46 protein-coding genes, 1 tRNA gene and 1 pseudogene (1 of these 48 running past the window's edge) are annotated in these 57,671 nt (G+C 27.7%); 9 read left to right on the top strand and 39 right to left on the bottom strand.

Features of this window, described 5'->3' with window-relative positions; translation table 11 throughout:
- The 13 genes and pseudogenes from HF850_RS04610 to HF850_RS04550 all read right to left on the bottom strand — a co-directional run.
- Positions 1–121: the start of a glycosyl transferase group 1 gene (locus tag HF850_RS04610; protein ID WP_169104297.1), read on the bottom strand. The gene continues 1,172 nt to the left of window position 1, outside the view; the window shows 121 of its 1,293 coding nt (coding positions 1–121); it begins with the start codon at positions 119–121; the stop codon falls past the left edge of the window.
- Between the two features lie 46 nt (positions 122–167).
- On the bottom strand, positions 168–1,706 hold the full coding sequence (murJ, locus tag HF850_RS04605; RefSeq protein WP_169104296.1) for a murein biosynthesis integral membrane protein MurJ: 1,539 nt from the start codon (positions 1,704–1,706) through the stop codon (positions 168–170).
- A 33-nt stretch (positions 1,707–1,739) separates the two neighbouring features.
- Positions 1,740–2,447 (bottom strand): WecB/TagA/CpsF family glycosyltransferase, encoded by a 708-nt coding sequence (locus HF850_RS04600; protein WP_169104295.1) that lies wholly within the window; start codon positions 2,445–2,447, stop codon positions 1,740–1,742.
- Between the two features lie 35 nt (positions 2,448–2,482).
- On the bottom strand, positions 2,483–3,583 hold the full coding sequence (locus tag HF850_RS04595; protein WP_169104294.1) for a tetratricopeptide repeat protein: 1,101 nt from the start codon (positions 3,581–3,583) through the stop codon (positions 2,483–2,485).
- Positions 3,584–3,716: 133 nt separating this feature from the next.
- Positions 3,717–5,444, bottom strand: coding sequence for a phospho-sugar mutase (locus HF850_RS04590; RefSeq protein ID WP_169104293.1), 1,728 nt, complete (start codon positions 5,442–5,444; stop codon positions 3,717–3,719).
- Between the two features lie 226 nt (positions 5,445–5,670).
- Positions 5,671–6,258, bottom strand: coding sequence for a 50S ribosomal protein L25 (locus HF850_RS04585; protein ID WP_169104292.1), 588 nt, complete (start codon positions 6,256–6,258; stop codon positions 5,671–5,673).
- 91 nt (positions 6,259–6,349) lie between these two features.
- Positions 6,350–9,859 carry an AAA family ATPase gene (locus HF850_RS04580; RefSeq protein WP_243159404.1) on the bottom strand — a complete coding sequence of 1,170 codons (3,510 nt, stop codon included), beginning with the start codon at positions 9,857–9,859 and terminating at the stop codon, positions 6,350–6,352.
- Positions 9,828–11,051, bottom strand: a complete 1,224-nt coding sequence (locus HF850_RS04575; RefSeq protein ID WP_169104291.1) for an exonuclease SbcCD subunit D — start codon at positions 11,049–11,051, stop codon at positions 9,828–9,830. The genes HF850_RS04580 and HF850_RS04575 overlap by 32 nt, the downstream gene beginning before the upstream one ends.
- Positions 11,052–11,252: 201 nt before the next feature.
- Complete coding sequence (locus HF850_RS04570; RefSeq protein ID WP_243159403.1) at positions 11,253–11,786, bottom strand: GNAT family N-acetyltransferase; 534 nt, start codon at positions 11,784–11,786, stop codon at positions 11,253–11,255.
- A gap of 88 nt (positions 11,787–11,874) precedes the next feature.
- Entirely contained in the window at positions 11,875–13,200 is a 1,326-nt protein-coding gene (locus tag HF850_RS04565) for an amino acid permease (protein WP_169104290.1), read from the bottom strand.
- A 252-nt stretch (positions 13,201–13,452) separates the two neighbouring features.
- Positions 13,453–14,193 (bottom strand): DUF523 domain-containing protein, encoded by a 741-nt coding sequence (locus HF850_RS04560; protein ID WP_169104289.1) that lies wholly within the window; start codon positions 14,191–14,193, stop codon positions 13,453–13,455.
- A gap of 209 nt (positions 14,194–14,402) precedes the next feature.
- Positions 14,403–16,763 carry an endonuclease MutS2 gene (locus tag HF850_RS04555; RefSeq protein ID WP_169104288.1) on the bottom strand — a complete coding sequence of 787 codons (2,361 nt, stop codon included), beginning with the start codon at positions 16,761–16,763 and terminating at the stop codon, positions 14,403–14,405.
- A gap of 165 nt (positions 16,764–16,928) precedes the next feature.
- Positions 16,929–19,295 (bottom strand): annotated as a pseudogene (locus tag HF850_RS04550) (DUF3656 domain-containing protein).
- Positions 19,296–19,568: 273 nt separating this feature from the next.
- Between HF850_RS04550 and HF850_RS04545 the strand changes: the two are divergent.
- Positions 19,569–19,925: a hypothetical protein gene (locus HF850_RS04545; protein ID WP_169104287.1), complete on the top strand. Its 357-nt coding sequence runs from the start codon at positions 19,569–19,571 to the stop codon at positions 19,923–19,925.
- Positions 19,926–19,983: 58 nt separating this feature from the next.
- Here HF850_RS04545 and zapA read toward each other — a convergent pair whose 3' ends face one another.
- The gene (zapA, locus tag HF850_RS04540) at positions 19,984–22,011 is read right to left on the bottom strand and encodes a cell division protein ZapA (protein WP_169104286.1); all 2,028 of its coding nucleotides are present in this window, start codon (positions 22,009–22,011) and stop codon (positions 19,984–19,986) included.
- 417 nt (positions 22,012–22,428) lie between these two features.
- On the opposite strand from zapA, the gene HF850_RS04535 reads away from it, so the two are divergent.
- Both HF850_RS04535 and HF850_RS04530 read left to right on the top strand, forming a co-directional pair.
- Positions 22,429–23,787 carry a Mur ligase family protein gene (locus HF850_RS04535; protein WP_169104342.1) on the top strand — a complete coding sequence of 453 codons (1,359 nt, stop codon included), beginning with the start codon at positions 22,429–22,431 and terminating at the stop codon, positions 23,785–23,787.
- Between the two features lie 19 nt (positions 23,788–23,806).
- Positions 23,807–24,529 (top strand): type 1 glutamine amidotransferase, encoded by a 723-nt coding sequence (locus HF850_RS04530; RefSeq protein WP_169104285.1) that lies wholly within the window; start codon positions 23,807–23,809, stop codon positions 24,527–24,529.
- Positions 24,530–24,549: 20 nt separating this feature from the next.
- On the opposite strand, the gene HF850_RS04525 is transcribed toward HF850_RS04530, so the two are convergent.
- Positions 24,550–25,302, bottom strand: a complete 753-nt coding sequence (locus HF850_RS04525) for a polysaccharide deacetylase family protein (RefSeq protein ID WP_169104284.1) — start codon at positions 25,300–25,302, stop codon at positions 24,550–24,552.
- 309 nt (positions 25,303–25,611) lie between these two features.
- Here HF850_RS04525 and HF850_RS04520 point away from each other — a divergent pair, with 309 nt between their 5' ends.
- Positions 25,612–26,931 (top strand): D-alanyl-D-alanine carboxypeptidase, encoded by a 1,320-nt coding sequence (locus tag HF850_RS04520; RefSeq protein ID WP_169104283.1) that lies wholly within the window; start codon positions 25,612–25,614, stop codon positions 26,929–26,931.
- A 160-nt stretch (positions 26,932–27,091) separates the two neighbouring features.
- On the opposite strand, the gene HF850_RS04515 is transcribed toward HF850_RS04520, so the two are convergent.
- Entirely contained in the window at positions 27,092–27,775 is a 684-nt protein-coding gene (locus tag HF850_RS04515; RefSeq protein ID WP_206151596.1) for a transposase, read from the bottom strand.
- 204 nt (positions 27,776–27,979) lie between these two features.
- Here HF850_RS04515 and HF850_RS04510 point away from each other — a divergent pair, with 204 nt between their 5' ends.
- Positions 27,980–28,588 carry a flavin reductase family protein gene (locus HF850_RS04510; RefSeq protein WP_169104282.1) on the top strand — a complete coding sequence of 203 codons (609 nt, stop codon included), beginning with the start codon at positions 27,980–27,982 and terminating at the stop codon, positions 28,586–28,588.
- A 38-nt stretch (positions 28,589–28,626) separates the two neighbouring features.
- The gene (locus HF850_RS04505; protein ID WP_347564401.1) at positions 28,627–29,634 is read left to right on the top strand and encodes an acyltransferase family protein; all 1,008 of its coding nucleotides are present in this window, start codon (positions 28,627–28,629) and stop codon (positions 29,632–29,634) included.
- 137 nt (positions 29,635–29,771) lie between these two features.
- Here the strand turns inward: HF850_RS04505 and HF850_RS04500 are convergent, their stop codons facing one another.
- The 14 genes from HF850_RS04500 to polA form a co-directional block, all read right to left on the bottom strand.
- Positions 29,772–30,614 (bottom strand): YitT family protein, encoded by an 843-nt coding sequence (locus tag HF850_RS04500; RefSeq protein ID WP_169104280.1) that lies wholly within the window; start codon positions 30,612–30,614, stop codon positions 29,772–29,774.
- Positions 30,615–30,927: 313 nt separating this feature from the next.
- Positions 30,928–31,764, bottom strand: coding sequence for an ABC transporter permease (locus HF850_RS04495; RefSeq protein ID WP_206151595.1), 837 nt, complete (start codon positions 31,762–31,764; stop codon positions 30,928–30,930).
- On the bottom strand, positions 31,757–32,521 hold the full coding sequence (locus HF850_RS04490) for an ABC transporter ATP-binding protein (protein ID WP_169104279.1): 765 nt from the start codon (positions 32,519–32,521) through the stop codon (positions 31,757–31,759). Before HF850_RS04490 ends, HF850_RS04495 begins: the two co-directional genes overlap by 8 nt.
- A 35-nt stretch (positions 32,522–32,556) precedes the next feature.
- Complete coding sequence (locus HF850_RS04485) at positions 32,557–33,570, bottom strand: ABC transporter substrate-binding protein (protein ID WP_169104278.1); 1,014 nt, start codon at positions 33,568–33,570, stop codon at positions 32,557–32,559.
- A gap of 75 nt (positions 33,571–33,645) precedes the next feature.
- Entirely contained in the window at positions 33,646–34,356 is a 711-nt protein-coding gene (locus HF850_RS04480; protein WP_169104277.1) for a hypothetical protein, read from the bottom strand.
- 167 nt (positions 34,357–34,523) lie between these two features.
- Positions 34,524–36,680, bottom strand: a complete 2,157-nt coding sequence (locus HF850_RS04475) for a type IA DNA topoisomerase (protein ID WP_169104276.1) — start codon at positions 36,678–36,680, stop codon at positions 34,524–34,526.
- A gap of 170 nt (positions 36,681–36,850) precedes the next feature.
- Positions 36,851–37,342, bottom strand: a complete 492-nt coding sequence (locus tag HF850_RS04470) for a TspO/MBR family protein (protein WP_169104340.1) — start codon at positions 37,340–37,342, stop codon at positions 36,851–36,853.
- 202 nt (positions 37,343–37,544) lie between these two features.
- Positions 37,545–39,833 (bottom strand): YhgE/Pip domain-containing protein, encoded by a 2,289-nt coding sequence (locus HF850_RS04465; RefSeq protein ID WP_169104275.1) that lies wholly within the window; start codon positions 39,831–39,833, stop codon positions 37,545–37,547.
- A 36-nt stretch (positions 39,834–39,869) separates the two neighbouring features.
- The gene (locus HF850_RS04460; protein ID WP_169104274.1) at positions 39,870–42,167 is read right to left on the bottom strand and encodes a YhgE/Pip domain-containing protein; all 2,298 of its coding nucleotides are present in this window, start codon (positions 42,165–42,167) and stop codon (positions 39,870–39,872) included.
- A gap of 315 nt (positions 42,168–42,482) precedes the next feature.
- Positions 42,483–43,640 (bottom strand): glycosyl hydrolase family 8, encoded by a 1,158-nt coding sequence (locus HF850_RS04455; protein WP_169104273.1) that lies wholly within the window; start codon positions 43,638–43,640, stop codon positions 42,483–42,485.
- Positions 43,641–43,842: 202 nt separating this feature from the next.
- Positions 43,843–43,928: transfer RNA gene (locus HF850_RS04450), tRNA-Leu, on the bottom strand.
- 104 nt (positions 43,929–44,032) lie between these two features.
- A complete protein-coding gene (locus HF850_RS04445; protein WP_169104339.1) occupies positions 44,033–44,662 on the bottom strand; it encodes a lytic transglycosylase domain-containing protein in 630 nt (209 codons plus the stop codon).
- A gap of 14 nt (positions 44,663–44,676) precedes the next feature.
- Positions 44,677–45,276 carry a dephospho-CoA kinase gene (gene coaE, locus HF850_RS04440; protein ID WP_169104272.1) on the bottom strand — a complete coding sequence of 200 codons (600 nt, stop codon included), beginning with the start codon at positions 45,274–45,276 and terminating at the stop codon, positions 44,677–44,679.
- 30 nt (positions 45,277–45,306) lie between these two features.
- Positions 45,307–47,910 (bottom strand): DNA polymerase I, encoded by a 2,604-nt coding sequence (gene polA, locus HF850_RS04435; protein ID WP_169104271.1) that lies wholly within the window; start codon positions 47,908–47,910, stop codon positions 45,307–45,309.
- 255 nt (positions 47,911–48,165) lie between these two features.
- Here polA and HF850_RS04430 point away from each other — a divergent pair, with 255 nt between their 5' ends.
- Positions 48,166–49,392 (top strand): aminopeptidase, encoded by a 1,227-nt coding sequence (locus HF850_RS04430; protein WP_169104270.1) that lies wholly within the window; start codon positions 48,166–48,168, stop codon positions 49,390–49,392.
- Between the two features lie 284 nt (positions 49,393–49,676).
- Here the strand turns inward: HF850_RS04430 and HF850_RS04425 are convergent, their stop codons facing one another.
- The 3 genes from HF850_RS04425 to HF850_RS04415 form a co-directional block, all read right to left on the bottom strand.
- Positions 49,677–50,144 carry a DUF3284 domain-containing protein gene (locus HF850_RS04425; protein WP_243159401.1) on the bottom strand — a complete coding sequence of 156 codons (468 nt, stop codon included), beginning with the start codon at positions 50,142–50,144 and terminating at the stop codon, positions 49,677–49,679.
- 167 nt (positions 50,145–50,311) lie between these two features.
- Positions 50,312–50,575 carry a YARHG domain-containing protein gene (locus HF850_RS15660; protein ID WP_347564402.1) on the bottom strand — a complete coding sequence of 88 codons (264 nt, stop codon included), beginning with the start codon at positions 50,573–50,575 and terminating at the stop codon, positions 50,312–50,314.
- A 400-nt stretch (positions 50,576–50,975) separates the two neighbouring features.
- The gene (locus HF850_RS04415; protein ID WP_169104269.1) at positions 50,976–52,313 is read right to left on the bottom strand and encodes an MATE family efflux transporter; all 1,338 of its coding nucleotides are present in this window, start codon (positions 52,311–52,313) and stop codon (positions 50,976–50,978) included.
- A 143-nt stretch (positions 52,314–52,456) separates the two neighbouring features.
- On the opposite strand from HF850_RS04415, the gene HF850_RS04410 reads away from it, so the two are divergent.
- Entirely contained in the window at positions 52,457–53,089 is a 633-nt protein-coding gene (locus HF850_RS04410) for a cyclic nucleotide-binding domain-containing protein (protein ID WP_169104268.1), read from the top strand.
- A gap of 98 nt (positions 53,090–53,187) precedes the next feature.
- On the opposite strand, the gene HF850_RS04405 is transcribed toward HF850_RS04410, so the two are convergent.
- The 6 genes from HF850_RS04405 to HF850_RS04380 form a co-directional block, all read right to left on the bottom strand.
- Positions 53,188–53,721, bottom strand: coding sequence for an HAD domain-containing protein (locus HF850_RS04405; protein ID WP_169104267.1), 534 nt, complete (start codon positions 53,719–53,721; stop codon positions 53,188–53,190).
- Positions 53,722–54,133: 412 nt separating this feature from the next.
- Positions 54,134–54,499, bottom strand: coding sequence for a hypothetical protein (locus HF850_RS04400; protein ID WP_169104266.1), 366 nt, complete (start codon positions 54,497–54,499; stop codon positions 54,134–54,136).
- Between the two features lie 45 nt (positions 54,500–54,544).
- On the bottom strand, positions 54,545–54,718 hold the full coding sequence (locus HF850_RS04395) for a hypothetical protein (protein WP_169104265.1): 174 nt from the start codon (positions 54,716–54,718) through the stop codon (positions 54,545–54,547).
- A gap of 165 nt (positions 54,719–54,883) precedes the next feature.
- Positions 54,884–55,063, bottom strand: coding sequence for a hypothetical protein (locus HF850_RS04390; protein WP_169104264.1), 180 nt, complete (start codon positions 55,061–55,063; stop codon positions 54,884–54,886).
- A gap of 364 nt (positions 55,064–55,427) precedes the next feature.
- The gene (locus HF850_RS04385; RefSeq protein WP_169104263.1) at positions 55,428–56,060 is read right to left on the bottom strand and encodes a hypothetical protein; all 633 of its coding nucleotides are present in this window, start codon (positions 56,058–56,060) and stop codon (positions 55,428–55,430) included.
- 249 nt (positions 56,061–56,309) lie between these two features.
- On the bottom strand, positions 56,310–56,966 hold the full coding sequence (locus HF850_RS04380) for a hypothetical protein (RefSeq protein ID WP_169104262.1): 657 nt from the start codon (positions 56,964–56,966) through the stop codon (positions 56,310–56,312).
- Positions 56,967–57,076: 110 nt separating this feature from the next.
- Here HF850_RS04380 and HF850_RS04375 point away from each other — a divergent pair, with 110 nt between their 5' ends.
- A complete protein-coding gene (locus HF850_RS04375; protein WP_169104261.1) occupies positions 57,077–57,589 on the top strand; it encodes a helix-turn-helix transcriptional regulator in 513 nt (170 codons plus the stop codon).
- Positions 57,590–57,671 lie beyond the last annotated feature (82 nt).

Here is a 57,671-nt window from a genome sequence, read left to right as displayed (position 1 = left end):
CTGTTAATAGATGTATTTCATTCCCTTCAATTTCGCTTAATTTATTTAAATACTGCAAAGTTTCAATTGCAGCAGAATTATTAATTAACGGGGAATAGCAAGCAATAAATAATATCTTCATATATCCTCCTATCTGTGCTTTTACTTTTCTAATATAATTACATGGGCTACGCTTTTTTAAATATTTTCTTTATTAATATTTGTTCAAATTCTACTATTTCTTGTATTTTTAAAAGCCTACATAAAACAAAATATATAATACATCCAGTACCAGTTCCTATTACTAAAGTAATAATACTTGGTAATGTACAATTTATTAAAAGCATCAATAATATAATTCCAGATCCCATTATTATTGAGCTGATTAGAATCATTATTATACTTTTAATTATATCCTTAATTGTAAAATTTCTTTCAAGTTTTCTTATACTTCTGAGTAAAAGTAATGAAGTAACAGCCATTGCAATAGATGATGATATTGCAATTCCTAATATACCTAGATATTTAGATAATGTTATACTAAGTATAATATTTATAATTACTCCTATAATTCCGTTAATAGCTGTAGTCTTAGTTTTACCCATAGAAAATAATGTTGAATTTAATACATCCCTAATTCCTGTGAAGAATATACCTGCTCCATATCCTACAAAGGCAAGTGTAGTCATCTGTATAGCATATTCATTAAACTGTCCTCTTCCATAAACAATTTTTACTATATCCTTGCCTAAAATAATTGCTCCAACTGTAACTGGTATAAGGAGAAGTGCTAGATAAGAAATTGTCTTTTTAAGTGTATGTATAAAACCATCATCATTTCCACTACTTCTCATATTAGCCATAACTGGATAGGCAACATTTAAAATAGATGTTGTTATTATAGTATTTATAAATAATATAAGCTTTTGTCCATAATCAAGAGCTGAAATTGATCCTTGTGACAGTGATGATGCTATGTTTTTATCTACAATCATATTTAATGAATTTGCACCTGCTCCAACAATAACTGGAAGTATTAATATTCCTATTTCTTTTAATCTCTCATCTCTTAAGAAAATAAATAATTTATATTTATAACCATTATTTATTAAACATGGAATCTGAACTATAACCCTAAACAAATTTCCAATTACATTAGCTATTGTTAATCCTACTATATCATAATTTCTGAATAATAAAAGATATACAATCATTGGAAGATTAAAAAATAATCCCAAAATAGATGGTATAATAAAGTCTTCATCTACCTGAAGTATTGATGTAAAACATGCATTAATAGATAGAAACAATAAGTTAATCAATGTAATTCTTGTAAGCCTTACTGCTATATCAAATGCTTCACCTGAAAGTCCATTGGCTACTATACTTACTATTTCTCTCGAATAAATACTCGAAACTGCAAAAAAAATCAAAGATATGATAAAAAGAATATTAATAACATTATTTGCAAAGTTATACATTTCTTTTCGACCTTTATTTGCCTGTACTCTACTTAACATAGGAAGAAAAGCAGTTGATATTGCAAGTCCAATTAATGTAAAAATAGTTTCTGGAATAGTAACTGCAATATTATATGCGTCTGTATACATCCCTGCTCCAAAATTATTAGCAATAAGCATATCACGGACAAATCCTAAAAGCTTACTTATGAGCGATACTACCATTATTATAACTGTGGACTTCAATAAACTGCTTTGTTTCTTCATACTTCACCTATCTATTTCTTAAGTTAATTAAATTTAATTATTTTTTACAACCAGTGCTAAAAATTTTGGTATAGAAGTAAGCCTTTTTATTCTTACTGGCTCTTTAGCAACTCTATACAACCATTCTAAGCCCATATTAATCATCCATTTAGGAGCTCTTTTTAACTTTCCTGCAAAGATATCAAATACTCCACCAACGCCCATAAAAATCTTTGCATTAACATATGGCATAATTTTATCTATAAATATTTCTTGACGTGGAGAACCCATTGCAGCAAATACTGCATATGGGCTTTTTTCTATAATATCATTTACCAAATCATCACAATTATTCATATCAAAAAATCCATTATGATATCCTGCTATTATAAGATTAGGAAATTCTTCTTTTATTTTTCTTACACATTCCTCAACAATTTCCTGCTCTGCTCCAACAAGATATATGGATTTTTTTTCTTCATTTGCTTTCTTTAATACTTGCTTTACAACTTCTATTCCTGCTATTTTTTCTGTAACTGGATTTTTAACTATTTTAGATGCAAGCACAGTACCTACACCATCAGGTATTATTATGGAATTTTTACTGGTGAAATTTTTTTTTAATCTATTATCATTAAGTCCATTGAATAAAACCTCTGGATTACCTGATACTATATTTACTTTTTCATACTTATCTATATATTCCATAAAAGTTTTCATATCTTTATTAAAAACTTCAAACCCTAATACATTTGTAAACATATCATTCTCCTATATGAATAAATTTTATGTCAGTATTATTTCACACGTCTATTAAGCATTTGGTCAATTTCTATTACTATTTCATCATCTGGAGCTAATTTTTTAGCTATATCTAGATTTAATTTAGCTTGTTCCTTATCTCCTAAGTTAATATAACACATAACTATATTAGTGCATATATCAACTTCTTTAGATGCTTCAAAGGCCTTTTTAAAATATTTTAAAGCTTCTTCAAATTCTCCTAAACTTGCATAGTTCATACCTAATTCATTTATTACTTCAAGTATACCTGATTCTTTAGATACACTTCTATTTAAGAAATGAATAGCTTTATTAAAATAACCTAATTTTCTATAGCATACCCCTAAATAATAATCAATAAGTGGATTTTGATCAAATTCTTCACTTAATGGAATAAGAAGCTCTATAGCTTTTTCTGGGTTATCTTTTACAAGTTCAACAGCCTTCTCATATGTACTGATATTTTTTATATCACTAACTATAGCTTCTATTTCAGGCATTACTTTTCCGCCTTTGTTAATATATTCATTAATTTCTACTTCTGCACCCTTATAATCACCATCATCTTTAAGTATTAAAGCCTTATATAAATAAGGTTCTGGAGATTTAAAGAATTTATTTTTACATAATTCAATATCTTCTAATAGTATATCAGTAAATCCGGAATCTTTTTCTCTTATAACTTCTCCTATACTTAAAAGTTTAGTTAAATACTCTTCTTCTTCACTGTATCTATAAAGACCTTTTAACAAGATATATGCATCTTCTAATCTGTCATTTTTTATTCTATCTGCAATAATGCTCTTTGCACATTCTTCACTATCCGCAATATATGTTAATATTGTACCATAATCTTCTAAAAATCTTAAATTTGGATCACATCCAAATGCAATAAACATTCCTTCTACAAAATAATATATAGGAAGATTATTTATTTTTATTTCATCATTTGCATTAGAAGCAACATATTCTGCACTTATTGGAATATACAAATCATCATTTTTAAAGCTTACATAATCAGGAATATTGATACTCTTTTTAAATCCCTCTTTATTAATTTCTAAAAATAACATTTTGCTTAGTTTATCTTTGTACATTGTTTTATAATTACTCATGCGTGCACCTCTTCATTATTGTCAATATCAACATTTAGAGACTCAATCTAAATGCTCAATTTTAACAAATATTTTTATTAAAGAAATTGCTATCATCATATATGATGATAGCAATTATAATAACATTATTAAACTAGTTTAATTTACTATTTATTATTTCCATTACCTTTTCTTTAAACTGTGCAAGATCTTTGTCTGCATTTTCTAGACTATCGCTCTTTACAGCTAAATAAATTTTCATTTTTGGTTCAGTTCCTGAAGGTCTTACTACAAAATATGAACTATCATCTAAAATGTACTTTAATACATTTGACTTAGGTAAGTCAATAGTAGATTTAACATTATTAGCAACGTCTTCTTCTTCACTCTTCTTATAATCCATTCTCTTAGCAACTTTTATACCATTAACTTCTGTAATTGGATCTTTTCTTAAAGCTTCTAAGCATGCAGCTATTTTTTCTTGTCCTTCTTTACCCTTTAGCTCTATTGATACTAAACTTTCTTTATAATATCCATATTTTTCATAGATATCTATTAATGCATCGTAAAGACTCATTCCTTTTTCTTTGTAATATAAAGCCATTTCACAAACAAGCATTGAAGCTATAACTGCATCTTTATCTCTTACAAAGTCACCTGCAAGATATCCATAACTTTCTTCAAATCCAAATAAATAAGTCTTATCTCCAGCTTCTTGGAATTCTCTTATTTTTTCTCCAATGTATTTGAATCCAGTTAACACTTCCATAAGTTGAATATCAAAATCTTCGGCAATAGCTCTTGCACCTTCTGTAGTAACGATAGTCTTAATTACAACACCGTTCTTAGGAAGCTTTCCTGTTTCCTTTAATGAACTTAATACATAATGTGTTAAAAGTAAACCTGTTTGGTTTCCTGTTAATACTTTGTATTCTCCATTACTGTCCTTAACTACTACACCGATTCTATCACAATCTGGGTCTGTTCCAAATATAATATCAGGTGCTTCAGTTTCAGCCATCTTTAATGCTAATTTAAATACATCTGGATTTTCTGGATTTGGATATGATGCTGTTGGGAAATTTCCATCTGGTAATTCTTGCTCTTTTACTACTTTAACATTTGAATAACCTAATTGGCTTAACACACTTCTTACTGGAACATTTCCACTTCCATGGATTGGTGTGTATATAACCTTTAATGTATCAGCTTTTTCCTTAACTAAATCTGTTCTTATAGATAATCCTTTAACTTTTTCATAGTAAATTTTATCTACATCTTCCCCTATATATTGTAATAAGCCTTTTTCTAAAGCTGTATTTTCATCCATATTCTTAATCATAGAGAAATCAGTGACATTGTTTACACAATCAATAATAGTGTTAGCTTTAGCATCTGTTACTTGTCCACCGAATTCATCATAAACTTTATATCCATTATAAATCTTAGGATTGTGTGAAGCTGTTATTACTATACCACCATCACATTTTAATTCTCTTACTGTAAATGATAATACAGGTGTAGGTCTTAAACTTTCATATAAATATACTTTTATGTCATTTGCACATAATGTAAGAGCTGCAGCTTTAGCAAATTCTTTTGACATATTTCTAGAATCATAAGCAATTGCTACAGAAGGATTAGTAAAGCTTTTATTTAAATAATTAGCAAAACCTTGAGTTGCTTTAGCTACTGTATAGATATTCATTCTATTGCTTCCAGCACCGATTACACCTCTTAATCCACCAGTACCAAAATCTAAATCCTGATAAAATCTATCTTCTATTTCCTTTTCATCAGATATATTTCTTAATTCATTTTTAGTTTCTTCGTTTATTATATCTGAGTTTAACCATGCATTATATTTTTCTTTGTAATTCATTATAAGTTTCCCTCCCGATTTTTTCTCATTTATTATTATACAATATTTACCTACTTTTAAAAATACCTTTTTGGCTGTATTTGTATTTTTTTCAAATTTTAAATATGTAAACCTTATATTATCATGAGAAAACATTTATTAGATATACTTTCATTTATAAGTATATCTAATAAATTTAAAAATTGCATTAGTTAAATAACAGAAATTTTAATAAAAATAAATTTTTTTATTCAATATTACCATCATCATCTTCTTCACCACTAGTTATAAACTGCTCATTAACAACTGAAGCACAAACAGATTGTAGTTCATCAACAATTGATATTTCACTGGCAATCTCTAAATCTGCTAAAGTATAAACACTTCCTGTTGCTGCTCCTGATACATCTAAATCTATAAACTTTGGAAGATATTCTGGCTTACCAGAAACTTTTACATAATCTTTCTGTGTTTGAAGTATTACACCTTTCTTTTCTAAAAATTCTTTTCCATGATACTTAATAGGGATTTCTGTTACAACTTCCTTGCCATTATATATTTCTTCTAAATCCACATGCATTGGTTTATGGGTTATAGGATCTTTTTGAATTTCCTTAATTAAAGCTGTGCCACTATATCCATCTATATCAAAACTTACAACACCATGTTGACCAGTTGATTCAACTTCTTTTATAAGATCCATTTCTCCAATTTCAAACATTAGATTTCCAAGTTTTTTTCCATATAATATTCCAGGAATCTTACCTTTTTTTCTAACTTTCTTTGCTCCATGAGTAACATTATTCAATCTTTTATTTAAAACTAATTCTTCCATTTAATAAAACACTCCTTATAAATTAATAATTAGTTGTTATTTTCTAATTATTTCTCATTTAGGAGATTTTTATTCACGAATAAGAAAATAATTAACTCACTTCAATTTTCACTTTGCTTCCTCCCATTCCACTTTCAGCAGGGCTTACCATTAATTTTACTGGAACTCTATTTTTTATACTTTCAACATGACTAATAATTCCAATTCTTAATTTATCATTATGAATCTGCTCTAATGAACTCATAACCACTTCTAAAAGCTCATCATCAAGTGTTCCAAAACCTTCATCTAAGAAAAATAATTCTAATGGAGCAGTCCCCTTAAGCTGTATCTGTGCTGAAAGTGCCAGAGCTAGTGATAACGAAGCAAGGAATGTTTCTCCTCCTGATAATGTAGATGCATCTCTTGCCACTCCACCATTTTTATAATCACGTATTATAAATTTCCCATCTTCATCAACTTCAAGACCATAGTTTCCATGTGTTATTTCTTTAAGCCTTTTTGAAGCTTCAATAGATACATATTTAAGTTGATAAGAAGCAACAAATTCAACAAACTTCTTTCCCTTAAATAACTTTTCTAAATCACTTAATAAAGATAATTTATGCTCAAGTTTTTTCTGACTTTCTAAAAGTTCTTTTTGCTTATCAAGTTTTTCTTTTATATTTCTTATTTCTTCCATTATCTTTATCTTTTCTTCTTTTACTTGATTTACATTATATTCTTTATCTTCTTTCAAATTCTTAATACTATTAAATTCTTCTTCACTTATACTTCTGTTATCTATCTTATTTAATAAGCTTTCTATAAGTCCATTTATCTTTGATACAGTTGCTTTATATACTTCTACCTCCTTTTTATAACTTTCTATTGTAAATTTATCTATTATATTCTCTTTAACATCCTCAAATTCCAAAAATCCTTCAGCCTCACACTCTTTATATGCTTTTTCTTTATCAACCTTAAGTCTTTCTTCTAACGAAGCATTATTATAATCAAGGGATATTACTTTTTCTTTGCACTTAACAAACTTGTCTTCAGCCTCATTTTTATTTTTGTCAAGCTTTTCAAATAAATTATTAATTTTTATTATACTATCCTGTATTTTAGATAGAAGTCCTTCTATATCACTTTCTTCTCCCACATTACTTCTTATAGACTCAATCTTCTCTTTTCTATTATTCTCAAAACTCTGCAAGTCTGAATTACTTTTTATAATTTCTTCATTTATTTTAGTTAATTCTTGTACTGTCTTCTCTTTATTTTCTTCAAGAAGTTTTATACTTTCTCTAAGTTCTTTTATATATTTTGATATTTTATCTCTTTTGATTTCTATAGATTTTATCTTTTCATTTTCCTCTTTGAATTCCTTAACTTTGGTTTCTTGTATCAAATCATTAAGTTTACTTTCTACTTCAGCATACTCTGTTTTACTTTCATTTATTTCATTTTCAATAGACTTTAATTGATTCTGTCCTGATCTGAGTTTTGCTCTAAGTGCTTTTATTTCACCATCTTGTTCTTTTTGATTTATCTTTAAATTATTAATTTCTTTTTCTAGACTTTCTTTCTTATCATTATATTCAGTTATAGCTTTTTCAAATCTTAATGCTTCATTCTTCAACTCATCAACTGTTTTCTCCTTAAACTCGTTACCAAGTTTCTTTATTTCATCTTTGTTTTCTATTATTCGATTTTCAAAATTAGATATATCAGCCATTTCTTTAGCTATACTTATATTTATATTGTTTACTTCCTCCTCTAATCTTTTTATTTTTTCTTCCAATTCTGAAATATTTCCTATAAAAACATCATTAATATTTTTCTTAATATGATGAGTAGATCCGCATACAGGGCATATATCCCCCTCTTTAAGTTCTTCTCTAAGCCTATGAGCCAACTCTTCTTTAACTTTTTCTTTATGAAATTCTCTAATCTTATCTAACTCTGACTTTTTATTATTTAAAAGATTTTTATTATTCTTATTCTCAGATTTAATAATTATTAATTTTTCTTCTATCTCTTTAATTTCTGATTGTAATTTATTATATACTTCCCATTTCTGTTCATTTTGCAATATAATCTGATTTAATTTTATTATATCTTTTTGCTCACCAGGACAATTTTTTACTAGAGACTCTAATATTTCCTCTTTGGCTTTTAAAGAATCATCGATTGTTTGTAAACTTTCTTTTAGTTTAATTCCTTCTCTTGTTATATTCTCAATTTCTTTATCTATAATTAGCTTCTTATCATTTTGTTTTGTTAATACATTATTAATTCTAGCTTTATTTTCCTCAAAAATTAAACCTTCTTGTACTTTTTGCTTAAATTCTTCATCTATTTTTAAAGACTCATATTCTTCTTCAAAATTTTTAAGACTTAAAGTTTTCTCTGAGTTTATTGAATTTAGTTTATTTAAACTTTCATTACCTTTATCAAGTTTCTCTTTCAATTGACTAATTGATTTTTTAATATAATCTATATTATTTTCTATATTCTTTAAATACTTACTTTCTTCTAATGCCTTCTTAGCTTTTTCTTCATCAACTATAAGTTTAGGCAGTTTATCATCTTTTTCCTTTTTTGTCTCAATCCAATTCTTTGTAATTTCTTCTTTTTCCCTAATTATAGATTCAAGTTGTATTTTCCAATTAGAAAGTTCTTTTTTATTTTCTTCACTCTTCTTTAGAGTATCTTCATAAGCATTTATATATGGAAGTACCTTGTTAGCACTTTCACCTGTTTTTATTTTCTTAGCTTTTTCATCTATACTTTGCTCTTGTTTAATAAGTTTAATTTGTTCTTCTTTATATTTTGAAAGTTCTAATTGATAGTTTAATAACTCCTGACTTTCATTATATTTATTAATTGCACTTTTTAACTCTTTATCCAATTTATTAAGCTGCTTTTCTATCTCAATGCGACTACTAACTTTATTATTTAATACTTCCTCACTTATATCCTCAAAGCCTTTAAGTTGACCGCTTAAAACACTGCTTTCGCTTTTTTCTTGTGCAATTTTAGAATATAGTTTTTGAGAAAGTTCATCTCCGTACTTTTGAAGATTAAATAATCTCTCAAGCATTTCTCTTCTTTCTTTACCTTCAAGCTTTAAAAATTCGCTAAATTTCCCTTGAGGTAAGACTACAGTCCTTGTGAAATCTTCTAAATTTAATCCTATAATTTCTTCAACTTTCTTATTTAAAGATTTTACTCCATCGGCTAATACTTCTTTTTCTTCCACGTTAGTTATATCAACAATCTTACACTTTCCAGCTCTTATGGAATTATTAGTTCTCTTAAATTCTCTATCTACAGCATATTTCTTAACTTCAGATAATGATACTTGAAATTCAAAGTATACACTCATTTTTTCGCAATTTGTATTTATGAAATTACTACTCTTTCTTGCAACATTTCCGTATAAAGCTAATGTTATTCCATCCAATACAGTAGATTTTCCACTTCCTGTAGGTCCAAAAATTCCAAACAGACCTCTACTTCCTAGCTTTTCAAAATCAATAGTCTGTTCTTCAATAAAGCTGTTTAATCCCTTTATTTTAAGCTTAATTGGTTTCATCATCATCACCTTCTTCATTTATTATTGATAAAAGTAAATCTATAACTTCTTCCTGTGGTTCCACGTCTCTTTCTTTCTTATAAAATTCCTTAAATATTTCTTTAAATGGTTTTTCACTTAAATTTTCAATTTCCTTTTCTTCATTATCATTATTTTTTATCTTAGGCATTATTTCTAAAATATCTTCCTTATAAGATTTCATTTGCTTTATTTCATCTTCTCTTATATACCTGTCTGTTTCTATCTCTAAATAAACCCAACAGCTTCTTTCACTATTTTCTCTACATTTTTCTATAGCATCTTCAATACTTATGCATTTCCATATTTCTATAGGTTTATATACTTTCATCTTCACTTCTTCAACACAACATTCTTCATTTGCTTTTACATCTATTATGAAACATTTCTTTTCAAAATTAATTTCTTTTTTATTATAATGAATTGGTGAACCACAATATCTAGCTCTTTTATTAGTTCCAGGAACAATCTGAGGCTTATGTACATGCCCTAATGCAATATATTGAGCTTCTTGTGGAAAACATCTCCCATCAACAATATAACTTCCTCCAAGTTGAATACTTCTTTCTGACCCGCCTTCTTCACTCCCCATTGCAAAAAGATGCGATACTACTAAATTTATCGTATCTTTTTTATAATGTTTTTTTAATTCATTAAATAACAAAAAAATTCTATCACTATATGATTTTGCTTTTTCTTCATCATCATCCATACCATCATATATAATTTCATTTAATCTCTTTTCACTAGGATATGGAACTGTTAAAATAACACTTTTCTCATTATTGATTTCAATTTCTAAATATCCCTCACCTGAAGCTAATACTTTATTCTTGCCATATTCTCCACAAGATACTACTGTTTTAGGTGTTCCAACCATGATAATCCCATGTTCTCGTGCTAAAGGACCAGCAGCAACAAGTCTTTCTGGACTATCATGATTTCCTGCAATAACAAGTGTAATTCTTTCTCCATTTCGTGATAATTTCTTTAATGTATCATAAAACATCTTTTCAGCCCTTGCAGGTGGATTTGAACTATCATAAATATCACCTGCGATTATAATAAGATCTATATTATTTTTTTCAACTATATCAACAAAATCATTTAAAAATAATTCCTGTTCATCCATTCTACTTTGACCTTCAAGATTTTTTCCTAAATGCCAGTCTGCCGTATGTAGTATCCTCATAATTTATCCTCCTTGTTTCTAGTAATCAATTATTAATATCATTATAGCCTAATATTATTTATTTTTTTCAATATATGCTTGATTTTAACTTCTATATTACTTTCCAAATATATCAAAAACTTTAATTTTCACACTAAAATGATACTCCATATTTCTCAATAAGTTTTCATATATATTCTAATAATAAAAAACAAGGATTAACTAATCCTTGAATTTATAGACATTATCATATATTTCTTTTCTGATTTTACAAAATTCCTTTTCATCAATAGCATTAGGATAACTCATTATTTTAAGTGGTAAAAGTTCTTTTCCTTCCTGTAATGGAGGTTGTACATATTCATGTTCATTCAAATTCATATTCATCCTTTTATAAAATTCAATTCTTCTAATTGAATTTTTATCTTCAGGATGCTCAACTTCTAAAATAATATTCTTATTAAATTTCATTAATAATTGTTTTATTATTTCACTTCCTACTCCTTTACCCCTTAATTTTTCATCAACTGCAAAATGTTCAACAAAAACAAAATCATCAAATTCCCAATAAGCAATAAAGGCTTCTACCTCATTATCTTCATTCTTATACCCTAATACTTTATATTTATCATTATCAAATAAGCTTTTCTGCCCTTCAAAAGTACGTCTTTCTATTTCTGGAAAAGACTTTTTCATAACTTTAAAAAAACTATTAAAATCTTTCTTATCAATTACTTGTAATTTTCCTTTACTCAAAAAACTCACCTCAAAATAAATCTTATTACTATATTTTATCACAAAAAAGAACTATCCTACTTTAAATAAGATAGTTCTAAATTTATACTTAATCACTAACGTCTTTATTTTTATGATAATTATAAATATAAAATGGTATTCCTAAAAGCATTAGTATAAAGCCCCACATAACAGTTTCTGCTCCAGAACCATATATAGTCCAAATGCTATATGCAAATGCTAATAAAGGCACAATTGATTTCTTAATAAAAATCTTTAATGTAATATTTTTTTGATCTTTAAACATAAGCATAATATCAGCAGCCACAGTTAAAAGATATACTGGTAAGAATGATAGTGTCGCTAAAATTGTCATAAATGTAAATGCAGATACCATTCCTTTTTGATAATTCATAATTAATAAAATATTAACTAATACAGAACCAATTATAAGTGAATTAACAGGAGTTCCATACTTAGGGCTTAATTTCCCAAAGAATTTTGGAAATACTCCATCTTCACCAGCTGCAAATGATACTCTTGCAGTTGATAAAATCCATCCTATTGTAGTTCCTAAAATACATATAACTACTGCAATACTAAGGATTTTACCTATACCACTTCCAAGATCTCTTGTTAAAATATCTGTAAGTGGTGCTCCACTCATAGCTAACTCACTATTAGACATTGCTCCCATACAGCCTACACTAATTAATATGTATATTATTGCAGAAATTATTAAACCATAAATAGTACTCTTTTTAACATTCTTTTCTGGATCTTTAAGTTCTCCTGCTGTAATTGTTGAACTTTCTAATCCTATAAATCCCCATAAAGTTGATGTCGCTGCCAGAGAAACTGTTGAAAGACCTTTTCCTTCTGGTGCAAGAGGCATTAAATTAATACTATCAAAATTTAAAAATGCAACTATTATAAATAAAGCAAAAAATGCTATTTTAAAAACAGTAACAAAACTTTGAATCTTTCCAGCTTGCTTAACTCCAACAATATTCAAAATAGTAATTGCCCACAATATTACGCTTATAAATATTATAGATACTAATGGATTTTGAAGTGCTGGAATAAGTGCTGTACAATAACTTACAATAGAAACCATAATTGCTGCATTTCCAATCCACGATCCATTCCAATATAACCATGCACTAAGAAATCCTGCAAATTCTCCAAATGCTTCTTTAGTATATTGATAAGCTCCACCTGTCGATGGATATTTTGATCCTAAATTAGCAAATGAAATTGCTATAAGTATAGAACCAATAGTTGTAAATACCCATGCTATCATTGTTGCCAAAGGTCCAGAAATTTGTGCAAGAGTTGCCGGTAGCATAAACACTCCAGAACCAATCATATTACCACATACTAGCATAGTAGCCATAAATAAACTTATTTCTTTCTTTAGTTTTTTATCTTCCATTGTTCCTCCTACATTAATATGAATAGCTACATATTATATTTCAAGCTTATGAAATTATAACTTCAAATCATTTCTATCTATTCTTATTATTGTTAAACAAAATAATATTTATCCTATGAAATTATATCATACATATTTTTGTAAAAGAGATTATTTAGTTGAATTATACTTTTATAATTTTTATGATTATTTTTTTAGTATTTTCGTAATTATATATTATTTTTTTTATCAAATACAAATCCCCCCAAAAAATCACTCTTTATATTCTTCATCAACTATTTTTTGTACTTCTTCTAATGTAAAACCAGTAGCTTCAGCTATTTCATCTATTTCCTCAAATCCCATTAAGTCTTTTGCCAGTGAAATCATAAGTCTTTTTATATTTTTCTCCACTTGGGGAGGCATATCTGACATGCCTTGAACACTTTCAGTTAAGTCCAGATATTGAGTATTTCCATCATCTTCATCTTCTTCTGATAATTTAAATAACCTTCTCTTTTTAGCTTTTTCTCTATCAAATTTATCAAGATAAACAAGCTTTTCATCACTTGTTTGAGTATCTTCATCTGAAAAGACAGTAATCCCTTCCTGTTCAAATAAATAAGCTGTCAAACCTCTACCACTAATTTTATTTCCTGAAAATGTTCCATCGTATACTAAATTGCAACCACACGAAGGACTACCTTCTTTTAATATTGCTTTTGTTATTCCAGTTTCTTGGGCTATATTTAATGCTTCATACGCTCCTTTTACAAACTGTTCTGTAACATCATTTCCTTTGTTATCAATAACTTTTCCATTTCCATTTATAACATCTTCTGCAGAAGCCTTTAATTCAGCTGGATTTCTTGGAGTACTCAATCCACCTAACTGTTCAGGGCAAATAAGTAGAGCTCTGCCTTCTCTTAATAATTTTAAACATGTTTCATTTAAATTATTTTCTCCACTATACTTGCAATTTACTCCACACAAACATGCACTAATTAAATACATATTATACCTACCTTTCTACAGTTGTCAGTTAACAGTTGTTGTGGATATCACTTTACGTGATATCTTTAAATTTATATTTCCTTAAATATACAAAAACCACAATTAATTATAATACAATAAATTACATAAGGTAAATATGCCATAGCATATTTACCTCCTCAAAAACTGTTAACTATTAACTGTTACTTGTTAACTGTTAACTGAACTAATTACGCTTTTAATTCTACAACAGTAACACCGTCTCCACCTTCACCATAGACACCAAGTCTAAATGTTTTTACATGTGGATGTCTCTTTAACATTGCTGTTATTGCATTTCTTAGGACACCAGTACCTTTTCCATGAACTATAGTTACTTCTCCCAAGTTTGCTCTATATGCATCATCTAGATATTTATCAGTCTTATAGCATGCTTCTTCAGCATCTAACCCTCTTAAATCTACTCTAGATTCTATATTACTTAAGTTTAATTTAACTTCTCTTTTTCTCTTAACTTTTTCTACTTTAGTTTCTTTAGATTGTCTTAAATCTTTAAGTTTAACACTTATCTTCATAATACCAGCTTCAACTTGAACTTCACCCTTATTATCAGGCATAGAAACTACAATTACCTTTTGATTTAATGAAGGAAGGAATGCTTCCATGCCTAAAGTTACTTTCTTTAGCGCTTCTCCTTCATTTTCTTTCATTTTACTTAAACCTTTTTCTTTTGCTTCTAAGCTATCCTTAAGCTTTTTACGTTCCTCTTCAAGTCTAGCTCTTCCACCACCTGAAATCCCCATTTTTTCTAATGCTCTCATTGCTTTTAATATCTCATCAGCTTCATCCTTTGCATCTGAAATAATCTGCTTAGCCTCATGTCTTGCATCCATATAAGCCTTTTCTCTTGTCTTTTCAAGTCTTTGAAGTTTATCTTCATATCTTGCTTTTAATTCTTTAGCTTCTTTTTTAAACATTTCAGCATCTCTAGCTTCCTTCTTAGCAACAATACTTTTTTCTTGTAAATCTCTTATTAGATTTTCAAATTGAAGATTTTCTTCTGACATATATGCTTTTGCTCTTCTAATTACACCTTCAGCTAATCCCAATCTCTTAGAAATTTCAAATGCATTAGATTTACCTGGAACACCAATTAATAATCTATATGTTGGCTTTAATGTTTCAATATCAAATTCTACAGAAGCATTTTCTACTCCATCTGTTTTTAATGCATATGCTTTAAGTTCACTGTAGTGAGTTGTAGCAATAAGTTTTGCTCCTCTTGCTCTTAATGTTTCAAGTATTGAAACTGCAAGAGCCGTACCTTCTGCTGGATCTGTACCAGAACCAATTTCATCAAATAATACAAGTGAATTATTATCAACATGTTTCATTATTTCAACTATATTAGTCATATGTGATGAGAATGTAGATAAACTTTGTTCTATACTTTGCTCATCTCCTATTTCAGCAAATACTTCACTGAAAAATGCAATCGATGAATTATCTCTCGCTGGAATTAATAATCCACTAAGGCCCATAATATGAAGTAAACCTACCATTTTTATAGTAACAGTCTTACCACCAGTATTAGGTCCTGTAATCATTAATGTGTCAAATTCACCACCTAAATAAACATCTGATGGTACAACTTTATCATCATCAATTAAAGGATGTCTTCCCGATAATATATTAAAACTACCGTCTTCCCTTATTACAGGCTTAGCTGCATTAAGTCTTTCTCCATATCTAGCTTTTGCAAATATAAAATCAAATTCTACAAGCATTTTAAAGTTGCTTAAACATGTATCGCTGTTCTGTTTTACTTTTAAAGATAATGCTGCTAGTATTCTTTCTATCTCAGCTTTTTCTTTAAGCATTAGTTCTCTAATTTCATTGTTTAAATTAACTAAACTCATAGGTTCTATAAAGAAAGTAGCACCTGTTGAACTTTGATCGTGTACAATACCTGGTACCGCACTCTTATATTCTGATTTTACAGGGATTACATATCTATCCCCTCTCATTGTATATAAATCATCTTGTAAATACTTAGAGTTGCTTCTTACAATAGAACTTACTTTTTCTCTTACAGATGAGTTCTTTTCCTTTAAGCTTCTTCTTATAGCATGCAAAGTAGGACTCGCCTTATCACTTACTTCTTCTTCTGAAACAATAGATCTTTCTATTTCATCTTCAAGAGGTTTTATTGGAGTAAGTATATATGCTAAATCTTCTAATCTTTCATAAGGTTGCTCATTTTCTTCTCTTTTAAAAAATTCCTTCATGTTTCTTGTAGCTCTTAATGTGCTTCCTATTCTTAAAAGCTGACCTGGTGTTAAAGTTCCACCTTTTCTAGCTCTTTCAATACCTTCATGAATATCAAATAGCCCTTCTAAAGGTGGATTTCCCTTACCTATTAATACTTGAAGTGCCTCATCTGTTTCCTCAAGTTTATTATTTAATTCATATAAATTATCAAATGGCTTTAAAGCTTCTATTTTTTCTTTTCCTGCTTGTGTACGTGCATAAGTTTTTATTTTTTCTTTTATTTTATTAAATTCTAAGATTCTTAAACTTTTTTCATTCATAAAAACACCCGACTTTCCTCAGTTAACAGGTAACAAGTAACAGTTAACAATTTTTGGGTGATATTGTGCATGCACAATATCTTCTTAATATATTTCTTCAAAATCTGCCTAAAAATTTTGTTCCACAACTGTTAACTGTTAACTGAAAACTGTTAACTGTTACTGTTATTCCACTCCTCTTCTATAGTGGCCTTTTGTATACATTTTATTTTCGTTTTTCTTTCCAGTCTTAACTTGATTTAATACATCCTTAACTTCTTCGTAAGTTTCATCTAAAAAATCTATTCTAAAATTTGAAATATTAAATCCTCTCATTTCATCTACTTCTTCTATTAAATTAATAGGAAGTGAATTTAATATATGACTTCTACAGTAATTATCACATAAAACTCTAAACTTTTCATTCATTCTATCTATAAGTGTAAAATTATCTGTCATACATGCCCCACTACATTCCTTTTTAGCAGACTTTTCACCAAAAGTACTTCCTACTGGACAGTATTCACTTACCATAAGTTCAGTCTTTCCATATATATTTACTCCAACATTACACTTCATATCTTTCATAGTTTCTTTTATTTCTTTTCTATTTAACTCTAAGCTTAAACAAGGTATATCTATATCTTCGCTATAGAATTCTGCACTTTCATGGTTAAATATATTAAGTTTATAATCACCTATAATAAATAATTTATCCTTATATAATCTGATTATTCCAGCATTAGATGTAATTATTCCGTTTATGTATGGAGTTAGCTCATCTATTACCTTTACTATAAAGTCAAATTCTTCTTTTATTATTTCAGGAAGTTTTAATAATATATTCTTATTACGTCCCTTTAAAGTTTCAAATGCTTCCTTTAGATCACCCTTATTTAAGCTTCCTTTAATTCTGCTGTAGAATATATCTAAAGCTATGTTTTCAACTTCATCATCTTCAATCAATGCCTTAAGCTGATCTTTTGTAACGCAACTGTATATATATCCAAGTTCACCATCAAATTTTGCTGTTTTTTCTTTTATTTCTTTCATCACACGCTTTCTTCTATAAGCACTTGTATTATCTTTTAATATTTTTTCAAATAATTCTCTTCTTAAATTATTTAATGAGGCAATTCTTATAAATCCATCATCAAATACTACAAAATCAATTTTACTAAATTTGTATGGTATTTCTCCTGATTTCTTTAAAGCTTCTTCTACTCTTTCTCTTGATAATGGCTTATTAGTTGCTTCTTCTACTATTTCACCATATGCCTTATATTCTTTCCCATTATAAAAAGTCTTTATTACAAGAGGTGCATTAACCTTAAATTCAACCTCTGCTTTCATCTCTATTTTTCTTAAATATGGCTTTGTATAGTCTTTTAATTCATCATAAAGCTTCTTATCAGACATTTTAAATAATCTATAGCCCTTTTTATATCCTCCTGTTGGGAAAAGCTTAACTCTATCGCCTTTGTATGCTTCCTTAACTTCTTTTCCCTTAAGCATAATTTTGCTTAGAGTGAATCCATCATCATCAAATCTTATTCCATCACCTAAGCCCACATTTTCTTCTAATATAACTTCGCCATTATCTTGAACCTTTCCAATAAATACGCCTGTATTTTTGGGATAATTAAAGCTCATCATATCTCTTCCAACATTTTTATAAAGATATGCTTTTGCAAATCCCTCTCTGTTAAAAAGTTGCGCTAAATCCTTTCTTCCTTTTTTTAAATCAAATTTCATATTTTTTTCTACTCTATCAATAGCTTTTCTATAAGTTTGAGTTACTCCTGCAACATATTCAGGTTTCTTCATTCTTCCTTCAAGTTTTAACGAAGCTACGCCACTTTTTATAATTCCATCTATATCATCAATTAAACACGTATCCTTAGGGCTTAAAAGATATCCTTTTTTTTCACCTGAATGCTCACCCTTTAATGTATACTGCATTCTGCAACTTTGAGCACATCTTCATCTATTTCCACTTCTTCCACCAATCATTGAACTCATTAAACATTGTCCTGAATAACATACGCAAAGAGCTCCATGAACAAACATTTCTGTTTCTATTGCCAAATCAGTAGAAATATGCTTTATTTCATCTAATGTAAGTTCTCTAGATAAAACTATTCTATGAAGTCCCTTTTCTCTATAATAAAGAGCTCCTTCTCCATTATGAACAGTTAATTGAGTTGATGCATGTAGCTCAAAATCTGGATATACGCTTTTGATTAGGCTTATAAGGCCTGTATCTTGAATAATAAGTGCATCAACACCTATTTCATACAAATATCCTACATATTTTAATGCTTCTTGTAATTCATTCTGTTTTAAAAGCGTATTCATAGTTACATGAACTTTTAAACCATAACTATGAGCATAATCAACAGCCTTCATCATAGTTTCATTATCAAAATTAGAAGCATAAGCTCTTGCAGAGAACTTGCTTCCACCAAGATATATTGCATTTGCTCCATTATTTACAGCTGCAATTAAGCTTTCCCAACTTCCTGCTGGAGCTAATAATTCAATCTTATTCATATTTTTCCTCCTAAGTAAATCTTCTTTTTTTAGAAGATATTCACTTTATCAACCAAAATATATGTCCAAAACATTTAATTAATAAAATAATGTTTATGATATTAAATCTTAACCATTAGATATAAATGCGTCAAGTTAATAATATTATATATTATTATAGTGCTTATTACTGATTATAAATTTTTTATAAAAACATAATTTTATTATAATTTATATTTTTTTGCCAATTATAAAATTATATAAATAAATTTAATTTTATAGGAGTGTGAATTTATGGCAATAACTAACGTAATATCAAATTCATCAAAACTATTTAAAGATGTAATCGTAATAAACAAAACAAATACTAATTTAAACAATATACATTTATCATACGAAGGATTCGAAAGGCCTGTTTTAAAAATATTAAATTTACCCAAAGGACAACAATTAAAAAAAAGTTTACTGATTGATTATTTAGAAAAACCTACTAAACTATTTTTAGTTTATAATGTAAATGATGGTGAAGAAAAAAGTGTATTGGCTTATGACAGCCTATGGCATGATGACTTAAGCCCCTTAGTTTTAACAATAGAAAATGATGATGATACATTAAAAGTAAATTATACTCTAAACAATATTGAACATTAAATATATTAAAATAAAGAAGCCTAGACTTTTCAAATCTCTAGGCTTCTTTATTTTAATATTATCTTCTTTTTACTATTGGACCAACCTGTATACTCTTTAATCTTGCAATTTCTACTTCACTGTCTATTATTTTTGCTTGAAGTTCAAATAATCTATGCTGAGATGTTCTAGCATCTTCATTCAACTTATTGTTTTCTGCTTCAAATTCTTCTTTTTGTGTCTTAAGTTCTTCCATTTTCTCTTTACATTCATTTAATACTTTTGTTTGTTCTTCATATTCATATGTAACTTTTTCTAATTCACTATACACTTCATTTATCTTAAATTCTTTTTCTTCAATATCTCTCTTTAAATTTAAAAGTATATCTTGTTTATCTTCAAGTTCTTTTTCTAATTTTATCGTAGTTGATATCTTACTTTCAAGTTCCTCGTTAAGTTTTTTAAGACTTATTTCTTTGCTTTCCAATTCACTATTTAAGTGATTTATTTTTTCATTTTTTGAAGAAATTTCATTTTCACTATATTCTTTATTTTCTGCAAGTTGACTTTCAAGTTTTTCATTTTCTTTCTTAGATAAATTTATTTCATTTTCAAGTTTTTCTTTTGCATACTGTAATGCTTCTATTTCTTCTGATAATCCATCATTTGCATCTGTAAGACCTGCCAGCTCACTTTGCATTTTTTCTTCATTAGACTTTAATACTCTAACTTCTTCTTCCAATAAATATTTGTTAGAAGAAAGTTCTTCAAACTTCTTATTTAATTCTTCATTTTCCTTAGATAAAATATTTAATTTATTATTATATTCCTTTTCTTGTTTATCATATTTATCAGATAAATTATTCAACTGTTTATTTAATTCTGATTTTTCCAAAGTGTTCTTATTCACTTCTTCTAATAATTTATTAACTTTATCTTGTTCATTCTTTAATGAAGTATTTAGATTTTTTTCTGTGATTATAAGTTCTTCAATCTTATTTTTTAAAGCATCTTTTTCAGTTGCAGTCTTCTTAGCCATTTCTTCTGACGCACTAATTTGATTTTCAAACTTCTTTTTGCACTCACTTAATTCATTATCAGTATTAGTATACGTTTCGTTAAGCTCTTGTAAATCCTTTTTGCAAGAATTATATTGATCTAATAATTCTTGATTATTCTTAACTTGATTTTCAAATTTATTCTTTAATTCATCAATTTCTTTTTCTAAAGAATTTTTGATACTTTCTAATTCTATTTTTAATTCTGAATTTTCCTTAGTAAGATTTTCTTTTATCTTCGAATGTTCATTTTCCATAGATATAGTTTTTGCTTCTAATTCACTATTCTTCTTATCTACATCTGTTTTAGTAATAGTCATTTCTTCAAGTGCTGAAGCAATTTCAAGATTTGTTTTTGTTAGAGATTTTAATTCATCACTTAATTTATCTCTTTCTTCTTTAACAGTTACAAATTTATTATTTAAAGTCTTAACTCTATCATTAGCTTGTTGAAGTTCTCTATTCAGTCTATGTTCTTTATTCTTGGCATCATCTACTTTTTTATAAATAATCTTAGTCTTTTCTCTTATTTCACTTAATTCTTTATTAAGGGAATCATTAGCATTTTTATTCTTTTTAGCATCATCTGTTATTTCTTTATTTTTCTTTATTAGTGCTTCATTGTCTTCTTTAAGCTTATTTATTTCTTCACATAATTTCTTATAATTAACTTCTTGATTCTTATATTTTTCATGTAATTCTGCTTCTTTTAACGAGAAATCCTCTTTTATATCATTATTCTGCTTTTCATATTGTTCAACTTTTTTCAAGTATTCATCTATTTTCTTTTTAAGCTCTTCATTTTCTACTTTGATACTATCATTTTCTTTTTTAGCAATATCAAGTTCTTCATCAGTTTCATATAATTCATCAGCTATATTAACCGCTGCAAGTACAGTAGCATCGTTTAAGCTTAATCCAGATTTTTTACTAGTGATTTCTTTGATTCTCCCATCAACATAGTTAGCAACTGCAAGTAAGTATTTTTCGTCCTTTTCACCTTTCAAATTATAGCTCATGCCATTTATATTAACTGTTACTTTTATCATAATAATATAACACCTCGTAAAATTCTTTCTTTGATTTATTTTAATTATAGGCTATATCAGACAATAAAACAATTATGTAAAGGATTTGAAGATTCAATAAATTATGTTTTTTTAATTAAACTAGTCAATATAAAATCTCCCTTTCCAAATTATGTTTTTCATTTTTATTATCATTGTATTATTTACCATATAGTTAATGTTTATATTTCTAATATTTAGTCCAAAATATTAAAATAATAAATTTCCTATTTCTTTTGTTTATAACTTTTAATATAATGATATTTTAATATAATAATATTTTTGCTATACTTATTTTGAATTGTATTGCCCAGTTTATTTCGTAAGTTTAATTTTAGGTTTCTATAAAATTTATATAATAAATTGCAATATTAAATTTTTTATAAATTTGTTTAGGTGGTGAGAACTATTAATATCAAATCTATTTTAAGCATATTTTCATCCAAGGTTACTGCTTTCCTTGCAAAACACCTCATGAAAGGTGGCAGTAATTTCCCCGGAAAAATAGCATTAAAAATTGATAAAACAATCTTAAAAACAGTAAGCCAAGGATATAAGGTAATCTTAGTTACCGGCACAAACGGAAAAACTACAACTACAAGTATGATTTACAACATATTAAAGGAAAATGGTTTTAACGTAATTACTAATAATACTGGTGCTAATCTATATCCTGGAATCGTAGCCTGCTTTATCTCAAACTTCAGATTCTTTAAACGTCCTAAGAATGCTTATGCTGTAATTGAAGTTGATGAAGCAAATGTAAAATTTATAACTGAATACTTAACACCAGAAATAATAACTATTACTAATCTATTTAGAGATCAGCTTGATAGATATGGTGAAGTTTATACTACTCTTGTTAAGATCTTAGAAGGTGTAGAAAAAGTTCCAGAATCTAAGCTTGTTTTAAATGGAGACGAATCACTTCTTGGAAAATTAAATGTAAAAAATCCATGTATTTATTATGGATTTAATGTTCCTATCCATGAAAATAATTCATTAGATTTAAATGCTGATGCAAAGTTCTGTAAATTCTGTAAAGCACCTTATTCTTATAATTTTGTAACATACAATCATTTAGGTGATTTCTATTGTCCTGAATGCGGTTATAAACGTGCTAAACTTTCGTATGCTGTCAATGAAATATATGAATTGACTCCAACTAGCTCATCTGTAAGAATTAATGATACTGATGTTTTAATAAGTCAATCAGGAGCTTACAACATATATAATGGTCTTTGTGCATATTCAATTGCAAAAGAATTAGGCGTAGATGATTCAGTAATTACATCTTCTCTTCAAAATCAAAGTTCAAGTTTCGGAAGACAAGAACAAATAAAAATAGATGATAAAGATGTTCAAATAATATTGGTTAAAAACCCAGCTGGTTATAATCAAGCACTAGATACATTATTTTTAAATCAAGATGAATTCTCTGCAGTATTCATGCTAAATGATAATTATGCTGATGGACGTGATGTATCATGGATATGGGACGTTAATTTCGAAAAAATATCTTCACTAAATATACATGATATCTTTATATCTGGAATGAGAATGTATGATATGGCCGTAAGACTTAAAGTTGCTGGACTTGATACAAATAAGTTTATTTTAGAAGATGATTATGAAAAATTAACCGAAAAGTTAAAAGCTTCATCTTGTAAAAAAGTTTATGTACTTGCAACTTATACTGCAATGATAAATTATAGAAAGTACTTACATTCAAAAGGCTATATTAATAAATTATGGTAAGAAAGAGAGGATTTGAATTATGGAATTAAATATATGTCATCTATATCCTGATTTATTAAATGTTTATGGAGATGTAGGAAATGTTCTTATATTAAAACATAGAGCTGCCCTTAGGGGAATAGATGTTAATATAATAAATTCATCTATCGGAGATCCTTTAGATAACGATAATATAGACATATTATTCTTTGGTGGCGGTCAGGATTTTGAACAATCAATAGTATCTAAAGACTTACAAGAAGTAAAAAAAGATTCCTTAGTAAAATATGTGGAAGATTCTAAAGTTCTTCTTGCTATATGTGGAGGATATCAGCTTTTAGGAAAATATTATACTGCCCCTAATGGAGAAAAAATTGAAGGTCTTAATATTTTAAATATCTACACTGAAGGTGGAAATACAAGATTTATAGGTAACACAGAAATATATAACGAAGAATTTAATGAAACTTATGTTGGTTTTGAAAATCATTCAGGTAGAACTTATATTAATGATCATAAGCCACTTGGAAAATGCATACATGGTTATGGAAATAATGGTGATGATGGTTATGAAGGATGTATTTACAAGAATACATTTGGTTCATACTTCCATGGATCTTTCCTTTCAAAAAATCCTGAATTTGCTGACAGATTACTTACTTTAGCTTTAAAAAACAAGTATGGTGATGATATTACATTAGCTCCTCTTGAAGATGATTTAGAGTTAAAAGCAAAGCAATATATTATTGATAGATTAAAATAAAGCATGGCTTATGCCTTGCTTTATTTTCTATTTATAACATTACAATTTACCAAATAATTTATCTCCCACTGTTCCATATCATCTATTATTTTAAACTGATAACCGAGTTCCTTATATTTGTCTATTATATTCTGTAATGCTTCAGTTGTAGTTGTTTTATTTTCTAAATCATGCATCAATATTACCTCTACTTGTCTTTTACCTGCATTATTTAATATATTATTTTCTATAGTTTCTTTATTTACTATACCTGCATTAGTATCACCACAATCTAAGTTCCAGTCTATATAATACATATTATTGCGTTTTATCTCATCCTTTATCTTTTCCAAGATATTTTGAGGACAAACTGTATTTGCTGATCCACCTGGAATTCTAACCATTTTGTAATTACGTTTTTCCCCTATTGTTTTGTTGATATTATTTTTACATTTTTCTAAATCATCCATATAACTTTCTAAAGATAAATATAGAGAATTATACTCATGACAGTTACAATGAGGTATTATTCCCATACCTAAATTACTTAATCTCTTTGTGGTTCCTTTGTTTACAATAACGTTATTTCCTACAACACAAAATGTTGCTTTTATATTATTTCTACATAATATATCTAAAATACAGTCTGTATTACTAAAAGAGGGACCATCATCAAATGTAAGATAAACTATCTTCTTTCTGTATACTTCATTAGCTTGAACTTTCTTTGGATAGCTTACTAGAATAATATTAAAAATAAGAAATAAAACTATTAATTTCATAGCTTTTTTCATATACTTCACCTCTTTTTCCTACTATAAGTTAGTGTATTCAAAATATAATAATATATCATTGTTACAAGGATAAAATTAATACTATTTTCATGCCTATAATGTATTTTAATTCTTTGTATTCATTATTTTATTTTAATATATAATTATTTCTAAATATTTTATGAATATTTTTCATAATATTATATTTTTATACCATTAAAACTTTGCTAATCACTAAATTTGTGCATAAACTTTATTGCTATTAATTATTATAAATGTTATACTAGACATGTTTGAATACACTTAAATTTAGAAGCGGAGAGGTTTGACTTGAAAAAAAATTTACTATTAAAAACACTTATCTTAACACTTTCCATTTCCCTAATCAGCCCTTTAGGTGCTTTAAAAGGAAATGCAACAACAAACACAACATCAACAAGCGTAGATAACTCACAAGATGATTTGCCAGAAATTAATGCTCAGTCAGCTATAACAATGGATTTTGATACTGGCGAAGTAATCTATGCAAAAGATGCAGATAGCAAAAGATATCCTGCTAGTACCACAAAACTATTAACTGGTTTATTACTAGCTGAAAATAAACAAAAAAGTGATGAATTAGAATTTACTCAATCAGCAAAAGAGCAACCTGAATATTCGTTAAACATCAACTTTATGCACAACAACATGAAGGTAGGCGATAAAATGTCTGCTGATGATGTTATGAAAGGTCTTCTTTTATTTTCTGGTAATGATACTGCATATATGATTGCAGATAATGTTGCTGGAAACTCAACTGCTTTTGCTGAAATGATGAATGAAAAAGCAAAAGAATTAGGAGCAACTCACAGTAATTTTGTTAATGCTAACGGATTACATGATGAAAATCACTATACTACTGCATATGATTTATCATTAATCACTAAAGCTGCATTTGAAAATGACTGGGAAAGACAAACTATGGAGCTCGAAAAAACTTCCATAGATATTAACGGGGCTAAAGTATTACTTGAAAATAGAAACCTAGGACTTAATAAAAATGGTAACATTGCAGGTAAAACTGGATCAACAAATGCTGCTGGTGGATGTTTAGCTGCTGTTTATGAAAGAGATGGTAGAAAAATAATAGGTGTAGTACTTAAGAGCAGACAAGTCGATAACAACGATATGACTAAGTTTGAGGATATGGATAAGATTATGGACTATAGTTTTGCTGCAAAACCAGTAATATATAAAGCTGCTGGTGATGAAGTTGGAACTGCTGATCTTCAATATAAAACATTTGGTTTCTTCGGTCCAACTAAGACTATAACTGTTCCATTAAAATTAACTCAAGATGTTTATTACTATCCAAATGCTATAAATGAAAAAGATTCAGAAATAACTTACAATATTGCTGATGCAAGTGCATGGAAATTATTATTTAATAAAAATACTGATTTAATATATTCAACAAGAAACTTCCAAGAACCAGTTACAGGTACTGTTGATATAAGCTTCGGAGCATTATTAAAAGACAATATAATTATTTATCTTGCAGCAATTGCTGTTATTGTTATAATAGTTACATTAATTATATTAATAAAAAATGCTGCTTTAAATTCTAGAAACAGAAGAAACCACTATTCAAGAAGAAGAAGAAGATATTAATTTTAAAAATGAAAGAGGCTGTCGCATAACGGGGTTAAAAAAATCGTTAGCGATAGCCCTTTTTCTTATTTTTTCAATAAAGTACTATTAAAAATTATATGTTTTCTAAAATTGGATGCACTTTAATAAGCCTATAAAAAAGGCTTTTTAAAAATTTAAATTATGCACTTTTCTTCAGTTCGAATAAATGCTTACCAGTTCGGTCTTTTTGAATTTTATTATGTAATTTATTTATATTTTGAGCCATCGCAAGAAGAATACTTTCAGCTAATACATTCTTTTGACCTCGGCACATAAATCTTCTGAAATTCATATCTTGCTTTACTTGAGCAAAAGAACCTTCAGCTTGAATGCTCCTATTCATTCTAAGCTTACAACCTTCGTCACTTATAATTCTCTCTAAATCTTTTTGTCTTTGATTATTGAATTTTTTTGAAATCTCAATTTTTTTAGTTCTTTGCTCTAAGGGAAGTTTAGAATTATTTCCTTTGATACATTGGCTCTTGTATGTAAAATCACTGCAATCTTCACAAATATAAATTGATTTTTCACTTTTGTATCCGGTTTTAGATTTTTTGATTTTGGTACCTTCTAGTTTTAATTTTTTCCGATTTTGACAGATATATAAATCATTTTTAGTATCATAATTCATATTTTCTATTTTCCCAATATCATTTTTATATTTTCTTGTTTTGGATATTTCATAATTGGCTGGTTTAATAAATGATATTTGATTATTACTTTCTATAAATGAATAACTATTTCTACTACCGCAAGTGTATACCTTTTTAAAGTACCTATAAACTAGACACTTTTTTTCTAGTGTCCTGATTATAGGTACCATTTTAGTGCAACAGCCCCTTTTTATATTTACAGCATTCTATTATTTCTAATTTAACTATTCTATTTTAGTACGCATAATATTAATTATTGGATATAAATAATAAAACATGATATTATATAATCATAAATATTTAAGCAATATACGATATTAATTATATTGGTCTGTAAAAAATTTCATTTCAAGATTTAAGGAGCTAAATATACAATGGATAAAGTTGAATTTAAAGGTAGTGTTATTTTAAATCCTGTTCCTGTTGTTTTAATAACTTCAAAAAACAAAGAAGGTAAAACGAATGTGTTTACAGTAGGATGGACTGGTACAATAAACACAAAACCACCAATGCTTTATATTTCAATAAGACCAGAAAGATTGTCTTATGAATACATAAAAGAAACTATGGAATTTGTAGTGAATATGCCACCAACTAATTTAGTTAAGGCTACAGATTACTGTGGCGTTAAAAGCGGAAAAAAATTCGATAAAATAAAAGAAATGGGATTCACTTTAAAAGAAAGTACTCATGTTTCTGTGCCATATATTGATGAATGCCATGTAAATATAGAGTGTAAAGTAAAACAAATAATTCCACTTGGTACTCATGATATGTTTATAGCTGAAGTAGTTGGCTCTCATGTTGATGAATCACTATTTGATGAAAAAGGTAAGATTCATTTTGAAAATGCAAATGTTATGGCATATTGTCACGGTGAATACTTTCCATTACAAAAGCACCCTATTGGTTCTTTTGGCTTTTCAGTTACAAAAAAGAAAACAAAAAAGCGTAGACAGCTTGAAGCCCAAAAATCTAAGTAATATAAGACTTAGATTTTTTTAATCATATTTGACTAAAGATGAAAGGTAGAATTTATCTCATGCAACAACGTGATAATTATTTTGATAATTTAAGAGGATTCCTCATCACTTGCGTAATAATAGGTAATTCACTTGAATATATTTATCCTACAAGTGTAAATCCTCATTATTTAATATTATTTTTATATATGTTTCACATGCCACTTTTTACATTTATATCGGGATATTTTTGTAAAAAAAGCAGTCGTACAACTCAACAAAAAGTAATAGATACAACAAAAATATATCTAGGAGCTCAAATATTTTATTTCTTATTTAATAGATTTATAATGGAACGAACTGTGAAATTCCAATTCTTCTATCCTAGTTGGACATTATGGTATTTACTTGCTCTAATTGCATGGTATATAATCTCTGATTATATACATAACTATAAACGAGCTATAATTATTTCAGTTATCTTATCATTATTAGTAGGTTTTGATGGAAGCATAGGTTCCTATGCAAGTATATCTAGAATATTTTTCTTTCTTCCATTTTTTATTGCTGGAATGGCTTTTAAAAAAGATGTATTTATTGAAAAATTTAAGAAGTATACTATTCCTTTAGGAATAGCTGTATTAGTAGTTTCAGTAATATTGTTTATATTTAGAAATATTACTGAGGTAGATTTTTTATTTGAATATTCTGATTATACTTTCTTTACAGAAAGCGCTCTACACCCATTTTTAGTCAGAATATTCCATTATATTGGTGGATTTACTATGTGCTATTTTCTTCTACTTATATTTACAAATAAAAAAACTATATTCACATGGCTTGGCAAAAATTCATTATACTTATACCTATTCCAAGCAGCTGTTATACAACTTTTCACAAAATTAGATTATCCAATTTTAAAATATAATAATTGGATACAACTTATAATTTCTGAATTAATTATTTTAATATCAATTATTGTTGTTTCATATATTTATATTAAAATCAAAAAACGTATTTTAATTTATAAAAACAATAATTCTGTAGATATTACAAAATCATCCTAATTAAAATTATAATTAATTATAGATATAATAATATAAAAAGATGATTTCTAAGCAATACAGAAATCATCTTTCATTATATTTTTTCCTATTTTATATGAAGAATTTATTTTACTTTACAATAAATTATATGTATATTCTTATTCTGCCAGACTCTTAAAGCCTTTTCCTAAAACTTCACTTGTATCATTTACTGTAACAAATGCATCTGGATCATTATTTTTTATAAACTGCTTTAATTTAATAAATTTAGATCTTGTTAAAACCGTTAAAACAACGCAATTCTCTTTTCCTGTATATCCTCCTTTTCCATGAAATACAGTACATCCTTTATCTAAATCATTAATTATATAATTAGATACTTCCTTTTCTTTACTTGTAAACACCATAACCTGTTTTGATATATTTAATCCATCTACAAATTTGTCTATTAATGTACCAGTAAGATATACACTTAATAATCCAAATAATCCAAGTTCTATACCAAATGTATACATAGCCATCATTATTACAATTGAATCACATATTAAAAGAGCTTTACCAAAATCTATATTAGCATACTTATTTAATAGCTTAGCTGTAATACTTGTTCCACCTGTAGTAGCATCTTGAGTAAGCATTATAACTGTTCCAAGTGCCAAAAGTGCACTTCCAAATATAGATGCTAGCATTAAATTATCAGTTACTGCAACAAATGTATACTTCTTTTCCAATACGGATAATGCAATAGATAAACTAAATGCTGCATACATACTTTTAACTCCAAAATTTCCACCTATAAATACGAATGCCAATATAAATAAAATAATATTACAAACAATCATTACAATTCCTGGTTCAATCCCAAGCATATTATTTATTACTAAAGCAAGACCAGATACTCCACCAGATGCTATATGATTTGGAAAAAAGAAAAACTCAAAAGCAATAATAATTAGAATATTACCTAATGTTATAATCCCATATTCCTTTAAAAATTTCATGTTTACCTCCCTATTAAACCATATTAATTAAATCTAGTTCATATTAACATATTTTTTAATTTTATTTACAAATCTAGTTTGGTTCAAATAGCAAAAATTTATATAATTAATTAAATAATAGATAAAAAAAATATAGCTTTATTAGATAACTTTCCTCCAAAACTATATTTTAAAACCACTTTATTATATATACATTAATATGAAAAATAGTTGAAAATAATATTATAAGTCCAAATAAAATATTATTAAGTAATTATATAAAAAATACAGCTGGTTTTAGTTATTATCTGACCAACTGTATAAAATAACATATCTACCTTGTAACTTTTTTCTCTAACCATGCAACTATTTCATACATAAAAAAAGCAATAACTGATAATATAACAATACTCATCATAACTGTATCTAGTTGTGCAACTTGACCACCATAAACTATCAAAAAACCAAGCCCATCTCTAGCTACTAGGAATTCTCCCATAATAACTCCTACCCATGATAACCCAACATTTATCTTTAAAGCAGAAATAAAAGTTGGTATTGAATAAGGAAAAATTAAGTAGCGGAGAATTTGAAGTTTTGACGCTCTAAATGTCTTCATAAGCATTATCTTTTCATTATCTATCTCATTGAAGCCAGTTAATACACTTATTATTGTTGTAACAACAGATATTAAAAGTGCTATTACTATTATGGCTGGCATACCATTCCCAATCCAGAATATAATTATTGGTGCTAAAGCAACCTTTGGTAAAGCATTTAAAACTACTAAATAAGGATCTAATATGTTGGATATATTAGGACACAACCATAATAATACTGCTACTAATACACCTAATATTGTACCTAGTGAAAATCCAAGTATTGTCTCATAACAAGTAACCCCAATATGCTTAAAAATACTACCATCTTTATATAGTGTTATAAATGAATCTATAACTCTGCTTGGACTTGATGTTAAAAATGGATCTATCCATTTTAAATTAGCTGCCACCTGCCATAATGCGATGAATATTATCAAAATTAAAAATCTAGATATTATTATTCTTCTTTTTGATTTATTTAATTTCTTTAAATACGCCTTATGCTCACTACTTATACTTTCGTTCAAATTCAAATTTCTATCTATATTTTGTTTTTTCTCCTCAGTCATCATTATTCAACTCCTTCCATAATTCATTAAAATAACCGCTGAATTCTGGTTGTTTTCTTTTTTCAAAAGGAGTTAAATCATCTACACTGAAAGTAATTTCAACTTTACGTTTAACTGTTGCCGGTCTTTTTGTTAATACAATTATTTTCTGTGACATAGATATAGCCTCTGCTATATCATGAGTTACCATTATTGCCGTCTTTTTTTCATGCTTTATTATTTTATATACATCATCACATACTAATAATCTGGATTGATAATCAAGTGCTGAAAAAGGCTCATCTAAAAATAATATTTCAGGGTTTAATGCTAAAGTTCTTATAAGCGCTACCCTCTGCCTCATCCCACCAGAAAGTTCACTTGGATAGTGTTCTTTAAATTTTGATAACCCATACGTCTCTAAAAGATTATTAATATTTTTCTTTGTCTTTTCATTTAGCTGTTTTTTTATATTAAGTCCTAATGTAACATTTTCCCAAACAGTATACCATTCAAATAAATGATCTTTCTGAAACATATACCCTATCTTATTCAAATGTTCTTTTATATTATCTCCATTATAAAGTGCTTCACCAGATGAGGGTTCTAAAAGACCACTGATTATATTTAATAAAGTAGATTTTCCACATCCTGAAGGGCCTAATATAGATATAAAATCACCCTTTTCAACTTCAAAATTCACATTTTCAAGAGCTTTTGTTTCTCCCTTTATTGAATGGTAGTTCATCGACATGTTATTTATTTTTAATAAGCTCATATTAACACCACCTTATACTCTTTTGACTATAAAAACTATTTCATAGCCTTTTGTGCAAAAGCGTTGTCAACAATCTTATCAAAGCTTGGTCTTTGTGGCATTAAACCCGAATCATAATCTTGAATTATATCCATAAGCCTATTTAAATTTTCCTCTTTTATTTCTGGATTATGAGCCAAAGCATCTATATTTTTATAATTATCAATAACTGTCTTTATTGTATCCATATCTGTTCCTGGAAAATATGGACTTATACATTCTGCTATTTCATCTGTAGAATTATTGAAAAACCATTGTTGACCTTTATATATTGCCTTTGTAAAGTTTTCTACTATCTCTTGGTTCTTATCCATATAAGATTTAGTAGTAAAATAACATGTATATGGAATAAGTCCTGTTTCTTCACCTATAGAAACTAAAACCTTTCCACTACCCTCTTTTTCAATTAATGAAGCTGTAGGTTCAAATAATGCCACATAATCTCCAGTTCCACCTTTAAATGCTCCTGCTGTGGCTGCAAAATCAATATTTGTAACCATATTTACATCTACATTTGGTATAATATTATTTTTTTTCATAGCATATTCTAATGCCATTGCAGGAACACCACCAGGTCTTCCACCAATAACGTTTTTCCCTTTTATGTCATTCCAATTGAAATTATTACTTTTTTCTCTTCCCACTAAAAAAGAACCATCTTTTTGAGTAAGCTGAGCAAATAAGATAGGATAATCTTCTCTTCCTTGATTATTAATATAAATAACTTGTTCTGGTCCACAGAATCCAATATCTGCAGAATTGCTCAAAACAGCCTGCATTACCTTATCTGCCCCTTGTCCTGTCTGTAAATCAATTTCAATATTATTTTCAGCAAAATATCCTTTTTCAATAGCTATATACATAGGTGCATAAAAAATTGACCGAGTTACTTCATTTAATCTTACTTTTACCTTTCCTTCGCTTGATTTTCTCCCATTACATCCTAGCATTGAAAATATGACTAAAAAAACTGCTATTATTGAAATTAATACTTTTGGCTCCTTTTTCATTAAGTACATCTCCTAATAATATTTATGGTGTATAATATGAAATGTAATTTAATATTGTTCATTTTACTTCAAATATTAGCTGTCATTATCCTCTTTATCAATTTTATTTATATCGTTATTCTGTATTGATTTTTCTATTTGATCCCAATTATTTATATCTAATACTATTGGCTTATCATAAATCTCTTCACCCTCTTTTACTTTGCTTTCATTTTTAGTTAATTCATACTGGTCTTGTTCTTTTTCTAATATTTCATCAGATTCATCTTTCATTCCATCACATATTTCATTATTTTTATAAAACTCCACTTCTCTCTCTGGAATCTTAAGACCTTCTAAAGTTTCTTCTTCAAAATCATCGTCTTGTTTCTTTACTAAATATCCTCCCAAAAAGCTTATCATTCCAAACATTATTAATTCTGGTATAAGTATAATAAAAAATTCAATTAAAATATTTACATATGAGAATCTTGTGAAGCAAGATGAAATAATATTTATTATCAGTACTAATATATTTGCGCATACTATACTAATAGCTCCAAGTTTAATATTATCATAGTAGTCTTTCATTTCCTTTTTAACACTGTAAACAACATTTAAAATCATTAAATATATGGGGACAACAAAAAAGTAGAAATATATTGATAAGTGTATAATACTCAATCTAAGATCTACATCATTATTTTTTAATTGAATACTTTTATCTATAAGTGTGAATATAATATGAGCTAATACTACTGGCAAAAAATACATAGTTAACTTTTTTATCAATTTAACATTATTCATTTTTGTCCTCCTAATGATAAATAATACAACACTAGTAAAATATATTCTTACTTTCCTATTCATATACTTTATTTCTCATACTGAATTCTCTCACAATAATAGACTTTATTATAAAAAAAGATGAGGTTAATTAATTTATCCTCATCCTCATCTATTTATTTTAAATATTAAATAAATTCTATTTTCCAATTTAAATAACCTGTCTGCTCGTTTCTTTCATATCTGAAATATGCAGAAAAAGTATTACCTTTTTTACTCTTTAAATTTCTAAATCCAACTTTACCGTTCTTTAAAAGAAGCTGTACCATTTCCTTAGAAACCTTCTTACCAAAAGAAGCTATATATTTGTCATCTTTCCATATAGTATACTTACATCCATTTTTCCAATTACTACAACTAAATGACTTTTCAGTTTCTATTACTGGATTTCCGCATATTGGACACGGTCCTATATTTTCAACGTCTTCGGGTATTTCCACCTTAAATCTTGATAAAGCTCCTGTATCATTTTTTATAAGTTCTACAGACTTTATAGTAAAATCTGTGATCAACTTAATAAAATCATTTTTTGCAAACTTTCCTTTTTCAATATCTGAAAGAGTTTTTTCAAGTCTTCCTGTATATTCAAGGTCAAGAAGCTCTTTTACTGGAAATATTTCAACTATATTTCTTCCAAGCTCTGTACATATAAGACTTTTTCCCTTAGTTTTTAAATACCCTATATCCTTAAGTTTTTTTATAGTTTCTGCTCTTGTAGCTGGTGTTCCTATACTAAATCCACTTAATATAGCTTGCATCATCTCTTCAGAATCTTCTTTTCCTTCAACACCTTTTCCACAGGTTTCCATAACTCTAAGAAGTGTTTTTTCTGTATGATGCTTTGGAGGTTTTTTAGTAACTGAACTTACCTTTGATTTAATTACATCTACATTTTCATCTACTTCTATTTTGGGAAGGATAACATCCTTACTTTCTATTTTTTCTACTACCTTCCATCCTTCTACAAGTTTAACTTTGCCCTTTGAAATAAATGTTCCTTTTACTTCAGGATTATTACTTTTAAGAGTAACTTTTGTTTCTTCATATTGTGCTATAGGCATAAATTGCATTATAAATCTATTCTTTATAGCCTCGTATACTATTTTTTCATCTGCACTAAGTCCAGATGGCTTAATATATGTAGGAGTTATAGCACTATGGCTTTCAACTTTTGAACTATCAAAAATCCTTTTTGATTTTGTAAATTTTATTTCATTCTCATATGGAAGTCCAGTTTTATGAGTTTCTAAAACCTTTCTTGCTCTATCTACTAAACTTTCTTCTAGTACAACACTTGCTGTTCTTGGATATGTTGTAAGTTTCTTTTCATACAGAGATTGTGCAACCTTTAAAACTTTGTCAGATGTCCATCCCTTATACTTACTTGTTATATATCCTTGAAGATTTGATAAGTTAAATAAATAAGGTGGATATTCCTTCTTAGATTCAGTTTGCTTATCAATAATCTTTGCAGTGCTTCCCTCAAGCATTGGTAGCAATTTATTCAAATCCTCTTTTTTATCGAATTTTTCAGATTCATTTTCATAATATAATCCTTCAAATTCTTCGTTATTAGAATTCTTAAAATTACTTATTAATTTGTAATAAGTAGTTGCCGTAAAATTCTCTATTTCTTTATCTCTATCATAAATAATCTTTAATGTTGGAAGTAAAACTCTTCCTATATTAATTGTTTTATTTTCTTCAAATTTATACTTTAATGTACTTACAGAAGTTAGATTAATACCTATTATCCAATCGCTCCACTGTCTTCCTATACCTGCATCTTGTAATGACTGCATTTCCTTATTGTCTTTTAAGTTCTCCATTCCTTTTTTAACTTCATCAGGAGTCCATTCATTAAGCAATAATCTATATATAGGTTTTTCAACTTTAAAGTAATCAAATATTTCGTCTGCTATTACCTGTCCTTCTCTATCAAAGTCTGTAGCTGAAATAATCCCATCAACATCATCTTTATCTATAAGATCTTTAATTATTCCCAGTTGCTTTTTAGCACCTTTATCTTCTATCGTTCTATCAACGCCGTCGCATTTTACCTTATATAAAAAATGTTCTGGTATAAAAGGAAACTTTTCAAATCTCCATCCCTTCATATTTTCATCATAGTCTTTTGCATCAAAAAGCTGCAAAAGATGCCCAAATGCCCACGTTATATAATAGCCGTTGCCTTCAAAATAGCCATCTTTCCTAGTTTTTATCTTAAACGCATCTGCAATATTTTTCGCAACAGATGGTTTTTCAGCAATAATAACTTTCGCCATGCTATTTTAATTCCTCCTCTCGGTTATTATTTTCAGCAATATATATATTAACACTAATTCCAAAATAAAACCAGCTTCACACAAAACATTCAGTTAACAGTTAACAAGTAACAATTAACAGTTTAAGGTGAAAAATCTTATAGATTTTTATTTGTTAACTGAATTAATAATTACATTTCATTAAGCATCCATACATAAAAGTTAAGTACACCAGCATAAACTAACCATATTAAATATGGAATCATAAGTAGTGCTGCTTCCTTTCCTGCCTTATCATAAAATCTTTTTATTGTCAGAATTACAAAAAGAACCAAAATTATCAATTCAATAAAGGCTATTCCATAAAGCCTAAAGCCAAAGAATATAAATGGCCATAAAAAATTCAATAAAAGCTGTATTGAATAGACAAATAATGCTGAACTAACATCTATCCCTTCATATTTAAGTATATATACCTTATAAGCTGCAATCCCCATCATTATATATAATATTGTCCATACGATTGGAAATACAAAAGATGGTGGTGCAAATATTGGTTTTACAAGTTCACTGTATACACCTTTCATATTAGGCATAAATAATGATGTTATTCCACCAAATAAGAGTGGTATACCAATAGACAATACAAGTGGTATAAACCTTATCTTTTTCCTATTATTCACCTTCTCCACTTATAACACCTCAATTACGTATTCATATAATTCACTTAATTATATGAATACGTAAATACTATTATGTATATATTTTTTAATTACTTAATCTAATTCTCTATTTATAATATAGCTTATTCATTTTATATTTGCTGAAATATCTTTAAACAAAAATAATAGTTTGAAATTACATCAAACTATTATTTTTACTAAATTAATGTTTTAGTATTCCACTAGAATACAATTTTTCAAATATTGGTTCGGATAATTTATTTAATAATCCTTTTAATCCTACTCCTAATACTAGGGATACTCCTGCATAAAGACATAAGAACTTAATATCCCTAATAAATATATCATATACTATTCCACCAACAATCTGTCTAATTCCACTAGTTGCATATGTAAATGGAAGAAACTTATATATTTTTTGGAATATAGGTGGCGCTACTTCTATAGGGAATACACCACCTGTTCCTGCAAGTTGTAATACAAGAAGTACAACTATGAAAGTCTTACCAACATCATCAAGAAGACTAGCCGCAGTATATATGATTATAGTAAATACAATACTTACAAATATACAATATACTACAAACATAACAGGATGTACTGCATAAACCCCTAGGAAACTAACTGCTCCAACTCCTGCAACTATAGCTTCTAATATTGCAAATGTAAGGAATGTTAACATCTTTCCAAAGTAAACTTCATAATTTTTTAATGGTATTCCTTCATCTAATTCATCCACATGGAATGATAACAATGCTGCACCTATAAGTGCCCCAACCCATAAACATAAAATAGTGTAGAATGGTGCACTTGATGAACCATAATTAGGTATTGGGAATAATCTATTATCTTGAACTTCAATTGGAGAAGCCAAGAAATTACTTTGTGCCTTCCAGTCATTTGTTATCATATCTAAAAGTTCATCGAATTTCCCATTATCATCAAATTCCTTAAGCTTATCAGATATTTCACCAACTTTATCTTTTAAATCTGGGAATTTCTCTTTTAATTTATTTAATTGTTCTTGTGAATAATCAGTAACATTATATGTTGAATTTAACACATCTTGTAATTGTGGTAATGTATCATTTGCTTCTTTAACTATTGACATACTATTATCTATTATTACTCTTACAGAATCAAATGCATTGGTAATTCCATTAACTATTTCTGAATCATAGCTATCTAATACATCACTTACTAAAGAATCTGCTTCATCAACTAATTCTCTTGTATCAGTTAATGTTTGTGTATCTAATCCGCCACCATTTTTAATATCATCTAATTTCTCGTTACATTTTTTTATTAATAAATCAAGCTTATCATCAGCTTTATCTAATACATTAATAATATTATCTATACTTTTATTAATCTTTTTAAAACTATCCTTCATATCATCAAAAGATTCATATTGCGCATTAATATCATCTTTTATTTGATTTAATGTTGGATCATCTCCAATATTTAGATTAAGATCAGGCAAATTATAATCTATAAGTTTATTTAAAAATTTCTTAATATTAGTAAGCTTATCCTTTGTTGATTTTGCAGTTGCCTTAGTAGCTTCTGCTGTATCTCTTACATCTATAAGAGTTTTTTCTGCAACTTCTGGAATTATGTTTTCATCAAGATTTTTTAGTTTTACACTTGTATTATCAAGAGCAGTTTGTGATAAAACTAAATCCTGCTTTATGCTAGGCGATATATCAGACAATTCATTCTGAGTAGTATCTAAAAATTCCTTACTATTATTTAAGAAATCATTAGTTGTTCCAAGTGTATCAGATATTGTTGGAATTAATTCACTAGTTTTATTTAGTAAATTATTTATCTGATCAGTTCCACTTATAGTTTCATCTAATATATTCTCAATCTCTGGCATCTGTTCATTAAGGTCACAAACTTCATTAATTACTTTTCTTATATCACCTCTTTTGCCTTCTATCTCAATTCCTGTTTCATCTAATACTCTAAACATTATACCTGATACAGTTTTTACCACATTTTCATCAACTTGATTTCTTACAGTTTTAGCTCCTTTATCTGTTATTTTTGGTGCTATTGAATTCTTTTTTTCATTAACTGTATAGATAAGCTTGGGTTTAACAACATCTTTTTTAGCTACTGTAGTAACTTGTTCTGAGAAGTTTTCTGGAATAACTATACTTGCATAATATTTTTCTTCTAGCAATCCATTTTTAGCAGATTCTTCATCTGTGAAGACCCATCCTAGCTTATCATTACCTTTAAGCTTTTCTACTAACTCTTCACCTACATTAACATTTTGTTCTTTAAAAACAGTACCTTTATCATTGTTTACTACAGCAACTTTTAATCCTCCCGTATTTGAATATGGATCCCAAGATGCTTTAATATTTATCAGCGAATACAAAGATGGAATTATAACAAGTATAATTGCCATTATTAACGCTGCCCAATTAGTACATATTCTTTTTACATCTCTTTTATATATCCTCAATATATTTTTCATTTTTTAATACCTCTGTACTCTTAATAAGCAAAATTTTTATCCAATCAGGAATTTACTTTCTTTTAATTTTTCAGTAAACTTATCTATCCACTTATTTGTGAACTTCTTACACGTTACTCCTATTACTATAGATCCTATCATCATTCCACCAAGGATTGCCAAATCTTTTAATAGGACTGAATAAACAATTCCCATCAGCACTTGTCTCATACCACTTATAGCATATGTAAATGGTAGATATGGGAATATAACTTGATAGATTTCAGGATTAACCTCTATTGGGAAGTTACCACTTGTACCTGCAACTTGCATAACTAAAAGTACTATTCCAATAATTATTCCACCATGGGCAAATAAACTTACAGCTGTATAAATAATTGTCATAAATACTATTGACACAAAAATTGAGTAAAATACAAACATAACAGGATGAACAGCATAACTTCCTAAAATGTATAGTGCACCTAAACTTGCTATAGTAGCTTGGAATATTCCTATAAATATGAATAAAAGCCATTTACCAAAATACACTTCATACTTCTTTGGACGAGTACCATCTTCCATTTCATCCACTTCAGTTTCAAGTAAGATAGAAAGCATATATCCTCCTACCCACAAACACAATATAGTATAGAATGGTGTAACTGCACTTCCATAGTTAGGTATAGGAAACAATCTATTATCTTCTAATTCTACAGGGCTAGCCATAAAATTACTTTGAGCTTGCCAGTCATTTGTTATAAGCTCAAGCAATTCATCTACATCTTCTTTATTATCAATTTCTTTAAGTTTTTCTGCTAATTTATGAACTTGATTTCTTATATCAGGCATCTTTTCCTTTAGCTTAATTAATTCATCACGAGATTGGTCTGAAACATTTGCAAATGTACCTATAACATTTTGTATATCTGGAATAAGTTCTTCAGTCTGTCCTAACAACATTGATCCTTGTTCAGATAAATTGTTTAATGAGCTAATACTATCATTTACAAAAGGTACTACTTGTGAATCAAAATCCTCTATAGCACTTGATACATGTGTATGAACATCTGCTAATACTTTTCTAAAATCAGTAAGTTCTTGAGTGTCAAGTGGCTTTCCGTTTTCAAGATCGTTTAATTTATTATCAATTCTACTTTTTATATCATCTAATTGTTGATTTATTGTGTTTAGTCTTCCTATAATATCATTTATTGTTGCTTTTGTGTCTTTTAGATTCTTTTTAGTCTCTTTTAATAATTTAACTTGCTTATTATAAACATCCATAAGTTTGGCTATTTCTTCCTGATTTTGAATATTTTCATCAATCTTAGGTTTAGAAATTGATATATCATCTACTTTATCTATAGCTTTTGTAATGTCTTCTAATTTACTTATTACTTCGTTATTTGTAACCTTTAATGCTTTAAGTGTATCTGAAGTAGTTATAAGAGATTTCTTTGCTGTTTCAGGTAATAAATTTTCATCAACATTTTTGAGTATAACTTCTGCATCATCTAACGAACTTTCTGCTGATACTAAATTTTTCTTAATTATATCAGAATCATCATCAAAATTTCCTTGTGCATTATTAAGTCTTTCTTGACTATCATTAATAAAATCATTCCCTGTTTGGATCATATCATTTATATTGGGAATTACTGAATTTATCTTTTCTAAAAGCTCAGATACTGATACAGTTCCATCTATAGATGCATCTAATGTCTTTTCAATATCAGGCATATTTTCATCTAAATCATATACTTTATCTATAATTTTTCTAAGTTCTGGTCTGTTATTTTCTATATCTATTCCAATTTCATCACATAATCTAAACACAATACCAGTTACTGTTTTTACAATATTCTGATCCAGTTGAGTTTTAACAGTATCTACAGCAGTATCAGTTATTTTAGGCGCAACAGCATTCATCTTTTCATTAACTGTATAAATTAATTTAGGATTTTTAACATCTTTCTCAACCAAAGTAGTAACATTTTCAGAGAAATCTTCCGGAATTTCTATTGTGGCATAATATTTTTCCATAATAAGATTTTTTTTCGCTTCATCTACATTATCAACAAACTGCCAATCTATAGTGTCATTATCTTTAAGCTTATCCACCAACTGTTCTCCTAAATTAATATCCTTATCCTTAAATGTAGTTCCTTTGTCGTTATTTATAATTGCAATTTTCATTCCCTTAGTATTACCATAAGGATCCCAGTTCGCTTTTATATTTACTAAAGAATATAACGATGGAATAGCCATTATAGCAAAAACAACTATTATAGCCACCCAATTTGTAAATATATTTTTTAAATCCTTCTTGAAAATTTTGAATATATTTTTCATGTTTCATACCTCTACCGAATTCTTCTTAGAATAAATTATATCATAAAAAATGACTAATAGTCATTATTTTAAGAATTATCTTACAGTAATAAAATCCAATTGAACGTTTTTTACTCTTAATAAGAATTTTTAAACTATATTTATTAATATGTTACATGCAAAATAAAGACTATAAACTAATTTTAAAACAATCAATTTCAGTCTTTATCCATACATTTTTCTATGATTCTATAGAATCATAAAATTCTGTTATAATAATCTTTCTTCCATCCATTGTTACTGTATAATCTAAAAGATTATTCTTAATTATATTATCTATTGTTGATTTACTCTATAATATCTATATGCAAGTAAAGCATTTAAATTATCATATGAAAATACATTAGTTCCATCTTCTGAACCAAATCCCCCATATATTTTGCTACTCGTATTATTTATTTGAAACTCTTTCATTCTATCCATAGCAAACTTCTGAATTTCTTCATCGCCAATTATTGATGCAATTTGAACTATAATAGCATATACAGATGTTGATTCAAATTCTGACGAAGGAATACCTTCTTCGATATTATATGTTGCAAATACCTTTCCATTCTGTTGAAATTCTTTTCTTATCCATTCAACTGTAGTACTTACATCTTGACCTTCTTGAAGTTTATTTAACACTACTATCATAGACAACAATGTATCAGCATCAGCATTTTCATCATAAGTATTAGTATTTCTATAATATGTTTTTCTGTACAAAGGAAGTTTATCACTTATGTATCCACTATTTAAAATTTCAATACTCTTATCATATACTTTTTTCCACTTAAAATAATCCAAATTTGCAAGCATCCTTAATGTTGGAAGATCAAGATAACATAATGTAGTTGTATCACTTTTGTTATACCCATCATAAAAATCGGTAAGTACATAATTTTCTTTATCTAAGGATTCTTTTTGAATACCATCTGCTATCTTTAATGCAAATTTTCTATAATTTTTATCATTCCACTTTTCATCTGCAAGTAGAAGAGCTTTTATTACCCTTAAATCATCTATTGTAGCTGAAGTATTTGTTTCTTCACCTCCATTTACTCTCCAGCTCAACAAATTGTTGGGAAGCATCATATTATTTTTTATATAATCAAGAGTAATATCAAAATTATCCCTATTATTTTTTTCTAAATCATATAAAAGCATTATTCCTTGTGATTCTGAGAGTACTGCATGGCCTTTTGTTATATCACCATCAGAGCTTTCATTAATATAATTAGTATATACTCCTCCATCCTGACTGCTAAGCTTATTGTTTACAAAATTCAGAAGCACCTTTTCACCATTTGTTTCTTCTACATTAAACCACATCTTTGCGCTATATATCTTTCTATAATACGGTGCTATATTATAATATACTATTCCACCTGATATAAATAGTACAAGTAATATTGAAATAATTATAAATATTGGCTTTTTATTATTTTTCATGTTCCTCTCCAATTCAAATAAAATTAATATTCATACTAATATAACTGAAAATTATTATATCATAAATATCTTTTAATAATTTTAAAAGAACTATTTACTATTTCTTTGTCAAAACAAAAAAATAAGCACACAGGCCTTGTTTACTTTTAACAAATAAGCCTGTGCGCTTTTTTACGAATTGGGAAATACTAAACCCTTGAATTGGTGCAAGTGATGGGACTTGAACCCATACGCCTTGAAAGCACAGGCTCCTTAAACCTGCGTGTCTGCCGATTCCACCACACTTGCAAAATGATTACCTATAAATAATAATCCTTTTTTAAATTAATTTCAAGCTTTTTACCTCAATAATTAAATAAAATAATAATTAAATTTAATTATTGAGGCAATTCCTAATATACATTTGAAAAATGAACATTTAATATACCTTGAATTAATTCCAGTATTTTATCTACATCAAAGTGCCGATTATTTTCTCCATAAAGATATTCATACACACTATAATAAGTATTAACTTTATCCACATATTTCTTAGTTTCTCCAAAAGGAATATAATCTAATGTCTTTCCATCTTTTGAATATTTTTTATCACTTAACCAATTCTGAACATTCGTAGGTCCAGCATTATATGCAGCAACAATAAAATCTCTATTACCATTAAACATGTCACTTAGATATCTTAAGTACCAGCATCCCATTCGTATATTATACTTTTCATCATATAAATCTTGTTTATTAAATGAAGTATATCCCATTTGTTTAGCCGCCCATTCACCAGTTTCTACTGTTATCTGCATAAGACCTATAGCATTCTTATGTGAATGAGCATTATCATCAAAGTTACTTTCAGTTTTAATTACTGCTAGTATAAAAAATGGATCTAAATCATATTCCTTTGCATATTGATTTACATATTCAGGGTATTTGTAAGGAAAAAGTTTTTCTTTTACTATATATTTAAAACCTGCTGCAATTATAAATAATACTATCAGCAGACATAAAATCTTTTTTAGGAACTTCATCATTTTCTCCTTACTTAACTTACTAATTTCATAAAATCAATTAAATCATAAACCTGCTTCTGTGTTTCAATAAGTTCATTATTGTTATCTATAATTATATTAGCAAATTCTTTTTTCTGCTCTACAGGCATTTGAGCATTTATCCTGCTTACAGCCTCTGACTTAGTTAATTTATCTCTGCTCATTATTCTCTGAATCTGAACTGAATTATCTGCACACACAAGTATTACATAATCCATATCTTCATGCATCTTATTTTCTATTAATGTAGGTGCATCTAAAACAACAAGCTTTTCTCCGTTCTTTTCATGTTGTTCAAATTCTTTATCTATAGTTTCCTTAATGTAAGGCATTATTATAGATTCATACTTTACTCTCTGCTTAGGAAATCTAAATATGTGATTTCCAAATTCTCTTCTTCTAAATTCTCCTCTCCAGTCAAAGAATCCAGAACCAAATTCAGCACGTATCGTATCATATATAGAAGGATTTTTCTCAAGAACTTCCCTCGCAATAAGGTCAGCATCAATTACTTTTATACCTTCACTTATAAATATTTTAGATACTGTACTTTTTCCAGTGCCTATTCCTCCTGTAAGTCCAAATTTAATCATTTTACCTAAACCACCCTTTTTATTCTACTACTATTTAGCTTCATACCATGTATAACCGCTATTGAAATCTACATCTAAAGCTACACTTAGCTTTATTGCATTTTCCATTTCTGATATAACTAGTTCCTTAACAGTATCAAATTCATCCTTCTTAACATTCAAAATAAGTTCATCGTGTACTTGAAGTATTAATTCACTCTTAAGATTTTTTTCCTTAAGCTTATTATATACATTAACCATTGCTAATTTAATTATATCAGCTGCACTACCTTGAATTGGTGCATTCATGGCAAGTCTTTCACCAAGTGCTTTAACAATTTTATTAGATGATTTTATTTCTGGAATAAATCTTCTTCTATTTAAAATAGTAAGAACATAACCCTTATCTTTTGCTTCATTTACAACATCTTCAAGGTATCCTTTTATCTTTGGATATCTTTCAAAATATATTGACATATATTCTTCAGCTTCTTTTTTACTTATCTTTAAATCTTGGGCTAAACTAAATGCACTTATTCCATATACTATACCAAAATTAACTGCTTTTGCTCTACTTCTCATCAGTGGTGTAACTTCATCAACTGGTACTTTAAATACTTCCGATGCAGTTTTAGTATGAATATCACTATGATGTTTAAAAGCATCTATCATATTAGTATCATTTGCAATATGTGCTAAAACTCTAAGTTCTATTTGAGAGTAATCACATGAAGCAAGGATATCTCCCTCTTCCATTGGGATAAATACTTTTCTTATTTCCTTACCCATCTCATGTCTTACAGGAATATTTTGAAGATTTGGTTCTGTACTTGATAATCTTCCTGTAGTAGTAACAGTTTGATTAAAGTTAGAATGAATCTTTCCATCTTCATCAATTACATTTTTAAGACCTTCAACATAAGTAGAATTAATCTTTGTAATTTGTCTGTAATACATTATCTTAGGTATTATCTCATGTTTATCCATAAGTTTCTCTAAAACTTCCTGGTTAGTTGAATATCCAGTCTTAGTTTTCTTAATGACTGGTAAATCAAGTTTTTCAAATAAAATCTTTCCAAGCTGCTTTGGTGAACTTATATTAAATTCTTCATCTGCTAATTTATAAATTTCTGATTGAGTTTCTTCAATTTCTTTTTTAAATTTAACTTGAAGTTCATCTAACATCTCCGCATTTATGTTAAATCCTGAACTTTCCATAGATGAAAGAACATATATTAGTGGATGTTCTACATTATAATAAAGTTCATCCATATTTTCATCATGTATTTTATCTTTTAATATGTTATAAATTTCAGGCAGATAACTTACAAGTATTCCTTTTAGATTTACTCCTTCTCCACCTGGATTATCTCCAATATATTGATTTACAAGTTCTAATATTTCATATTTACTTTTTGATGAATCTATTAAATATGCAGCTATTGCTGTATCAAAATCAAACCCTTTTATTTTTATATTATTTTTATTTAAAAACGTTACAAGGTTCTTTCCATCATGAATTACTTTATTTATAGAATCATCTTCCATTAATCCTTTTAATAAATTTATAGCCTCTTCCCTTGCAGATAAACTTATTACTTTAAAATCTATAATATAGCCTTTGTTTTCTTTTCCTAAGAATAAGTATTCTAAATCAAGCTTAGAATATTTTGATGCATTATTTAATGTATAGTCTATAAATATTCTATTCTTAACTTGTTCTATTAAATCTTTCAATCCCTCAATACTATCTATATTCTCAATTTCTACATTACATTCTTCTGGCTCATCATCAGTTTTAAATTTTGAAAGAACTGATTTCATTTCAAGCTTTAAAAGCATCTTCTTAATTTCAGCCATATCTTCTTTATCCATAGTAGTTATATCTTCTACTGTAAGTTCTACTGGTACTTCTCTCATTATTGTAGCAAGCTTTTTCGAGAATATTGCCTGATCCATATTATTTTCAAGATTTTCTTTAAGTTTTTTTCCTGAAATATTATCAATATTCTTTAATACTTCTTCAATACTTCCATATTCTTTTATTAACTTAAAAGCTGTTTTTTCACCTACTCCTGGTACCCCTGGAATATTATCTGATTTATCTCCCATAAGACCTTTTACATCTATAAATTGAGTTGGTGTAACTTCATATTCTTTTATAAATGATTCTTCATCATAAACTGCAGTTTCTGTAACACCTTTTTTAGTTATCACAACCTTAGTTCTTTCTGAAGCAAGCTGAAGTGCATCTTTATCTCCTGTAACTACAAATACTTCAACATCATTTTCTTCTGCAAATTTAGAAATAGTACCAATTAAATCGTCTGCTTCAAAACCTTCAATTTCAAATATTTTAATCCCCATAAGCTTTAATAAATCCTTTATTAAAGGAAATTGTTCATAAAGCTCTGGAGCCATTTTCTTTCTACCCGCCTTATATTCAGCATATTCTTTATGTCTAAATGTAGGTGCCTTTAAATCAAATGTTGCAATTATGCTATCTGGTTGTATTTCTTCTTTCATCTTAAATAGCATATTCATAAAACCATAAATGGCATTAGTATGTATCCCATCACTATTTGTTAACGGAGGCAATGCAAAAAAAGCCCTATTCATAAGTGAGTTCGAATCCAAAATTAATAACCTTTTCATAATATCCTCCTAAACATTAATTTAACTTCTTTTAACATAGTCAGGAACTAATTATTTATTCCCTATGCTGCTATTATGTAATTTTCACCTTATTTAAAGTTATTATTCATTTCATTATACTATATTTTTTTAAACAAAGTATATATTTATTAAACTAAGAGTAAATAAAATTACAATTAATACCCCCTGATTGATAAAACTACTAAATAGTGTAATAATATCTTTATATTATTAATATTTACGAGAGGTGAAAAAATGTTCAAAGAATTACTATCAAAATATGCTAAACTAGCAGTAGTAAAAGGTATAAACCTTCAAAAGGATGGACTTTTAGTTATAAATAGCCCTATAGATTGTAGTGAATTTGCAAGAATGATTGCAGAAGAAGCATATAAAGTTGGTGCTTCAGATGTTATTATTAATTATAGTGATGAAAAATTTAATAGAATAAGATTTAGTAATGCATCAACTGAAACACTTTCTTTCACACCAGAGTTTGAAAAAGATAAATATGATTACTATGTTGAAAAAGGTGCTTCATTTTTAAGTATATCTGCATCTGATCCTGATATATTAAAGGGAATTGATCCTTCTAAAATATCTGCAGTTCAAAAAAGCAGACGTACTGCATTAAAAAATTATCATGATGCATGTATTTCAAATAAAAACAAATGGTGTATAGTATCAATCCCTACTGAAAGCTGGGCAAAAAAAGTATTTCCGGACTGCTCTTCAGAAGATGCTGTTAAAAAATTATGGGATGCAATATTTACAGTAATGAGAATTAAAGAAGACGATCCAATTGAAGCATGGAACAAACATGTTAACCTTCTTCATCAAAAAGTTAAAGAATTGAATGAACATAATTTCGAATACCTTCACTTCAAAAACTCTCTTGGAACTGATTTGAAAGTAGGACTTGTAAAAAGTCATATTTGGTGTGGAGGAGAAGATGTTTCATTAGATAATGTAAAATTCATTGCCAATATGCCTACTGAAGAAATATTTACTACTCCAAAAATGGATGATGTAAATGGTACAGTATTTAGTTCAAAACCATTAAGCTATTGTGGAAATTTAATAAATAACTTTTCTATAACATTTAAAGATGGTGAAGCTGTAGATTGCACTGCTGAAACTGGATTAGACGTATTAAAAGAATTAATAAATACTGATGAAGGTTCTAAGAGATTAGGCGAAGTTGCTCTTGTACCTTATGATTCACCTATTTCAAAGTCAAATATAATCTTCTTTAATACTTTATATGATGAAAATGCTTCATGCCACTTAGCATTAGGTTCATCTTATCCATCATGTATAAAAGACGGTGACAAAATGACTGAAGAAGAATCATTAAAAGCAAAAGCTAATTCTTCATTAACTCATGTAGACTTTATGATTGGAACTAAAGACACTGAAATAGTTGGTATAAAATTTGATGGAACAGAAATTCCCGTATTCAAAAACGGCAACTGGGTATAAGTGAGACTCTAAATTTTATATTTAGTCAGTCGAACTTACTCAGTGAGCGAATGCGAATCGAGTTTCCATTAATACTCCAAAACTTGTTTTGGTTAGTCGAACTTAAGTAACAGTCTAAATCTTTGATTTAGCAATTGGAACTTACTCTGTGAGTACTCAGCCAAAGGTAATCAAGCAACTTTTACACTAAATAGTAAAGAGAAGATAAAAATTAGAATCTTTTATCTTCTCTTCATTTTTCTATCAGCAAAATTTAAAATAACTACTCTAAATCAAAGTATAAATTAATTAACTGCCTCTTCTTTAGGTGTGCTTCTTTCTAAATTCTCATGATATCTTTTAAGCTCATTATTTATACTTTCAATTATATTGTTAAAGGATGCCTTAAATCTTTGTCTTGCTAAAAATCTTTGAAACAGTAAAGTCATAAACTGCATAAACTTAGGTGTACTCTGTGTCTCCTTTAATGTTAAGAGAGTTGTTCCGTTTGTTTGAGGTTTAAATGTATATGTAGAAACACATTTTGAATACTTGTTAGATGTTGTTATTTCGTACTTCAGGTTCTTTTTATAACCTGTTATTTCAATATTACATCTTATAGTCTTCTTTCCTCCAGTTGTAATATCCTTAACCATTTTACATCCTACAGCATTATCTTCTCTAAAGTCTTTAAAATCCCTCTTAGCATTATTATTAAAGATATTAAACACTTCTTCAACCTTATAATTTACTACTCCCGACATTTTCATCATTTATTCCTCCCATACTATATACTTTTCATTACCTTATTTTTTAAAGAACTTAACCCTTATTATATCCCATTTTTTACTAAAGATCTATTTTAAAGCCCAATATTTGCATATAAAAACAGAGCATATAAAACACTCTGTCTTTCTAATATTTATCTAAACCAAAACTCTTACCACTTTATCCCTCGTCTGTCTTCTTCCTTTTTAATCAGGTCAACATTGTATATTTCAACAGAATTTAAATTGATACTACTCTCACTAGAATATCTTGGTACATACCAATTTTGAGATTCAAAATATCTTCTAAACTGTTCTAACTTAAATATATATCCATGCCTAGCATAAATTTCGTTTCTGGCTATTCCAAGCTCATAGTTACTTAAACTCTGTATCTGTCCTTTGCTTAAGTAAGTGTCACTACTCTGTGGAAATATATAGCTATTGCTATAATATACAGAAGAAGGTATGGTTTCTTTAACAATAACTACTGAATCAGGTTTAGTATTATTATTTACATTAATATTAATGTCTTTATTATTAGATTTCTGTTCCTCGACTTCCTTTTTAACCTGCTCTTTTATCTGTTTCTCCTGTTCTTCTTTCTTCTTATTTTCTTCTTCAATTTATAATACGTTAATAATTAGTATAGAAAGAGGTGTATATATTTGAAATTTGCTGATTGAATAAGATATATATCTTATATACTTAAAATAAATATAAAAGAAGTAATATCTAAAGAGATTCTAGTAAACAATAATTTTCCATCTAATCTCTTATATATTACTTCTTAATTTTATTTACATTACTTTTTACCTCATCTGTTAATCTTATCGATTAATTATCATGAGTAAAAAGTTCTTTAAATGTTATTTTAAATAATATCATAGCTAAAATAAACGTAATAACATCCGCACAAGTCTGAGACCATATTACTCCTGAATATCCAAATAGTCTTCTTAAAATAAGTACTGTAGGAACAAATATTACCCCTTGTCTTCCAATTGATAAAATCATTGCTGGAAAAGCCTTTCCTGCTGACTGAAACATTACTGTAGCTAATAGAATTACGCTGATAAGTGGTGTAGATATAAGCATAATTCTAAGCATTAATGCTCCTGATTCAATTATAGACTTATCTCCAATAAATCCTGCTGTAATATACCCTGCCATAACCATAAGTATTAATGCCATTATAATTGATAATATGCCCTGAAAAATAAAACTGAATTTTAAAACTTCCTTAAGTCTTTTTTTATTTCCAGCTCCATAGTTATATCCCATTAAAGGCTGAGCACCAAAAGAAAATCCTACAAGAACTAAAACAACTATCATACTTACTTTCATTGCAATACCCATAGCTGCTATCTTATCATTTCCATATGAATATAATGATCTGTTCATAGCCATTATCCCTATACTCTGCATTATATTAGTAAGAGCTGCTGGAACACCGATTACAAATATATCTTTCATTTCACCAGCATTTACACGACATTTATTAAACGCTATAGTAAGCTTCTTACTTCTCTTTAATACTATGTAAATATAAAAGATGTCTGCTGCTATATTACCTATAACAGTTGCTATTGCTGCTCCAGATACACCCATATTTAAAACTAAAATAAATATAGGATCTAGAATTATATTTACAACAGTTCCAAGAATACTTCCAACCATAACTTCTTTAGCAAGACCTTCGGTTCTTATAATATTTGAAGGAGCTAATGAAAATATGATAAATGGAGCACCAAATGCAATATATTTATAATACTTAGAAGCAAATACATATGTAGCTTCATCTGTTCCCAGGATTTTTAATGCACTATGAGAAAATACAAGCATTAAAATAGTAACTATAATTCCACAAAAGAATGCTGAATAAAAACAAAATGAACTTATACGTTTTGCGTCATCATTTCTTTTTTGTCCAAAAAGTCTTGATATAACTGAACTTCCTCCAAGACCAAATATATCACCTAACGCTATCATAAGAGTATATAATGGAGCACAAAGTGATACAGCTGCCACTTGATTTGCGTCACCAGTCTGACCTATAAAATATGTATCTGCCATATTATAAATAAGTGTCACAATCATACTGAACACTACTGGCAGTGCAAATTTAAAATACGCTTTTCTCACAGGAGCATTTTCAAATAAATTTTCTTCCATGTATAACATCCTTTCTTAAATCCTAATAATAAACATAAAAACACCAACATATTATGTTTATAATAATATGTTGCCTTAAAAGTCCATTGTTAATAATATGAAATTTTGTTGAAAATAAATATGACACATGTCACAATATAAATATGAAAAAAATAAATGATAAAAAATTATTAGCAAAATACATATCTAAATATAAAATAAGTGAATGCTTTTCAGATTTCAAAATGATAAAAACAGAACTGGTCCAGTATGAAAAAGGAGAATTTATATATATGGAAGGAAATAAGATTAAGGACCTTCTTTTCTTTGTAGATGGAAGAATAGAAATATATAATTTATCTAGAAACGGAAATGGATTCACCATAGCATACTGCGAACCCCTAGGCTTTTTAGGAGATATGGAATACCTAGCTGAAATACCTACACCTAATAATGTAGAGGCACTTACTACAATTACATGCATAGCAATCCCCCTTAAGGCTAACAAGCATATACTTGAAAATGATATAAAATTCTATAAGTTTCTTTCAAAAACACTTGTAAATAAAACATTAGGACTAAGTCAAAGTATTTGCAATGAAAAAGTTCCATCAATCGAAAAACTAAAAAGTTATCTCGAACTGATTGGAAAAAATCATATTATTGATACTAACTTAAATGAAATTGCACAAAGTATAGGAATAAGCTATAGACAGTTAATGCGCCATATGAATCGTTTATGTGAGGCTGGTTATTTATCAAAAGGAGAAAAGAAAGGTGTGTACATAATGAAATAATTTTATGTTATTACTTGCTAATTGCTGTTAAATAATCATATCATGTATACTAAGATAATAACTAAATATCAATTAGCATAATAAAAACACAGTCCATTTTATTTTTTAATATGTGCTGTGTTTTTGTTATCTAAGTATTCATTTTCCAATATATTTATAGCCAGTATCTTTTTATCATCATCAAAACCATAATAATCATTACATAAAACAAGATGATCTTCTAAACCAAACATGTCATCTTCATCATCTAAAATAATATATTTATTGACTTTTTTCTCATTATCATCAATCCATTTTTTGATTTCATCTCCTCTTGTTGTGCTGAAACTTGGAGTCTTGCCTATAATCCTATCTTCAATATGATATTTTCTGAAGTTCCTCAAAATTTCTGACCAATAGATTGTATCTTTTTCAATCCTCCAAGAAGATGAAATTACAACATATGCATCATATTGTAAAATAATTTCTTTTAAATTCCTCATACATTGTTTATCAAAATAAAATTGATGATAAAAAGTACTTTTTCCATCTCTTTGTTCCTGAAGATCTTGATTCCTTCCTGTATTTAAAACACCATCAATATCTAAAAATACTATGTTAATTTTATCCCCCTCATTTTTTATAAAGTTCACTATTATTGCACTTCCTAAAAATAAAAACAAATCTTAAAATAAGTCTTGTCCTTTTACTATCAAATCTAGTGTTAATGTCATTTAAGAAAAAAAGCTAAATATGAGTTAGCATAATAAAACACAGTCCAGTCTTAAATATATCTGTAAAATTATTCATTTATAAGTAACCTCCATTAATATTTTATATATTATGTGAAATTAATTCTAAATCTCTACCAATTTCTTGTTTTTAATTATTTAATTTCACCTCTACTAATAGTTGTCTATACCAGGTCTTTTACTACATCTTCAACATTAATTACTATTTACCTTTTGTCACTTCTAACTACAATAGAATATTTTATACTATCATCTTTAAGCTACCCCTAAATACTTAGAGTGTTGTTTGTTTAAATGCTGCCTTTATATTCTGCTAACACTCAATCATAATCTCGAATATATCCTCAAATTTAGCATATTCATGGAGATTTTCATAGTTTCTCTTTTCTGCTGTACAATCTGATGTTATCATAATCGCATATTCCTCACTGAATATTGCACCTATAACACCTTCGCCATACTTTAACTTCATTATATTGTCTAAAATAATATTTTCATCAACATCCATTTTTGCATCAGTTAGCCTAATACCATGAATCATTTTAACTTTGTTATCATATTCTGAATAGTAAAACACTTTACCAGTTTCCTTTTCTACATATAGTGTAAGAAAGACTCCCTCACCTAAAAGTGCGCCACATACTCCTATTGCTCCATTTGTAGATATCTCCATTTTCATTCACTATCCCTCCAGTATATAATTTCTATATATAATTTAAAATAATTATTTACTATTATTAAAAATAAGTTCATCCAGTGTTACAGAAAAAAAGTTATTAACATCAATCCCCACATTGAATCTACAAGATATTTCAGATATTTTATTATTATGTATATGTCCAAATAAATGGTAACTGCCGTGATATCTATTATTCCAATCTTCAAGTGGATAGTACATTAAAACTACTCTTCTCTTGTTATCTATTATTTCTTTATAAATGCTGCATTCCTCAAAAAGTTCATTGAATTCTTTATACTTAAGCAGTCTCCAGTCATGATTTCCTTTTATTAATATTTTATGCCCTTTTAGATTCTTAACTAAATCAATTATATTAAATACTTCTTACTTCTTTCTTGGAAATCCTATATCTCCTAATATATATACTATGTCATTATCATTGATTTTTTTATTCCAATTATCTTTAATTGTTTCATTCATATTTTCTATATCAAGAAATGGTCTATTGCTTTTCTTAAGTAAATTTATATGGCATAAATGAAGATCACTTGTATAATAAATCAACGACTTCACCTCTTTATATTTCTTTGTAATTTCGTATGTTTATTCTAATAGTTTGTTTCGTATTTTGTATATATAAATTATGCAGACTGCACAGCTTTGAGGAAATTATAAGATAATCTATACTAGCTCTATTAACCTTTACCAAAGATTTTAAAGAAATTTGCTTTTTAAGATTTGAATTTTAATAGAAAAAGCTTTAATCGTTGATCTGTAATGATTAATATTTAACATTTAAACTTTCAATATATTCCTACATCTCAATTTTTGAGAAGTCTCTCTTCATTATATATCACGCTTATTAACCTATAAGCATAGGAGTATAGAATTTATAATTTTCGTGCAGCCTGCAAAGTAATATCAAAACCTAATCTGGAATACTGATTTGTGTTATTGCATTTGATTCACTTAATACATAATCTACATTATTTTCAAAGTCCTCGATTTCCTTTGTAAGCTTTTCAATTTTATCAGCTATATTAATTCCATCTACAAATATCCATTCATTGTTATCTTTATACTGTTGTATAAAATCTTGAAATCCGCTGATTTTATTTTGCTTATCAGATCCAAGCATAACTTTAATCTGTTCATCTATTTTTTCATTAACTTCTTCATTATTATTTGATATGACCTTTTTACAATAGTTGTAATCACTTTTCAGTCTAGTAAGTAATTTTTTCTTTATTTCAACTATCTTTTTTGCCTCTATAGCTTCAGCAACAGTATATTTAACACCGCCTATGGTAACTTCTGTTTTTGAATTTGATAAAACAATAAGCTTTTTTATTAAGGCACGTCTTTTAATTAAGTCAGTAATAGCTTGATAATCTGCAACTGCCTTGGAAATAAACTCATCATCCTGTAATGTTGTGTTATAAACAAATTTTGCAGCCTTCCCTTTAATACCTATGAAATCACTATTGGCTATTCTTTTTTCAATTCTTTTATCTAAAAGCTTCAATTCAGCCAATGCCCTATGTATACTCATCTTTGCCATATAAAAATCCTCCTTACAAAAGTTTCATTATCATATTGATATTACAATAGTAATTAACTTTCATATATTATTTAATATCAATTTGAAATATTTTATAAATGTTTATTTAGACTTTCATAACTTCTTTTTTACAATAAGAAATTTGATGTTATCATAACCAAGTAATATTTCCCCAATATGACTCCCATTACTAATTGTTCATAATTGTCATTTAATCGTATAACTGTTTAAATTTATCTTAACGCTCTTTTAGCTTTCCGCATAATATCTAGCTCCCATCTGAATTATTTCAAAATAATAACATTGACCTACCGAATTATTATGAAGATATGAATCCTGTGCTCTAATATATATACTATGAACATCTCTGTAAAATATCTCTTCGCTTTTCACAAAAGTGTCATAAAATTGGTCAACCTCACATTTAAAATATTCCATAACTCTATTTTCTAGTATTCTAATATATTTGTCATAATCTGAAACAAAACGAGGCATTTTAGGGCACCACTCATCATCATCACAATCTCTTAAATATGTTGTATTAAAAGATTTATATATAAATTTATTATTGTGTACCTTATCGTGTGTGCACTTCTTTAATTCACTCAATGAATAACTTAGCCTTTTCATTTCTTCAGTAATATAGCCATCAACTTTTGATATTTTAATATAAGGCTCATAATAATATTTTTTTAATATCCCTACTGTATATCCTAATTTCAAATATAAAGTTCCATCAGTTGATTTTAAAGTATCATCAATTAATTTTATTATTTTTTCCTCATTGTTTAAATCATCATATATATCACATATTACGTTAATCTTTCCAATTTCCTCCTTATAATTCCTTTGACGAATTTTCATTCCTCTTGGATACATTATAAGTTCTTTCCATAATTTTATCAAGTACTTTTTTATTTTATAGAAATTTTTTTAACTTTCTCTGAAAAACATTTTAATGTTATAATTTTATTGATATATTATTGAATTATTAATACATAAAAGGGGAATCTAATATGAGTAAATTAATAGGTAATTTTATAGGTAAACTTAGACAAGATAAAAAATTATCTCAACAGGAATTGGCAGACTTAATAGGCCTATCACAAACTAGTATGCAGAGATATGAATCTGGGCAAAGAGAGCCATCTATTAAAGTATTAAAAAAAATTTCAGAAATTCTTGAAGTTCCTTTATCTACCATAGTAATGCAAGATAGAAATTCTCAACTATATAAAGATGTTTGTGCTATCAATGATTCAGATGATTCTGATTGGTTTCAAAAAATTATCAATGCAGACATAGCTTTTATCACTCTCTGTAACTATTGGGGATTTCAATTAAAGACTTTAAGTGATCCTGAAGATCCATCATTAACTGATGATCATAAAATTATATATATCGATAAAAACAATATATCTCAAGAATTCATCCTAACTTATGAAAGCTATAGAAATTTATTTAATTCTGTTGGAAAATGCATTGAAAAAGAAATACTCTATTCAAAATTTCATGATTCTTTAGACTAATATTTAATCGAGTAGGAGGTAGACAATTATTTTGTCTACCGACCTCTCAGTCGAGTAAATAAGAGGAATTGCACCTCAAACT

It is taken from the genome of Clostridium sp. SM-530-WT-3G (genome assembly GCF_012843905.1).
Lineage (GTDB): Bacteria > Bacillota > Clostridia > Clostridiales > Clostridiaceae > Clostridium.
This window is presented reverse-complemented; position numbering and strand designations above follow the sequence as displayed.

Excerpts from the sequence above, each read along its gene's own strand:
- HF850_RS04490 (WP_169104279.1), bottom strand. The coding sequence starts at position 32,521 with ATGAGCTTATTAAAAATAAATAACATGTCGATGAACTACCATTCAATA.
- HF850_RS04530 (WP_169104285.1), top strand. The coding sequence starts at position 23,807 with ATGGAATTAAATATATGTCATCTATATCCTGATTTATTAAATGTTTAT.
- HF850_RS04580 (WP_243159404.1), bottom strand. The coding sequence starts at position 9,859 with ATGAAGAAGGTGATGATGATGAAACCAATTAAGCTTAAAATAAAGGGA.
- HF850_RS04375 (WP_169104261.1), top strand. The coding sequence starts at position 57,077 with ATGAGTAAATTAATAGGTAATTTTATAGGTAAACTTAGACAAGATAAA.
- HF850_RS04595 (WP_169104294.1), bottom strand. The coding sequence starts at position 3,583 with ATGAGTAATTATAAAACAATGTACAAAGATAAACTAAGCAAAATGTTA.
- HF850_RS04510 (WP_169104282.1), top strand. The coding sequence starts at position 27,980 with ATGGATAAAGTTGAATTTAAAGGTAGTGTTATTTTAAATCCTGTTCCT.
- HF850_RS04460 (WP_169104274.1), bottom strand. The coding sequence starts at position 42,167 with ATGAAAAATATATTCAAAATTTTCAAGAAGGATTTAAAAAATATATTT.
- HF850_RS04465 (WP_169104275.1), bottom strand. The coding sequence starts at position 39,833 with ATGAAAAATATATTGAGGATATATAAAAGAGATGTAAAAAGAATATGT.
- HF850_RS04425 (WP_243159401.1), bottom strand. The coding sequence starts at position 50,144 with ATGATGAAAATGTCGGGAGTAGTAAATTATAAGGTTGAAGAAGTGTTT.
- HF850_RS04525 (WP_169104284.1), bottom strand. The coding sequence starts at position 25,302 with ATGAAAAAAGCTATGAAATTAATAGTTTTATTTCTTATTTTTAATATT.
- HF850_RS04565 (WP_169104290.1), bottom strand. The coding sequence starts at position 13,200 with ATGGAAGATAAAAAACTAAAGAAAGAAATAAGTTTATTTATGGCTACT.
- HF850_RS04575 (WP_169104291.1), bottom strand. The coding sequence starts at position 11,051 with ATGAGGATACTACATACGGCAGACTGGCATTTAGGAAAAAATCTTGAA.
- coaE (WP_169104272.1), bottom strand. The coding sequence starts at position 45,276 with ATGATTAAATTTGGACTTACAGGAGGAATAGGCACTGGAAAAAGTACA.
- HF850_RS04500 (WP_169104280.1), bottom strand. The coding sequence starts at position 30,614 with ATGAAATTTTTAAAGGAATATGGGATTATAACATTAGGTAATATTCTA.
- HF850_RS04430 (WP_169104270.1), top strand. The coding sequence starts at position 48,166 with ATGTTCAAAGAATTACTATCAAAATATGCTAAACTAGCAGTAGTAAAA.
- HF850_RS04560 (WP_169104289.1), bottom strand. The coding sequence starts at position 14,193 with ATGTATTTAATTAGTGCATGTTTGTGTGGAGTAAATTGCAAGTATAGT.
- HF850_RS04395 (WP_169104265.1), bottom strand. The coding sequence starts at position 54,718 with ATGTACTATCCACTTGAAGATTGGAATAATAGATATCACGGCAGTTAC.
- HF850_RS04445 (WP_169104339.1), bottom strand. The coding sequence starts at position 44,662 with ATGAAGTTCCTAAAAAAGATTTTATGTCTGCTGATAGTATTATTTATA.
- HF850_RS04495 (WP_206151595.1), bottom strand. The coding sequence starts at position 31,764 with ATGACTGAGGAGAAAAAACAAAATATAGATAGAAATTTGAATTTGAAC.
- HF850_RS04480 (WP_169104277.1), bottom strand. The coding sequence starts at position 34,356 with ATGAATAATGTTAAATTGATAAAAAAGTTAACTATGTATTTTTTGCCA.
- HF850_RS04410 (WP_169104268.1), top strand. The coding sequence starts at position 52,457 with ATGAAAAAAATAAATGATAAAAAATTATTAGCAAAATACATATCTAAA.
- HF850_RS04515 (WP_206151596.1), bottom strand. The coding sequence starts at position 27,775 with ATGGTACCTATAATCAGGACACTAGAAAAAAAGTGTCTAGTTTATAGG.
- HF850_RS04590 (WP_169104293.1), bottom strand. The coding sequence starts at position 5,444 with ATGAATTACAAAGAAAAATATAATGCATGGTTAAACTCAGATATAATA.
- HF850_RS04415 (WP_169104269.1), bottom strand. The coding sequence starts at position 52,313 with ATGGAAGAAAATTTATTTGAAAATGCTCCTGTGAGAAAAGCGTATTTT.
- HF850_RS04475 (WP_169104276.1), bottom strand. The coding sequence starts at position 36,680 with ATGGCGAAAGTTATTATTGCTGAAAAACCATCTGTTGCGAAAAATATT.
- HF850_RS04385 (WP_169104263.1), bottom strand. The coding sequence starts at position 56,060 with ATGGCAAAGATGAGTATACATAGGGCATTGGCTGAATTGAAGCTTTTA.
- HF850_RS04400 (WP_169104266.1), bottom strand. The coding sequence starts at position 54,499 with ATGAAAATGGAGATATCTACAAATGGAGCAATAGGAGTATGTGGCGCA.
- HF850_RS04600 (WP_169104295.1), bottom strand. The coding sequence starts at position 2,447 with ATGTTTACAAATGTATTAGGGTTTGAAGTTTTTAATAAAGATATGAAA.
- polA (WP_169104271.1), bottom strand. The coding sequence starts at position 47,910 with ATGAAAAGGTTATTAATTTTGGATTCGAACTCACTTATGAATAGGGCT.
- HF850_RS04455 (WP_169104273.1), bottom strand. The coding sequence starts at position 43,640 with ATGAAAAATAATAAAAAGCCAATATTTATAATTATTTCAATATTACTT.
- HF850_RS04485 (WP_169104278.1), bottom strand. The coding sequence starts at position 33,570 with ATGAAAAAGGAGCCAAAAGTATTAATTTCAATAATAGCAGTTTTTTTA.
- murJ (WP_169104296.1), bottom strand. The coding sequence starts at position 1,706 with ATGAAGAAACAAAGCAGTTTATTGAAGTCCACAGTTATAATAATGGTA.
- HF850_RS04545 (WP_169104287.1), top strand. The coding sequence starts at position 19,569 with ATGGCAATAACTAACGTAATATCAAATTCATCAAAACTATTTAAAGAT.
- zapA (WP_169104286.1), bottom strand. The coding sequence starts at position 22,011 with ATGATAAAAGTAACAGTTAATATAAATGGCATGAGCTATAATTTGAAA.
- HF850_RS04555 (WP_169104288.1), bottom strand. The coding sequence starts at position 16,763 with ATGAATGAAAAAAGTTTAAGAATCTTAGAATTTAATAAAATAAAAGAA.
- HF850_RS04585 (WP_169104292.1), bottom strand. The coding sequence starts at position 6,258 with ATGGAAGAATTAGTTTTAAATAAAAGATTGAATAATGTTACTCATGGA.
- HF850_RS04505 (WP_347564401.1), top strand. The coding sequence starts at position 28,627 with ATGAAAGGTAGAATTTATCTCATGCAACAACGTGATAATTATTTTGAT.